This window comes from Leifsonia sp. A12D58, from assembly GCF_047530025.1.
GTDB lineage: Bacteria > Actinomycetota > Actinomycetes > Actinomycetales > Microbacteriaceae > Cryobacterium.
In genome coordinates, this window is record NZ_JBLJAT010000001.1 from 802,592 (window position 1) to 860,262 (window position 57,671).

At 62.3% G+C, this 57,671-nt stretch carries 54 protein-coding genes (1 of these 54 cut by a window edge); 42 read left to right on the top strand and 12 right to left on the bottom strand.

Translation table 11 applies throughout. The annotated features are described in order from the left end of the window. On the top strand, positions 1–1,562 hold the 3' end of the coding sequence (gene smc, locus ACMT3I_RS03895; protein ID WP_414803121.1) for a chromosome segregation protein SMC. The gene continues 1,978 nt to the left of window position 1, outside the view; 1,562 of the gene's 3,540 nt are visible here — the last part of the coding sequence; its start codon lies beyond the left edge, outside the window; it ends in the stop codon at positions 1,560–1,562. Here smc and ACMT3I_RS03900 read toward each other — a convergent pair. After that, complete coding sequence (locus tag ACMT3I_RS03900) at positions 1,559–2,956, bottom strand: FAD-binding oxidoreductase (RefSeq protein WP_414803122.1); 1,398 nt, start codon at positions 2,954–2,956, stop codon at positions 1,559–1,561. The two genes, smc and ACMT3I_RS03900, sit on opposite strands and share 4 nt — an antisense overlap. A gap of 139 nt (positions 2,957–3,095) precedes the next feature. On the opposite strand from ACMT3I_RS03900, the gene ftsY reads away from it, so the two are divergent. Genes ftsY through ACMT3I_RS03925 form a run of 5 tightly spaced genes read left to right on the top strand, consistent with a single transcriptional unit; the run spans position 3,096 to position 7,370 of the window. Then, positions 3,096–3,971 (top strand): signal recognition particle-docking protein FtsY, encoded by an 876-nt coding sequence (gene ftsY, locus ACMT3I_RS03905; RefSeq protein ID WP_414803123.1) that lies wholly within the window; start codon positions 3,096–3,098, stop codon positions 3,969–3,971. Positions 3,972–4,011: 40 nt separating this feature from the next. After that, on the top strand, positions 4,012–4,515 hold the full coding sequence (locus ACMT3I_RS03910) for a DUF2004 domain-containing protein (RefSeq protein WP_414803124.1): 504 nt from the start codon (positions 4,012–4,014) through the stop codon (positions 4,513–4,515). A gap of 29 nt (positions 4,516–4,544) precedes the next feature. After that, entirely contained in the window at positions 4,545–6,113 is a 1,569-nt protein-coding gene (ffh, locus tag ACMT3I_RS03915) for a signal recognition particle protein (protein WP_414803125.1), read from the top strand. Positions 6,114–6,151: 38 nt separating this feature from the next. After that, positions 6,152–6,583: an META domain-containing protein gene (locus ACMT3I_RS03920; protein ID WP_414803126.1), complete on the top strand. Its 432-nt coding sequence runs from the start codon at positions 6,152–6,154 to the stop codon at positions 6,581–6,583. Between the two features lie 7 nt (positions 6,584–6,590). Beyond that, positions 6,591–7,370: an LLM class F420-dependent oxidoreductase gene (locus ACMT3I_RS03925; RefSeq protein WP_414803127.1), complete on the top strand. Its 780-nt coding sequence runs from the start codon at positions 6,591–6,593 to the stop codon at positions 7,368–7,370. Between the two features lie 4 nt (positions 7,371–7,374). On the opposite strand, the gene ACMT3I_RS03930 is transcribed toward ACMT3I_RS03925, so the two are convergent. Beyond that, a complete protein-coding gene (locus ACMT3I_RS03930) occupies positions 7,375–8,532 on the bottom strand; it encodes a glutamate--cysteine ligase (RefSeq protein ID WP_414803128.1) in 1,158 nt (385 codons plus the stop codon). Between the two features lie 197 nt (positions 8,533–8,729). Between ACMT3I_RS03930 and rpsP the strand changes: the two genes are divergently transcribed. From rpsP to ACMT3I_RS03975, 9 genes are all read left to right on the top strand, one after another. Then, positions 8,730–9,164, top strand: coding sequence for a 30S ribosomal protein S16 (rpsP, locus tag ACMT3I_RS03935; RefSeq protein ID WP_414803129.1), 435 nt, complete (start codon positions 8,730–8,732; stop codon positions 9,162–9,164). A 2-nt stretch (positions 9,165–9,166) separates the two neighbouring features. Then, positions 9,167–9,403: an RNA-binding protein gene (locus ACMT3I_RS03940; protein WP_414803130.1), complete on the top strand. Its 237-nt coding sequence runs from the start codon at positions 9,167–9,169 to the stop codon at positions 9,401–9,403. A 7-nt stretch (positions 9,404–9,410) separates the two neighbouring features. Beyond that, positions 9,411–10,022 carry a ribosome maturation factor RimM gene (rimM, locus tag ACMT3I_RS03945; protein ID WP_414803131.1) on the top strand — a complete coding sequence of 204 codons (612 nt, stop codon included), beginning with the start codon at positions 9,411–9,413 and terminating at the stop codon, positions 10,020–10,022. 79 nt (positions 10,023–10,101) lie between these two features. Continuing rightward, on the top strand, positions 10,102–10,821 hold the full coding sequence (gene trmD, locus ACMT3I_RS03950; RefSeq protein ID WP_414803132.1) for a tRNA (guanosine(37)-N1)-methyltransferase TrmD: 720 nt from the start codon (positions 10,102–10,104) through the stop codon (positions 10,819–10,821). Positions 10,822–10,878: 57 nt separating this feature from the next. After that, a complete protein-coding gene (locus ACMT3I_RS03955) occupies positions 10,879–11,397 on the top strand; it encodes a hypothetical protein (protein WP_414803133.1) in 519 nt (172 codons plus the stop codon). 148 nt (positions 11,398–11,545) lie between these two features. Beyond that, positions 11,546–11,887, top strand: coding sequence for a 50S ribosomal protein L19 (rplS, locus tag ACMT3I_RS03960; RefSeq protein ID WP_414803134.1), 342 nt, complete (start codon positions 11,546–11,548; stop codon positions 11,885–11,887). Between the two features lie 76 nt (positions 11,888–11,963). Next, positions 11,964–12,707, top strand: a complete 744-nt coding sequence (gene lepB / locus ACMT3I_RS03965; RefSeq protein WP_414803135.1) for a signal peptidase I — start codon at positions 11,964–11,966, stop codon at positions 12,705–12,707. Beyond that, positions 12,707–13,351, top strand: coding sequence for a ribonuclease HII (locus ACMT3I_RS03970; RefSeq protein WP_414803136.1), 645 nt, complete (start codon positions 12,707–12,709; stop codon positions 13,349–13,351). The genes lepB and ACMT3I_RS03970 overlap by 1 nt, the downstream gene beginning before the upstream one ends. 12 nt (positions 13,352–13,363) lie before the next feature. Continuing rightward, positions 13,364–13,687, top strand: coding sequence for a DUF2469 family protein (locus tag ACMT3I_RS03975; protein WP_414803137.1), 324 nt, complete (start codon positions 13,364–13,366; stop codon positions 13,685–13,687). A 21-nt stretch (positions 13,688–13,708) separates the two neighbouring features. Here ACMT3I_RS03975 and ACMT3I_RS03980 read toward each other — a convergent pair whose 3' ends face one another. Beyond that, positions 13,709–14,740, bottom strand: a complete 1,032-nt coding sequence (locus tag ACMT3I_RS03980) for a DUF2776 family protein (protein WP_414803138.1) — start codon at positions 14,738–14,740, stop codon at positions 13,709–13,711. Positions 14,741–14,954: 214 nt separating this feature from the next. Here ACMT3I_RS03980 and ACMT3I_RS03985 point away from each other — a divergent pair, with 214 nt between their 5' ends. The 5 genes from ACMT3I_RS03985 to ACMT3I_RS04005 are packed head-to-tail and all read left to right on the top strand — an operon-like array spanning position 14,955 to position 20,026. After that, entirely contained in the window at positions 14,955–15,311 is a 357-nt protein-coding gene (locus ACMT3I_RS03985) for a YraN family protein (RefSeq protein WP_414803139.1), read from the top strand. Further along, positions 15,311–16,846 carry a YifB family Mg chelatase-like AAA ATPase gene (locus ACMT3I_RS03990; protein WP_414803140.1) on the top strand — a complete coding sequence of 512 codons (1,536 nt, stop codon included), beginning with the start codon at positions 15,311–15,313 and terminating at the stop codon, positions 16,844–16,846. Before ACMT3I_RS03985 ends, ACMT3I_RS03990 begins: the two co-directional genes overlap by 1 nt. Next, the gene (gene dprA, locus ACMT3I_RS03995; RefSeq protein WP_414803141.1) at positions 16,843–18,141 is read left to right on the top strand and encodes a DNA-processing protein DprA; all 1,299 of its coding nucleotides are present in this window, start codon (positions 16,843–16,845) and stop codon (positions 18,139–18,141) included. Before ACMT3I_RS03990 ends, dprA begins: the two co-directional genes overlap by 4 nt. Before the next feature lie 37 nt (positions 18,142–18,178). Beyond that, the gene (locus tag ACMT3I_RS04000; protein WP_414803142.1) at positions 18,179–19,111 is read left to right on the top strand and encodes a phosphodiesterase; all 933 of its coding nucleotides are present in this window, start codon (positions 18,179–18,181) and stop codon (positions 19,109–19,111) included. A gap of 9 nt (positions 19,112–19,120) precedes the next feature. Next, positions 19,121–20,026, top strand: coding sequence for a tyrosine recombinase XerC (locus tag ACMT3I_RS04005; protein ID WP_414803143.1), 906 nt, complete (start codon positions 19,121–19,123; stop codon positions 20,024–20,026). Between the two features lie 20 nt (positions 20,027–20,046). Here ACMT3I_RS04005 and ACMT3I_RS04010 read toward each other — a convergent pair whose 3' ends face one another. Beyond that, the gene (locus tag ACMT3I_RS04010) at positions 20,047–20,610 is read right to left on the bottom strand and encodes a murein hydrolase activator EnvC family protein (RefSeq protein WP_414803144.1); all 564 of its coding nucleotides are present in this window, start codon (positions 20,608–20,610) and stop codon (positions 20,047–20,049) included. Positions 20,611–20,918: 308 nt separating this feature from the next. Between ACMT3I_RS04010 and rpsB the strand changes: the two genes are divergently transcribed. The 9 genes from rpsB (at position 20,919) to ACMT3I_RS04055 (ending at position 27,614) form a co-directional block, all read left to right on the top strand. Next, positions 20,919–21,827: a 30S ribosomal protein S2 gene (gene rpsB, locus ACMT3I_RS04015; protein ID WP_414803145.1), complete on the top strand. Its 909-nt coding sequence runs from the start codon at positions 20,919–20,921 to the stop codon at positions 21,825–21,827. Between the two features lie 11 nt (positions 21,828–21,838). Then, positions 21,839–22,666 (top strand): translation elongation factor Ts, encoded by an 828-nt coding sequence (gene tsf, locus ACMT3I_RS04020; RefSeq protein ID WP_414803146.1) that lies wholly within the window; start codon positions 21,839–21,841, stop codon positions 22,664–22,666. Between the two features lie 171 nt (positions 22,667–22,837). After that, entirely contained in the window at positions 22,838–23,554 is a 717-nt protein-coding gene (gene pyrH / locus ACMT3I_RS04025; RefSeq protein WP_414803147.1) for a UMP kinase, read from the top strand. 33 nt (positions 23,555–23,587) lie between these two features. Beyond that, positions 23,588–24,142: a ribosome recycling factor gene (frr, locus tag ACMT3I_RS04030; RefSeq protein WP_414803148.1), complete on the top strand. Its 555-nt coding sequence runs from the start codon at positions 23,588–23,590 to the stop codon at positions 24,140–24,142. Positions 24,143–24,157: 15 nt separating this feature from the next. Next, positions 24,158–25,138 carry a phosphatidate cytidylyltransferase gene (locus ACMT3I_RS04035; protein ID WP_414803149.1) on the top strand — a complete coding sequence of 327 codons (981 nt, stop codon included), beginning with the start codon at positions 24,158–24,160 and terminating at the stop codon, positions 25,136–25,138. Positions 25,139–25,186: 48 nt separating this feature from the next. After that, the gene (locus ACMT3I_RS04040) at positions 25,187–25,726 is read left to right on the top strand and encodes a DivIVA domain-containing protein (RefSeq protein ID WP_414803150.1); all 540 of its coding nucleotides are present in this window, start codon (positions 25,187–25,189) and stop codon (positions 25,724–25,726) included. Positions 25,727–25,894: 168 nt separating this feature from the next. After that, complete coding sequence (locus tag ACMT3I_RS04045) at positions 25,895–26,485, top strand: lytic transglycosylase domain-containing protein (protein ID WP_414803151.1); 591 nt, start codon at positions 25,895–25,897, stop codon at positions 26,483–26,485. Between the two features lie 38 nt (positions 26,486–26,523). Continuing rightward, a complete protein-coding gene (locus ACMT3I_RS04050; protein ID WP_414803152.1) occupies positions 26,524–26,823 on the top strand; it encodes a hypothetical protein in 300 nt (99 codons plus the stop codon). A 50-nt stretch (positions 26,824–26,873) separates the two neighbouring features. Continuing rightward, positions 26,874–27,614 carry an alpha/beta hydrolase gene (locus ACMT3I_RS04055; RefSeq protein WP_414803526.1) on the top strand — a complete coding sequence of 247 codons (741 nt, stop codon included), beginning with the start codon at positions 26,874–26,876 and terminating at the stop codon, positions 27,612–27,614. On the opposite strand, the gene ACMT3I_RS04060 is transcribed toward ACMT3I_RS04055, so the two are convergent. Together ACMT3I_RS04060 and ACMT3I_RS04065 are read right to left on the bottom strand one after the other, a co-directional pair. After that, positions 27,611–28,660 carry an AI-2E family transporter gene (locus tag ACMT3I_RS04060; RefSeq protein WP_414803153.1) on the bottom strand — a complete coding sequence of 350 codons (1,050 nt, stop codon included), beginning with the start codon at positions 28,658–28,660 and terminating at the stop codon, positions 27,611–27,613. The two genes, ACMT3I_RS04055 and ACMT3I_RS04060, sit on opposite strands and share 4 nt — an antisense overlap. Before the next feature lie 23 nt (positions 28,661–28,683). Beyond that, positions 28,684–30,297 (bottom strand): DivIVA domain-containing protein, encoded by a 1,614-nt coding sequence (locus tag ACMT3I_RS04065; RefSeq protein WP_414803154.1) that lies wholly within the window; start codon positions 30,295–30,297, stop codon positions 28,684–28,686. Between the two features lie 238 nt (positions 30,298–30,535). Here ACMT3I_RS04065 and ACMT3I_RS04070 point away from each other — a divergent pair, with 238 nt between their 5' ends. Together ACMT3I_RS04070 and ACMT3I_RS04075 are read left to right on the top strand one after the other, a co-directional pair. Continuing rightward, complete coding sequence (locus ACMT3I_RS04070) at positions 30,536–32,365, top strand: hypothetical protein (protein ID WP_414803155.1); 1,830 nt, start codon at positions 30,536–30,538, stop codon at positions 32,363–32,365. Further along, entirely contained in the window at positions 32,362–33,336 is a 975-nt protein-coding gene (locus ACMT3I_RS04075; protein ID WP_414803156.1) for a tetratricopeptide repeat protein, read from the top strand. The genes ACMT3I_RS04070 and ACMT3I_RS04075 overlap by 4 nt, the downstream gene beginning before the upstream one ends. A 16-nt stretch (positions 33,337–33,352) precedes the next feature. Here the strand turns inward: ACMT3I_RS04075 and glgB are convergent, their stop codons facing one another. Together glgB and ACMT3I_RS04085 are read right to left on the bottom strand one after the other, a co-directional pair. Then, the gene (gene glgB / locus ACMT3I_RS04080) at positions 33,353–35,581 is read right to left on the bottom strand and encodes a 1,4-alpha-glucan branching protein GlgB (protein WP_414803157.1); all 2,229 of its coding nucleotides are present in this window, start codon (positions 35,579–35,581) and stop codon (positions 33,353–33,355) included. Beyond that, positions 35,578–37,584: an alpha-1,4-glucan--maltose-1-phosphate maltosyltransferase gene (locus ACMT3I_RS04085; RefSeq protein WP_414803527.1), complete on the bottom strand. Its 2,007-nt coding sequence runs from the start codon at positions 37,582–37,584 to the stop codon at positions 35,578–35,580. Before ACMT3I_RS04085 ends, glgB begins: the two co-directional genes overlap by 4 nt. Before the next feature lie 154 nt (positions 37,585–37,738). On the opposite strand from ACMT3I_RS04085, the gene glgP reads away from it, so the two are divergent. Beyond that, on the top strand, positions 37,739–40,312 hold the full coding sequence (gene glgP / locus ACMT3I_RS04090; protein ID WP_414803158.1) for an alpha-glucan family phosphorylase: 2,574 nt from the start codon (positions 37,739–37,741) through the stop codon (positions 40,310–40,312). 51 nt (positions 40,313–40,363) lie between these two features. Here the strand turns inward: glgP and ACMT3I_RS04095 are convergent, their stop codons facing one another. The 3 genes from ACMT3I_RS04095 to glgX form a co-directional block, all read right to left on the bottom strand. Further along, complete coding sequence (locus ACMT3I_RS04095; RefSeq protein WP_414803159.1) at positions 40,364–41,854, bottom strand: DUF222 domain-containing protein; 1,491 nt, start codon at positions 41,852–41,854, stop codon at positions 40,364–40,366. Positions 41,855–42,037: 183 nt separating this feature from the next. Continuing rightward, a complete protein-coding gene (gene ybaK, locus ACMT3I_RS04100; protein ID WP_414803160.1) occupies positions 42,038–42,559 on the bottom strand; it encodes a Cys-tRNA(Pro) deacylase in 522 nt (173 codons plus the stop codon). 19 nt (positions 42,560–42,578) lie between these two features. Further along, positions 42,579–44,624 (bottom strand): glycogen debranching protein GlgX, encoded by a 2,046-nt coding sequence (gene glgX, locus ACMT3I_RS04105; RefSeq protein ID WP_414803161.1) that lies wholly within the window; start codon positions 44,622–44,624, stop codon positions 42,579–42,581. Positions 44,625–44,643: 19 nt separating this feature from the next. Between glgX and ACMT3I_RS04110 the strand changes: the two genes are divergently transcribed. The 9 genes from ACMT3I_RS04110 (at position 44,644) to ACMT3I_RS04150 (ending at position 55,680) form a co-directional block, all read left to right on the top strand. Continuing rightward, the gene (locus ACMT3I_RS04110; protein ID WP_414803162.1) at positions 44,644–45,843 is read left to right on the top strand and encodes a cysteine desulfurase family protein; all 1,200 of its coding nucleotides are present in this window, start codon (positions 44,644–44,646) and stop codon (positions 45,841–45,843) included. Between the two features lie 3 nt (positions 45,844–45,846). After that, complete coding sequence (gene mnmA, locus ACMT3I_RS04115; RefSeq protein ID WP_414803163.1) at positions 45,847–46,968, top strand: tRNA 2-thiouridine(34) synthase MnmA; 1,122 nt, start codon at positions 45,847–45,849, stop codon at positions 46,966–46,968. Positions 46,969–47,016: 48 nt separating this feature from the next. Further along, positions 47,017–49,278: an NAD-dependent DNA ligase LigA gene (ligA, locus tag ACMT3I_RS04120; RefSeq protein ID WP_414803164.1), complete on the top strand. Its 2,262-nt coding sequence runs from the start codon at positions 47,017–47,019 to the stop codon at positions 49,276–49,278. Between the two features lie 189 nt (positions 49,279–49,467). Next, a complete protein-coding gene (locus ACMT3I_RS04125; RefSeq protein ID WP_414803165.1) occupies positions 49,468–50,841 on the top strand; it encodes an alpha/beta hydrolase in 1,374 nt (457 codons plus the stop codon). Between the two features lie 36 nt (positions 50,842–50,877). Then, entirely contained in the window at positions 50,878–51,174 is a 297-nt protein-coding gene (gatC, locus tag ACMT3I_RS04130) for an Asp-tRNA(Asn)/Glu-tRNA(Gln) amidotransferase subunit GatC (protein ID WP_414803166.1), read from the top strand. Positions 51,175–51,176: 2 nt separating this feature from the next. After that, the gene (gene gatA, locus ACMT3I_RS04135) at positions 51,177–52,724 is read left to right on the top strand and encodes an Asp-tRNA(Asn)/Glu-tRNA(Gln) amidotransferase subunit GatA (protein WP_414803167.1); all 1,548 of its coding nucleotides are present in this window, start codon (positions 51,177–51,179) and stop codon (positions 52,722–52,724) included. Next, entirely contained in the window at positions 52,724–54,229 is a 1,506-nt protein-coding gene (gene gatB, locus ACMT3I_RS04140) for an Asp-tRNA(Asn)/Glu-tRNA(Gln) amidotransferase subunit GatB (protein ID WP_414803168.1), read from the top strand. Before gatA ends, gatB begins: the two co-directional genes overlap by 1 nt. Before the next feature lie 3 nt (positions 54,230–54,232). Then, positions 54,233–54,574, top strand: coding sequence for a hypothetical protein (locus ACMT3I_RS04145; RefSeq protein ID WP_414803169.1), 342 nt, complete (start codon positions 54,233–54,235; stop codon positions 54,572–54,574). Continuing rightward, entirely contained in the window at positions 54,571–55,680 is a 1,110-nt protein-coding gene (locus tag ACMT3I_RS04150; RefSeq protein WP_414803170.1) for a VIT1/CCC1 transporter family protein, read from the top strand. Before ACMT3I_RS04145 ends, ACMT3I_RS04150 begins: the two co-directional genes overlap by 4 nt. A gap of 36 nt (positions 55,681–55,716) precedes the next feature. Here ACMT3I_RS04150 and ACMT3I_RS04155 read toward each other — a convergent pair whose 3' ends face one another. Beyond that, entirely contained in the window at positions 55,717–56,289 is a 573-nt protein-coding gene (locus tag ACMT3I_RS04155) for a TIGR03086 family metal-binding protein (RefSeq protein ID WP_414803171.1), read from the bottom strand. A 118-nt stretch (positions 56,290–56,407) separates the two neighbouring features. On the opposite strand from ACMT3I_RS04155, the gene ACMT3I_RS04160 reads away from it, so the two are divergent. Then, entirely contained in the window at positions 56,408–57,655 is a 1,248-nt protein-coding gene (locus ACMT3I_RS04160) for a DNA polymerase IV (protein ID WP_414803172.1), read from the top strand. Positions 57,656–57,671: the final 16 nt, after the last annotated feature.

Sequence of the window (57,671 nt, forward strand, 5' to 3'; positions counted from 1 at the left end):
TGGTTGCCGAGCGCGACGCCTCTGCCTATCGGCTCGCCGAAGTCACATCGACAATCGAACGGGCGAGCTTCGTGCTCGCCGAACAGCGCAGCGTCCTTCAACTTTCGAAGCAGCAATCGGCCGGTGCGCTGGCAGAGCTGCGTGCTTACGACACCCGGTTGGCCGCCCACACCGAAAAGCTCGGCAGGGCCAGGGTCGCGCTCGAGGCCTCTGCCGCTGAATACGATCGTCTGGCCGCGAGCCTGGCCGTGGCCACCGAAGCAGTTGCGCCGGCAGAAGCCGCATCTGCGGCGAGCGTTGCCGAGCTCGAGACCAGGCTGTCTGCGCCTCGGCCCATCCTCGACGTCAGCTCGCGCGACGAGCTGTATGCCGAATTGGAGACCGCTCGCGAGCATGAGATCGAGTCAAGGCTCCAGGTCGAGACAGCCCGAGAGCGAGTGCGGAGCGAAGAAAACCGCGCACGGGCCCTGGCCGCCCAGCTGGAGACCGAACGCGCAGCAGCGGAAGCTGCCGCTCGTCGTGCAGTGATCAGGCGCCGTCAAATTGATGCTGCCAGTAGCGTTGCCGAAGCGTTGCCCGCGATTTTGCACTCCGTAGACGCATCGGCGAGTGAGGCGAGAACCAAGCTGGCAGCGGCAGAGGCCGAGCGATCAGCCCAGAACGAAGAGCTCGTCGCATTGCGGCGCGACGAGTCGGCGGCGCGGCTGCGGCTCCAGTCGATCACCGAGAGCGTCCATGGCCTCGAACTGCAGATCTACGAGAAGCGACTGCACCTCTCAAGCCTCCTTGAGCGCGCCGGGAGCGAGCTGGGGCTCATCGAAGAGGTACTCGTTGTGGAGTATGGGCCAGACCAGCTGATTCCTGTCGACGACGAGTCTGATGGGATCCCTTTCAATCGTGAGGAACAGAAGCGACGGCTGGTCGCCGGTGAACGCAAGTACGCCCAGCTCGGTCGTGTGAACCCGCTGGCACTTGAAGAATTTGCGGCGTTGGAGCAGCGCCACAAATTCCTGACTGAACAGCTCACCGACCTGACGAACACCCGCGCCGACCTGCTCACGATCATCGAAGACATCGACGGCAAGATGGAGACGATCTTCGCCAGCGCCTTCAGAGACACCCAGGAAGCCTTCGGGCAGGTCTTCCCTGTGCTGTTCCCCGGAGGAACCGGCAACATCCAGCTCACCAACCCCGACGACATGCTGACAACCGGCATCGAGGTCACGGTGAAGCCGGCAGGTAAGAAGATCGAACGCCTGTCGCTGCTCTCCGGCGGGGAACGTTCATTGGCTGCCGTTGCCCTGCTCATTGCGATCTTCAAGGCCAGGCCGAGCCCGTTTTACATCATGGATGAGGTGGAAGCCGCACTCGACGACGCCAACCTCGGGCGTCTCCTCACAATCTTCGAAGACCTGCGCGAGACGAGCCAGCTGATCGTGATCACACATCAGAAGCGCACCATGGAAATCGCTGACGCGCTCTATGGGGTGTCGATGCGCCAGGACGGCGTTTCGGCAGTCGTCGGGCAGCGCCTTGCCGTTACCGAAGAGAAGGCCTCTTAGGCTCTGGGCAACTGTCGATTGCTGTGCAGCACCCGTTCTGGGTCGACCGCGATCGAAATCAGCGACAGCCGTTCGAGCGTTTCAACGCTGTACGCATCGGAGAGATCCTGGCCACTTGACAGCATCGACGGTACAGACCTGGGGCTGGAGGTAGCCGCTGTCGCAGCGTTGAGTGGTCCGAAGATCTGTGCGAGGTCAAGGTCGACACCGGGGCCAGGAACGATCGCTGCGGCGAATGCGAGATAGCGAGAGTCCAGATGCCCGACAACGCCCATGTCGTCGCGTGCAGGGTCGCTCTGCGCTCCGCCGAGTGGACGCAACTGTATAAGCGTGAGTCCGTGCGCGCTCGCCTCACCAAATGCTGCGGCCAACGCAGCAAAGCTATCGTGATCGAAATCAGTGATCGCGGTTGACCAATCGTGGGTCGCCGACGGCTCAGTCGGCTCTGCAGAGACCTCACCGATCGATCCGATGCTGAATTCCCGAGTCGTATCCATCAGCACCGGTCCGGCTGCAACGACGGGCACAAGTAGGGCCGCTCCGTCTGTTGCATTGCCGACGAAGACTACATCGACTGTTGTGAACGTTCCCCCGCGCAGTGGTTCTGGCACGAACTCGACGTCAGGCATATTGATCAGTCCGAAGAAGATGCTGAGCTGATCAGGCGCGACTCTCATCAGGATGTCTACGGCGGCGAAGACCGCTTCTGCCGAGTCGCCGGGAAATATGATCTTGCCGCCGTAGAGCACCGGCGCCTCGAACAGATCGATCTCAATTGTCGTCACGATGCCGAAGAGCCCGCAGCCGCCGCGGAGTGCCCAGAGCAGGTCAGGATCGGATTGAGCGGTGACCCGCCTGACTTCTCCGGAGGCAACGACGAGTTCGACTGCTCTGATTGAGTGGGCGGCGAGACCCTTCCACCTGCTGAACCAGGAGTGCCCGCCAGAGAGCAGGTAGCCGGCGACCGTGACATCCGGATTGGTGCCTGACAGCGCAACGAGGCCGGTACCGTCAAGAAGGGGGAGCACGCTGCCCCAGTTGACACCTGAGCCGATTCTGGCGATCCGGGCAGCCGTGTCGATGCTGATCTCGTCGAAAGCATTCGTGCGCACCAGGATGCACCCGGCAAGCTGATCGTTCGCACCATGGCCGCGCGGTTGAACCGCGACCTCGAACCCGCCAGACAGCGCAGTTGCCAGGATCAGTGCAATGTCGTCGGTGTTCTGGGGGATCGCAACAGCGACGGGGTGCTGATCGACAGCTCGATTCCAGGCGAGTCGCTCCGATTCCCACGTTGAGTCCCCGGGAAGTATCAGCGTGCCGGCCAAAGTCGAGGCCAGCTTGTCGAGTGCATTCGCTGCCGAGTCGGCGCTTTGTGGGGGAATAGGAGTCACGGGGCTCATCCTTTCGTGGGTCTTTTGAGCACGTCGGGGCCTTTCGGGACTGCGCCGGGCGCCGTTGCTGACACAGAGAGTATCCGCCGCCAGCTCCAGTGGCCAGACCTGACTCCTCGACCGGCCCTAGGCTAGAGGCATGGCTGAACGCACTCCCTGGTCCCTGTCTGGCGCATTGCGCGGCATGTTTACGAAGAAACTGATCGACGATCAGACCTGGGAAGACCTCGAGGACGCCCTCATCCAGGCTGATTTCGGGCCGGATCTCACTGACTCCGTGGTCTCAGACCTGCGGGGCAAGGTCGCGAAGTACAACACGACAGATCCTGCCGACCTGCAGCGGATGCTCCGCGAAGGTATCGAAGAGCGTCTGGCCAAATATGACCCGACTCTCAAGCTCAGCGACCGCCCAGCAGTGGTGCTCGTCGTCGGCGTGAACGGTGTCGGCAAGACAACCACGATCGGCAAGTTCGCGAAGTTCCTGCGCACATACGACCGTTCGGTGCTCATCGGTGCAGCCGATACCTTCCGTGCCGCAGCCGTCGAGCAGTTGGCGACCTGGGCAGAGCGCGCTGGGGCAGACATCGTGCGCCCGCAGGCACAGGGCCAGGATCCGGCATCCGTCGCCTTCCAGACAGTGGAAAAGGCGATGGCGACCGGTACAGAGATTGTGATCATCGACACCGCGGGTCGTCTGCAGACCAAGGGCGGGCTGATGGACGAGCTCACCAAGATTCGCCGCGTCGTCGAAAAGCAGACCCCGATCGCCGAGGTGCTCCTCGTGCTTGACGCGACGACGGGCCAGAACGGTTTGGCCCAGGCAGAGGCATTCATCGAGCACGCCGGTGTGACCGGACTCGTGCTGACGAAGCTCGACGGCTCGGCCAAGGGGGGATTCGTCCTTGCTGTCCAGGAGAAGACCGGCATTCCGATCAAGCTGATCGGCCAGGGCGAGGGCATCAACGACCTGACAGGTTTCACCCCTCACGTATTTGCACAAAAGCTCGTGGGGTAACCTGCGTGCTCACCCGAACACCATCACGACTGAGGACAGCATGACCATCGAACACGACTATTTCGGACTACTCGGAAGCGACGACGAGGGCGAGATCTATTGGTCTGACACCGCAGAGCTCGGCGACCAGAGCGTCGACATCGACGTGACATCGCCGGATGAGGCCTCGGTCGCAGCCGAATCCCTCGATATCGCAGCCGGCATGATCAACGCCATCGAAGAACTCGATTCCCAGGTGCGCGAGTCGCTCGTTGCCGACCTCAGTGCCGACGGCTCTATGACATCGCAGTACATCGAACAGACGCTCGACGACATGGATCCGGGTGCCGTCGATGACGCGATCATCTGGGATTCCGGTGACAGGCAGATCGACTTCCTGCGCTCGATCCAGCTGCAGCGCATCACGTTCATGCCCCACAACAACGGTGTCGATGAGCGCTTCGCGCTGATGGAATATTCGATCAGCCCAGACGACACAGACTACGTACTCATGGTCACAATCGATGTGCACGGTGACACGCTCGCCGTCGCGATGGAGAGCTAACCGGTTTCACCGGTTAAACTGGAGCCACAATGGCAACTTTTGGGAACCTTTCAGATCGCCTGGCCGAGACTTTCAAGAATCTCCGCACCAAGGGCAAGCTCTCCGCAGCGGATGTCGATGGCACCGTCCGCGAAATCCGTCGCGCCCTGCTCGACGCCGACGTCTCGCTTGACGTCGTCAAGGAGTTCACGGGCAAGATCCGTGAACGCGCACTCGGCGATGAGGTCAACAAGGCGCTCAACCCTGCCCAGCAGGTCGTTCAGATCGTCAACGAGGAGCTCGTGCAGATCCTCGGTGGCACTCAGCGTCGACTCGAGTTCGCCAAGAAGCCGCCGACTGTCATCATGCTTGCCGGTCTTCAGGGTGCTGGTAAGACCACCCTGGCCGGAAAGCTTGCCAAGTGGCTCGCGAAAGAAGGCCACACTCCGCTCCTGGTCGCAGCCGATCTCCAGCGCCCGAATGCTGTCACGCAGCTTCAGGTCGTCGGAGAGCAGGCCGGTGTTCCGGTTTATGCTCCCGAGCCGGGCAATGGTGTCGGAAACCCCGTCAAGGTGGCCAAGGACGCTGTGAAGTTCGCAGAGCAGAAGCTCTACGACACGGTGATCGTTGACACCGCAGGCCGACTCGGTGTCGATGCAGAGCTGATGAAGCAGGCTGCAGACATTCGCAAGGCGATCGACCCTGACGAGGTGCTCTTCGTGATCGACGCCATGATCGGACAGGACGCAGTTGCGACGGCGAAGGCCTTCCAGGACGGCGTCGACTTCACCGGTGTCGTGCTGACCAAGCTCGATGGTGATGCCCGCGGTGGTGCGGCCCTGTCTGTCGCATCGATGACCGGACGCCCGATCATGTTCGCGTCAACCGGTGAAGGACTCGACGACTTCGAGCCGTTCCACCCTGACCGTATGGCCAGCCGTATCCTCGATCTGGGTGACATCCTCACCCTCATCGAGCAGGCGCAGTCATCGTTCAACGAAGAAGAAGCTCGCAAGGTCGCTGAGAAGTTCGCGACTGACACCTTCACGCTCGACGACTTCCTCGGCCAGATGCAGCAGCTGCGCAACATGGGCTCGATCAAGAAGATGATGGGCATGCTTCCCGGCGCCGGTGCCATGAAGCAGCAGCTCGAAAACTTCGATGAGCGCGAGATCGTGCGTACAGAGGCGATCATCCAGTCGATGACCAAGGCTGAGCGCGTGCAGCCCAAGCTGTTGAATGGTTCCAGGCGTCTTCGTATCGCCAAGGGTTCAGGCACAAGCGTGACAGAGGTCAACGCACTGGTGTCTCGCTTCGAGCAGGCGGCCAAGATGATGAAGACCGTCGCCAAGGGCGGCATGCCGAACATCCCCGGAATGGGCCCGATGCCCGGCGCCGGCTTCGGTGGCGGTCGCGGCAAGCAGGTCGCAAAGAAGAAGGGTTCCAAGTCGGGCAACCCGGCCAAGCGTGCAGCCGAGAACGCTGCGCTCGCATCCGGTGTCAAGCCTGGTGCGGAAGCCCCCGCAGGCGGATCCGGCTTTGGCCTTGGTGGTGGCAAGAAGGGTGGCGCGCCAACCGAAGAAGAGATGGCCGCACTGCAGAAGATGCTGGGCCGCTAGGCTCGGAGGCAATCTATCTACGTGGTGAGGAGTCTCGGATGCGTCGTCTTGTGGTCTTGGCTGGGGGCGCCGCGCTGGCGCTGACAATGTTGACCGGCTGTTCGGGCCAGTCAGGTAGCGTGTCGACCGGCAGCGTTCCCACCACCGATGAACTGATCGGTACCTGGGTTGTCGATGACACGTTCGACGTCGACATCCAGCCGTATCTCACCATCGAAGACGGCGGAAAATGGAAATCTTCAGACGGCTGCAACACGGTGGCCGGCACATGGGAACTCGCCTCAGACGGTGAACTGACCACGACGGCTGGCCCGTCGACCCTGATCTACTGTGACGGCAAGCCGCTCCCGACTCTGATGGCAAACGCGAAGTCGATAGCACTCGACGGTGAAACGCTCGAGTTGAAGGACGCGTCGGGCGCTGTGTCCGTCGCGCTCATTCCCGGCACGGCTCCCACGCCGACGAACTGAGGTTGAAGTGACTGGTCAGGTCAGGCTCGGCGTCCAGATCGCGCCGCAGCACGCCCCATATGAAAAAATCAGGGACACGGTCTTCGCCATCGAAGAGATGGGCGTTGACGTCGTCTTCAACTGGGATCATTTCTTTCCGCTGTCAGGCGACCCTGACGGCTTGCACTTCGAGTCGTGGACCATGCTCGCCGCTTGGGCAGAGCAGACCTCGACGATCGAGTTCGGCGCGCTGGTCAACTGCAACAGCTACCGCAATGCCGATTTGCAGGCCGACATGGCCAGGACTATCGATCACATCAGCGGCGGCCGCTTCATCTTTGGTACTGGCGCCGGCTGGTTCGAGCGCGACTACGACGAGTATGGCTACGAGTTCGGTACGCCGGGTAGTCGGCTGAATGCCCTCGCGGATGCACTGCCGCGCATCGAGAATCGCTGGGAGAAACTGAACCCGCCGCCCACCCGCGATATCCCGGTGCTGATCGGTGGGGGAGGCGAGAAGAAGACCCTGCGGATCGTGGCCAGCCATGCCGACATCTGGCACTCGTTCTCGAGTCCGGCAATTCTCGAGCACAAGCTTGGCGTGCTCGGCTCCTGGTGTGAGCGTGTCGAAAGGGACGTGAGCGAGATCGAGATCTCGACAGAGCTGCGATCACGCACGCCTGCAGAGGCCGACGAACTGTACGACCTCGGCACCCGATTGTTCACCATCGGCATCTCGGGTCCAGACCACGATCTCGCGCCGGTTCGTGACTGGCTCGCTTGGCGCGATTCCAGGAACGCCGGCTGACCCGCTACAACTGGCTCGGCTCGACCTGGGTGGCCAAACCTGACTGCAGTTCTTGTCTCAGGGCCCCCACGACGGCGATCAGGTCACCGTTGTTGGCTTCAGCGACGGCGCGCTGGCGTTGGTAGCTGGCGCCTGAGTCAAGGATCACCCCGAGATTCTGCAACTCGGTGAGGCAGCCGAGTCTCGTCGCGGTCGGCGAGAGGATGTCGATGAGCTCGCGCACGTCGTCGGTGACCAGGCGTTCGTTGCCCGCGGCGTCCAGGATGATCTCGGCGTCGAGGCCGTAGCGTGCAGCGCGCCATTTGTTCTCACGAACGAACCACGGCTGCATGGTGGGGATCTCTTCGCCCTCGTCGATCCGTGTCGACATCCACTCGACCAGGCACTGGATGAATGCGGCGATCGCACCCAGCTCCTGTGCCGTGGATACCCCGTCACAGACGCGCACCTCGATGGTTCCCCAGCGTGGTGCAGGGCGGATGTCCCAGCGCACCTCTGTGACATCGTCGATGATGCCGGTTCTCGTCATATCGGCGACATACTCTTCCCATGCTGTCCAGTCAGCGAGATCCCACGGTGCCCCCGCCGTCGGCAGCTGTTGGAACATCAATGCGCGGTTGGAGGCATATCCGGTGTCGACGCCGGCCCAGAACGGGCTGGATGCCGAGAGTGCCTGTAGGTGCGGCAGGTAGCAGAGCATGCCGTTCAGGATCGGAATCACCTTGGTGACGTCTTCGATGCCGACGTGCACATGGATGCCCCAGATCATCATGTTGCGTCCCCACCACTGAGTGCGGTCGATCAGGCGGTGGTAGCGCTCCTTGTTCGTCACCCGCTGGTCGAACCACTGGCCGAACGGATGCGATCCGCTGCAGATCGGGTCTACTCCGAACGAATCGGCGGCTGCACGTACCTCAGCCAGTTGCCCGGAGATGTCGGTCACGGCATCCGAAACTGTGTGGTGAACGCCAGAGACGAGTTCGACAGTGTTCAACAGCAACTCACCGGTGATGTGTGGGTGCGCAGAGCCGTCGTCAGCGCGGAGCGCATCCAGTACTTCTGTCGCGATTGACATCAGGTCACCTGTCTCGCGATCGACGAGGGCAAGCTCCCACTCGAGCCCAATGGTCGAGCGTTCTGAACGGGTAAAATCGATTCCCACGTGCTTCTCCGGACTTTATCTGGGGCATTGCGACATTCGATTATCACAATCTTCACTAAGTCTGACAGAATGGTTAGTCGAGTTCTGTTTCGCCCGACCCTCTAATCCGGCTTACAGAACCCCATTGAGCTTGTGCCGAGTGTGCCCCCACGCTCACGGCCCTCAGTTCGCCAAAATTAAGAACACACAGGAGAATTGTGGCTGTCAAAATCCGTCTGAAGCGCATGGGCAAGATCCGTGCACCGTACTACCGCATCGTTGTCGCTGACTCGCGCACCAAGCGCGATGGTCGTGTCATCGAAGAGATCGGTCAGTACCACCCGACCGAAGAGCCTTCGGTCATCAAGATCGAGTCAGAGCGTGCCCTCTACTGGCTCGGCGTTGGCGCTCAGCCGACCGAGCAGGTTGCGGCACTCCTCAAGCTGACCGGCGACTGGGGCAAGTTCAAGGGTGACAAGAACGCTGTCAGCACCGTTCGCGTGAAGGAAGCCAAGGTTGCTTTCGTCACCGACGAGAAGAAGAAGCCCGTTCTGAAGCCGAAGGCCGAGAAGGTCGTCGTCAAGGAAGAAGCAGCAGTCGAGGCTCCGGCCGCCGACGCTTCGACCGAGGCAGCAGCAGAGGACCAGGCGTAATTTTGCTCGCTCCCGCGCTCGAACACCTCGTCAAGGGGATCGTTGATCACCCCGACGATGTGCAGGTTTCAGCAAAGAACTCACCCCGTGGCGATGTTCTCGAGGTTCGGGTGAACCCCGAAGACCTCGGCAGGGTCATCGGTCGCGCAGGTCGCACCGCCAAGGCATTGCGTACCCTCGTGGCCGCACTTGCCGATGGCAAGCGCGTGCGTGTCGATGTCGTCGACACTGATTTCTGAGTTGGCAATGAGCTCGGTGAACGACGCAACACCTCCGCACTCGCAACTTCGGGTGGGGCGCCTGACGAAGGCCCATGGTCTCAAAGGCGCTGTCAAGCTTGAGCTGTTCACGGATGACCCCGGACGTCGTTTCGTCCCGGGCGCCGTGTTCACGCTTCAGGTTCCAACTGGCTCGCCCTGGCACGGTAAGACGCTTGAACTCGTCGAACTGCGCTGGTACAACGAGCATGCAGTCGGATTCTTCAAGGGTGTCTCTGATCGAACAGCTGCAGAAGGGCTTGCAAAAGCAATTCTGTGGATCGAACAGGACGCCGCTGAAGAGTCTGACGAAGAAGACGCGTGGTTCGACCACCAGCTGGTCGGGCTCGACGTTGTCCGTGATGGAGTCAAGGTGGGCACTATCGCCCGTCTCGACCACTTCCCGGCGCAGGATCTCCTGATCGTCAAGACGCCGAACGGTGACGTCATGGTCCCGTTCGTCAAGGCCATCGTGCCCACTGTCGACGTGAAGGCCGGCATCGTCACTGTCACTCCGCCGCTTGGACTCTTTGAAGAGCTCCCAGCAGAGGAAGCAGCTGAGGAAACTGCCGAGGTCGAGTCTTCGGATTCAGCCGAATAAGTTCAGTCGCTGTGGCCCAGTGCATCCGCTTTGGATGCCTGGGCCACAGCTGTTTATCGAGCCAAATAGGATTGCAGATATGCGCATCGACATCGTCACGATTTTTCCCGAGTTCTTCGATGTGCTTGACATCTCGCTGCTCGGCAAGGCCCGCCAGTCGGGAATCATCGAACTCGGGGTACACAACCTTCGTGATTACACGCACGACAGGCACCGCACGGTCGACGACACTCCCTATGGCGGCGGCGCAGGCATGGTGATGAAGCCTGAGCCATGGGGCGAAGCGTTTGACGCGATCCTCGAGGGTGAAGTGGATGCGAAAACGGCAGACGGCCCCGTCCTGATCTTCCCGTCACCGGCCGGTGAGCAGTTCACCCAGGCGATCGCACGCGAACTCGCTGAGGAAGAGCACCTCGTCTTCGGCTGCGGCCGTTATGAGGGAATCGACCAGCGGGTCTTCGACCACTACGCCACCAAGGGTCGCGTGCGGCTGCTTAGCCTGGGGGACTACGTGCTGAACGGGGGAGAGGTCGCCGTGATGGCCATGATCGAGGCTGTCGGACGACTGATTCCCGGCGTAGTCGGAAACCCCCAGAGCCTGGTCGAAGAGTCTCACGAAGACGGCCTGCTCGAATACCCGAGCTACACCAAGCCGGCATCCTGGCGGGAGCTTGAGGTGCCGCCGGTGCTCCTCAGCGGCAATCATGGTGCAATCGCCACCTGGCGTCATGAGCAGCAGGTCGAGCGCACCAGGCGGGTGCGCCCCGATCTTCTCGCGCAGCACCCAGACGAAGCCTGACTTCTGCCCCCAGCGAACTCCCGGCAGTTTCAATGACTACCCGGATATTCTGATTTCGTGGCCATTCGGAAACTCTTCTACTACTGGCAGTTCGCCGCTGTAATCGTGCTGCCTCTCTGGCTGCTTATCGGCTGGCCCATCTTCGGTGAGGGCGGCTGGGGAATCTTCGGCGTGCTCTTCGCCGCAATCGCAGTGGGAATCGCCCTTCTCGTCGTCGCACTGTTGATCTACGCCAGGAAAGACGTCCGACTTGCTAGAGCGGTGTCCTGGCCGGATGTCGGGGTGCTCGCGGTTTGGCACGCGCTCATCATCGCGTCCGGGTTTTACGCCGCGTCATCCCCGTGGCTGTCTGTGCTTGTCATCATCGTCGGCCTGTTTGCTTTCTGGTTCTCCATCTGGGAGTTTGTCGACACTGCGAGGCGTCGGATGCGCGCGACGATGGATCAGTTTGAGGCAGCTGCGCGTCCTCCGTCGCCGCGCGTCAGCGATATGCAGGACCCCACGCACGGCCCCGGATTCACCCGAACGCCAGACCCGAACGTCATCGTCGTGCAGGAGAAGCCGAACGAAGAATAGGTCCGGTTTGGCTGCACAGGCACTCACATGGCAGAATAGGCGTTTGTGCCGCTGCATGCCTCTGCCACAGGGGAGCAGCAACGAGCGGCCTTTTCACTCACACTTACATCCGTAGTCGACCTGTGGCGGTTACAGAGAGCGAATTATCATGCATATTCTCGATCACGTGGACGCCGCGTCCCTGAAGTCGGACATCCCCGACTTCCGCGCAGGCGACACCGTCAAGGTTCACGTCAACATCGTTGAGGGCACCCGCTCTCGTGTCCAGGTCTTCCAGGGCGTCGTTATCGGCCGCTCCGGCGAAGGCGTTCGCGAAACGTTCTGCGTTCGCAAGGTCAGCTTCCAGGTCGGCGTCGAGCGTACCTTCCCGGTGCACTCCCCGGTCATCGAGCAGATCGAGATCGTCACCCGCGGTGACGTTCGTCGCGCGAAGCTTTACTACCTGCGCAACCTGCGTGGCAAGAAGGCCAAGATCAAGGAAAAGCGCTAATCAGGGCCTTCGGCCTCTGATCGCATTTTGACTGAGCTCCTCACCCCTAAACTGGGTGAGGAGCTCAGGCGGTTTAATGACAGACAACACAGTGCCAACGCGAACAGATCGCCGGCAAGATTCACAGCGCAGAAAGCGCGGCGTCGTACTTTTCATACGCGACCTCCTGATCATTTTTGTGGTCGCGCTTCTGGTCTCGTTCCTCATCAAGACGTTCTTGATCAGATCGTTCTACATCCCCTCTGGGTCGATGGAGAACACGTTGCTCAAGAACGACAGGATCATCGTCAATCAGCTCGAGCCGTCGATGATGCCGATTCAGCGCGGCGACGTCGTCGTCTTCGAAGATCCGGGCGGATGGCTGCAAGCTACGGTCCCGATCGAGCAGAACCCGATCGTCGCCGGTGTCGAGTGGATGTTGTCTGTCGTCGGGCTCTCTGCTCCCGATAGCAACGATCACCTCATCAAACGCGTGATCGGTCTGCCGGGCGACCATGTCGAGTGCTGCAACGCCCTGGGGCAGATGAGCGTCAATGGTGTTCCCCTTGACGAGCCATACGTCAAGCTGCCTGTTGGGGCGACGAGCGTCTCGAAGGACGACTTCGACGTCATCGTTCCCGAAGGCTCGCTCTGGGTGATGGGCGATAATCGCTACAACTCGAAAGACTCGCGTTACAACGGCGATACGCCTGGTAAGGGTTTCGTGCCGATTGACGATGTCGTCGGGCGCGCGATTGTCGTCTCCTGGCCCGTGTCGCGCTGGACGTGGCTCGATAACTATCCAGACGTGTTCCGCGGCGTCGAGGATGGGACCAAATAATGGCTGTCTCCGACCCGACACTCGACGTCGAACTCGCGATGCTTGCCGCAGGCGCAGCCTGCGTCATCGGCTGCGACGAGGTAGGACGTGGCGCGCTTGCCGGTCCTGTCGCCGTCGGTGTCGCCGTCTTCAACGCAACGACAGCACCTCTGCCCGCCGGCATCAGAGACTCGAAGATGCTGAGCGAGGCCAGACGCGAAGCCTTGGCTCCGGTTGCTGCCGAGTGGGCCCCGTATTCGGCCGTTGGCGTGGCCTCGGCGGCTGAGGTTGATGCGCTCGGCATCATGGCGTCGCTCGGCCTGGCTGGCAAGCGTGCGCTGGGCCTGCTCTTCACCGCTGGTGTCGACATCCAATCAAGCGTTGTGCTGCTCGATGGCAGCGACGACTGGCTCAACCGGGCACTCGAGACCCCGCTGAACGTTGTCACACGGGTCAAGGCCGACAGGGACTGCGGTTCGGTTGCTGCGGCATCCGTCATCGCCAAAGTGCACCGCGATCGCCTGATGATTGAAGCTGATGCGAGCGAACCCGGCTATGGCTGGGCGTCCAACAAGGGCTACGGCAGCGCAGGCCACATGAGTGCGATTGTCGAACTGGGTCCGAGCGAGCACCACCGCAAGACCTGGCTCAAGATCTCAGCGTAAGATTGGCTCACCATGGACGAAGACGAATTCGAGGACTACGACCGCGAGGTCGAGCTTGCCCTGTACCGCGAATACCGCGATGTCGTCGGGCAGTTCCAGTACGTCATTGAGACCGAACGGCGCTTCTACCTCGCGAACGAGGTAGAGCTTGTGCGTCGAGACACCGAGCATGACTTCTACTTCGAGTTGACGATGAAAGACGTCTGGGTCTGGGACGTCTACAGGTCAGATCGATTCGTGAAGTCGGTCAGGGTTTTGACCTTCAAAGACGTCAACGTCGAAGAATTGGCGACGAAGGATTTTGAGCTCCCGAAGGAACTCGCACTCGACGAGTAGCGATGTGCCGTTCGCGAGAGATCAGTCTGACGTTCCGGCTTCAAGGATCGACACGATCGAGAACAGCGTGAAGCACACCGCACCGAGGCCGGTAAGCACGTGCGCGCCGACGAAGTATGAGGGATCTGTTCCGGCCGCCTCGTAGAGGAACGCTGCGAAGAACAGGCACGTGAGCGCTGTTCCGATGGGCAGCAGCGGGATGCGATTGGCCAGCGCGAAAGTCTGACGCCAGACGAGCGCGAGCAGCAGCACCTTCGACAGGATGCTGAAGCAGATGAGGCCCAGCCCGATCAGGACGACGCCAGGCGCCAGTCGGTACGGCTCGCTTGAACTGAAGAGCACGAAAAGGCCGAGCAGCACATTGATTGTTCCCATAGCAACTACCAGCCAGGTCCAGGCGAATCTCTCGCCCTCGGCGAATTCATTGCGCACCTGGCGCACGATGCTGGCCACAAGGCCGATGAGCGCGGCGCAGATGCTCGCCAACCCGATCATGACGTGCCCCGCGACGAATCCGGGAGTGTCTCCACGCAGCAATAGCCCGATCGCCAGACCATAGCCGACGAGTGCCACAACGATCGGAACTGCGATCAGAATGCTGCCGACTGTGCGCGAGTATGCGCCGTGCGGCGGGCCATCGGTGGGCTGTAGCGCACCTGACGCTTTGATGAGCGTGAACTTGGTTGATGCTGTTGCGACGGTGCTGACGCACGTGGCGATGAAGCCGATACCGATCACAACGAAGCCTGCAGTGAGATTTTCTGGCGTACTTGCCTGGTTGGCCAATACGATGCCCCAGACGATCGCAGCAACGGCGACGACGTAGCCAGAGAGGGGAAGGACGATTTCCCAGACCCGGCCATAGCGTTTGATGAGCTGCCTGATGATGGTGGCGGCCGTGGTGAACAAGGCGTAACAGATCGCCGTCAGGCCGATATTCACGTGCCCGGCGACGAAGTGATTGGCATCGTTCGGGCCAGCCAGAATGTACAGGCCGAAGGCCAGACAGATGGCTCCCATCAGGAGTGGTATTGCCCGAAAAATTACACTCACTGCATGATTCATCGTGTTCTCCCCATGATTGCGCGTGAACTGCACCCCTAATCTTCCCCAGTCTGACCCTGCGACTGCATCCAATCAATGACCGCGAGCAGTCAGGCTCGGGGAAGCTCCCTAACAGCGACGGGTTATGGCCGAACTATGCAGACTGCATGCCACGGGACGACCGCCGTGTCGTCTGGCATCACAGTGGCAGTGGGAGGTGCTCATGGCACGCAAGGACGAACTCGGCAGGCAAGGGGAGGAATGGGCGGCGGGCTTCCTTGTGCGAGGCGGCTACGAAGTGATCGAGCGCAATTGGCGCTGTGCAGAGGGAGAGATCGATCTCATTGTGCGTTGTGGTGGCGAGGTGGTGTTCGTCGAGGTGAAGACCAGGTCGAGCCTGAACTACGGGCATCCGTTCGAAGCGATCACCGTGGCGAAACTCGGCAGGCTGAGGCGGTTGGCCGGGGCGTGGTGTGAGCAGAGCAATGAATGGCCAACCCGGATCCGCATCGACGTGATTGCCATCGTCTCCGTGAGCGGGACCGAACCCGTCATCGAACACCTGATCGGGGTGTTCTGATGGGACTGGCCCGCACATATTCCATTGCGCTACTGGGCGTCACTGGTTCGCTCGTCGAAGTCGAGGCTGACATTTCAGGTCAGCTTCCTGCAATGGTGCTGATTGGGCTCCCGGATGCTGCGCTGTCGGAGGCGACCCAGCGCGTCCGGATGGCTGCAAAGAACTCCGGCTGCCCACTCACTCGCAACAGGCTGACGATCAACCTGTCACCTGCCTCCCTTCCCAAGCACGGTGCAGGGTTCGATCTGGCTATTGCGCTGGCCTGTCTGGCGGCCGATCAGCTGATTTCCGCGACGTCGGTTGAGGGGGTCGTTCACATCGGCGAACTCGCACTAGATGGCAGGCTGCGCCCGATCCCCGGAATCTTGCCTGCGGTCATCGCCGCAGGCAGGCTAGGTCACCACACTGTGATGGTTCCGACCGGAAGTGCGGCGGAGGCCGCTCTCGTGCCTGGCGTCACAGTGATCGGCGTCAGTTCGCTCAGAGAGGCAGCAATCTGGCACGGCGGTGAACTCGATCCTGTCGATGTGTCGCCCATCGAGCTCTCACCGAGTGCAACCGAGTCCCCAGACGATCTCGACCTGGCCGATGTGATCGGAAATGAAGAAGCCATTCAGGCTCTCCAGATTGCAGCGGCGGGTAGCCACCACTTGTTCATGCTCGGCCCGCCCGGTGCCGGCAAGACGATGCTCGCTGGCCGCCTGCCCGGATTGCTCCCCGATTTGGGGCCTGAGCAATCGTTGGAAGTGAGTTCAGTGCGGTCGCTTGCCGGATTCGGCATCGGCTCAAAACTCATCACCAGGCCACCGCTCGAGGCGCCACACCACACGGCGACGGCAGCCGCCATGGTGGGTGGCGGCAGCGGAATCATCAGACCGGGTGCAGCGGCCAGGGCGGCACACGGTGTGCTGTTTCTCGACGAAGCCCCCGAGTTCGCTGCGGCGGTGCTCGACGCACTGCGGCAACCTCTCGAATCAGGACTCATCAGCATCCACCGAGCCAATGGTGTCGCGCACTTTCCCGGCCGATTCCAACTGGTGATGGCGGCTAATCCGTGCCCGTGTGGTCAGTTCGGCGCGCAAGACCAGGAATGCACCTGCGCGCCGAATTCGAGGCGTCGTTATCTGGCTCGGTTGTCAGGGCCGTTGCTTGACCGCATCGACATCCAACTCACGGTCAGACGGATCACCGCTGCTCAACTGCGGCTCTCACAGGATGGCCCCAGGCGCACCAGTGCGAGTGTCAGGGCGAATGTGATCACGGCGCGGGCTGCTGCGGGGGAGCGGTTGGCTGCAACGCCGTGGACGCTCAACTCCCAGGTGCCAGGAAGCTGGCTTCGCAGCCGACGTACCAGGCTGGCTCACGCGTCGACCGTGGGTCTTGACCGGGCGCTGGAACGCGGCGGCATCACTATGCGTGGCTACGACCGAATATTGCGTGTTGCCTGGTCAATCGCCGATTTGGCGGGGCAAAGCGTTCCGTCGGCCGATGACATCGGTCAGGCGTTGTACCTGCGGAGAGGAATAGCGTCATGACGATCTTCAACCTGCCGGAGTCAGATGTCCTCGGCCTGCTTGCAGGCGTTCGAGGGATGTCGGATGACACCGGTATCGACCCGGCAGAGGCATTCGCTCGCGCAGCGTGGACCTGCATCGCGGAACCCGGTGATGGTGTTGCCGGTCTCGTGGTCAACACGCTCGGAGCCGCGGCTGCTCTCAGGCTCGTATTGACTACCGCCCAACCTGAGCGTTGGGAAGCGGCACTCATGGAGCAGGGTGAGGCCGCCGACCCCGAAGGCGAAGCCTTGCGCGTCGAGAGCATCGCCGGCGGGATCGAGCGGTGGCGACCCAGGCTGAACTCGGTTGATGTCGTGAGGGCCTTTGGGCAGGCGAGGCGCGTCTCGGCGCAACTTGTGGTTCCCGGCGACGCGCTGTGGCCTGTGCAGGTGGCTGACCTCGGGCAACACGCCCCGATCGCACTGTGGTGGCGAGGGATACCCGACGCGCTCCGTGCGCTCGACAACTCAATCGCGCTCGTCGGTGCGCGAGCGTCATCTGGCTATGGAGAGCACGTAGCGATGGAGGCGGCATCCGGCCTTGTCGACCGCGGTTACGCAATCGTTTCTGGGGCGGCCTACGGAATTGACGGGATGGCCCATCGATCTGCGCTGGCCAGCAGAGGACTGACAGTTGCGTTCCTGGCCGGTGGCCTCGACAGGTTTTATCCTCGCGGTCATGACGATTTACTTACGAAGATCGCGCAGTCCGGCTGCATCGTTTCGGAGCTTCCCTGTGGCCAAGAGCCCACCAAATGGCGCTTCCTGCAACGGAACAGGCTCATCGCAGCATCGAGCAACGCCACAGTCGTGATTGAGGCCGGCTGGCGTTCCGGGTCGCTGAACACTGCATCGCACGCTGCCGAAATGGGACGACCTCTGGGTGCTGTGCCCGGGCCCGTTACCTCGCCGTCATCGGCTGGATGTCACCGGCTGCTGCGTGAATACGACGCGGTCTGCGTGACGAACGCAGCAGAGATGGCTGCTCTGGTCGACGACGACGGCGGTTCTGGTGATGGGCAGGCCGGGGCCGGCACCAATGTCGCCGACCGATCCGGCGAGTACACCAGCGACGAGACGCGACTGATCGATGCGCTCAGTACTCGTTCGCCTCGCTACAGCATCGACGTCGCGCGGCGGTCAGGGCTGTCTGTCACGACTGTGACAAGCACACTCGCGTTCCTCGAGCTGGCCGGTGCGGTGGCTGAACGCGAGAACGGCTGGGTGCTCGCGCCGAAGGCGAGAAAGGGGGACGCCCGCGCACGCCAGAAATGATGCACGCCAGAAATGACGGTGGCAGGTCATAGGGTGGATGCCTATCGACGAAAGGCGCTTCATGGCCGCGGTTCACCTGGGTTCGCACTCCCCGGCAGTGCGACTTATTGCGCATATCAGCGACACCCACTTTCTAGCTGGCGGTGCCGCACTGAACGGCCGCATCGATACAGACAGCACCGTGCGACAGGCGATGGAGCAGCTTGAACGGTCCGGCCTGCGCCCCGATGCCTTTGTCATCACAGGCGACGTCGCCGACAGGGGAGAGCCAGAGGCCTATCGGCGCGTGCGCGGAATCATCGAAGCGACGACAGAGCGTTTGGGCGCAGAACTCATCTGGGTGATGGGTAACCACGACGCCCGACACGCGTTCCGTGCCGAACTGCTCGACGAGCCAGAGTCCGAATTCTCCGGGCGTCCTGTCGACCGTGTGATCGACTGCGGCGGTTTGCGGATCATCGCCCTCGATACGAGTGTTCCCGGATTCCACCACGGCGATGTGACCACGGAGCAACTCGTGTGGCTCGCCGATGTTCTGGCCACCCCCGCACCTCTCGGTACGGTGCTTGCGTTGCACCATCCACCGGTCCCGACCCCGATCCCGCTCATGAGCATCCTTGAACTGCAGCAGCAGGATTCCCTGGCCGCTGTACTCACCGGATCCGATGTGCGGGCTATCCTCGGCGGCCACCTTCACTATGCGACAACCGGAATGTTCGCCGGGATCCCCGTGTCCGTCGCTGCAGCGACGTGTTACACGATGGATCTCAGTGGGCCCACGCGTGAGCTCACCGGCGTCGACGGCGGACAATCTCTCAACCTGGTGCACGTCTACGACGACCAGATCGTGCACTCAGTCGTTCCTATCGGTCGCTTTCCGACGGCTGCTCATTTCGACGAGCCCTATCTTGAACGACTCGAGGCACTCAGCCCAGAGGACCGCCTCGACGCGTTCTCCCGGCACCTGTGAGGCACCGAGATGCAGATCACTGCTGCCGCTGACGAATTCGTCACTGCGCTCGCGCTTGAGCGCGGCTTCTCGGCGCACACTATTCGGGCATACCGCACCGATCTGGCGCAGCTGTGCTCTTTTCTGGCCGACAACGATATCGAAAGTACAGACGCGCTTACGCTCGAACTGTTCAGGGAGTGGCTCTGGGTAGGAACCCAGGCAGGACTGGCGAAGGCAACGCTCGCGCGGCGCGCGGCATCGGCGCGCGGATTCACCGCCTGGCTTGAACGCACCGGCGTGACGCCGACGGATGCCGGAGTCAGGTTGCGATCACCGAAACCGGGGCGTTCGTTGCCCCGCGTGATCAACCGAACGCAGATGGACGAGCTGCTCGGCTCGTTGAATGACCGTGCAGCCGGAGCAGACCCTTCTGCGCTTCGAGACCTGGCTGTCATCGAATTGCTCTACGCGTCTGCGCTGCGGGTCTCGGAACTCGTCGGGCTTGATGTCACGGACGTCGATCTTGATCGATTGACGGTGAGGGTGCTCGGAAAAGGCGCGAAAGAGCGCGTTGTTCCATTTGGAGTTCCCGCTCAATCCGCGATAGTGGACTACCTCCGGAATGCCAGGCCGCTGCTGCGGCCGGCCACGGGACTGGACGCCCTGTTCATCAGCTCACAACACACGCGGCTCGGTACCAGATCGGTCTATCGCCTCGTCGCCGGCATCCTGACTGAGGTCCCCGGCAACGGACCGGCCGGCCCCCATGCACTTCGTCACACGGCTGCCACCCATCTACTCGACGGGGGAGCAGACCTTCGCGCTGTACAGGAAATGCTCGGCCATGCGAGCCTCGGCACCACGCAGATCTACACCCACGTCTCGGCCGAACGCCTTAAAGAGAGCTACAAGCTCTCGCATCCGCGCGCCTGAGCACCGCCGTCACGACCGCTTCACCAGTCCAGGGGCAGCAGTACGGCCCTGGGGACTTTTCCGAGGACCACCAGCGGCGATACATATCTGCCGTGCAGGCGAACCCCGAAATGGAGGCAGCCCGCCTCGCAATGCCCACCAGCGGCGACCTCGGCGATGACCTGGCCACTGACGACGCTCTCACCCACAGCTACCAGCGGTATGACAGGCTCCACACTTGCGAGGTAATCGCCATCGATGGCGAGCGACAGGACGCCACGGTCGACGACTGTGCCCGCGAACGAGACAACGCCGTTGTGCGGAGCGAACACAGGGTCGGCGGCCGCAGTTGCAATATCGATGCCACGATGGCCGGCAGAGTATGCGGTCAAGGGAGCCACATAGCCGCCGACGAGTTGATGCGGGGGCGCCAGAGGCCAGAGCCATTGAGGTTCAGCAGTTGAAGCCAATCTGGTGGCTGGGCCCAGGCTGGTGACGGGTGCCAGGCTCGAAGCTGACGTGCGGTCGCCGAATTGTGCGCTGGACGACGAGATACCGAGGGCCGCTATCAGCATGAAGAGCGGCGCGATCTTGATGAGTTTCACCACATCAGGTTCACCGGCGGAATGACCGCGAGACCCGTCGTCGTGCAAACGGTGGAGAGTGAAGCGATCCTCACGCCTGGTGAGGGAGTGGTCTGGCCGCGAAAGTCGCTCAAGGGGTGCTAAGATTTTCCCTGCAGCGCTCATGCGCTGACTACGCGCGCCCGTTCGTGCACACTTCCATCGGTCCAAGCCCTGCAAGGGTGAGGCGGAGGTGTGCTGGGCGCCAGGTGTGATGGTCATCCGATCATCGCAGAAACCGATTGGTGTTTTGCCTGCCACGCAGGAACACCGGATAAGGAGTACGGCTCATGGCCGTCGTAACAATCCGCCAGCTGCTCGACAGCGGCGTCCACTTCGGACACCAGACTCGTCGTTGGAACCCGAAGATGAAGCGCTTCATCCTGACCGAGCGCTCTGGCAGCCACATCATCGACCTGCAGCAGTCCCTCGTGCACATCGACCGCACGTACGACTACGTCAAGGAGACCGTCGCACACGGCGGAACCATCCTCTTCGTTGGTACCAAGAAGCAGGCTCAGGGCGCTATCGCCGAGCAGGCAACCCGCGTGGGCCAGCCCTACGTCAACCAGCGTTGGCTCGGTGGCCTCCTCACCAACTTCCAGACCGTTTCAAAGCGTCTGGCTCGCATGAAGGAACTCGAAGAGGTCGACTTCGACGACACGACTCGCGGTTACACCAAGAAGGAACTTCTCATTCAGAAGCGTGAGCTTGTGAAGCTGCAGAAGAGCCTCGGTGGTATCCGTAACCTGACGAAGACCCCGTCGGCAATCTGGATCGTTGACACCAAGAAGGAGCACCTCGCGATTGACGAGGCGCACAAGCTTGGTATCCCCGTTATCGCAATCCTCGACACCAACTGCGACCCGGACGACGTCCAGTACCCGATCCCGGGCAACGACGACGCCATCCGCTCGGTCGGCCTGCTGACCCGCATCATTGCGGACGCAGCAGCTGAGGGCCTCATCCAGCGTCACCAGAAGCCCGAAGAAGGCGTCGAAGTAGAGCCGCTGGCAGCATGGGAAGCAGAGCTTCTCCAGGCTTCAGAGACCGCTGACGCTGACGCAACTCCTTCACAGGCCTCAGCTGAGACCGAGAAGGTTGCAGACGCAGGCGTCGCAGCTGCAGAAGCTGATTTCATTGAGGGCGAAGTTGCTGCAGTAGTTGCAGAGACCGTCGCCGCAGAAGAGACCAAGTAAGGAATCCCGGTATGGCAAACTTCAGCCTCGAAGACGTCAAGGCTCTCCGTGAGCGCCTTGGCACTGGAATGGTCGACACCAAGAACGCTCTCGTCGAAGCCGAGGGTGACATGGAGAAGGCCGTCGAGATCCTTCGCCTCAAGGGTGCAAAGGGCAACGCCAAGCGCGCTGACCGTTCAACCTCTGAAGGACTCGTCGCAGCCAAGCAGAACGGCAACACCGCCACGCTGATCGAGCTCGCTTGCGAGACCGACTTCGTTGCAAAGGGTGACAAGTTCGTTGCGCTGAGCGAGAAGGTCCTGGATGCGGTTTCCGCAGCCGGCGCCACCACGCTCGAAGAAGCACTCGCTGCACCGGCCGGATCGCAGACCGTTGCTGACCTCATCAACGATGAAGCAGCAATCCTCGGCGAGAAGATCGAACTGCGTCGCGTCGCATTCGTCACCGGAGAGAACTTCGCTATCTACCTGCACAAGACCAGCAAGGACCTGCCACCGCAGGTCGGCGTTGTTCTGGGCTACTCAGGTGACGACGCAGAGACCGCTCGCAGCATTGCGCAGCACATCTCGTTCGCCAACCCGGAGTACCTGGCTCGCGAAGACGTTCCCGCAGAGGCTGTTGAGTCCGAGCGCAAGATCGTCACCGAGATCTCGAAGAACGAAGGCAAGCCTGAGGCTGCCCTTCCGAAGATCGTTGAAGGCCGCGTCAACGCGTTCTTCAAGCAGGTCGCTCTCCTCGAGCAGGACTACGCGAAGGACAACAAGTTGTCCGTCAACAAGGTTCTTGCAGACGCAGGCCTGACCGTATCGGGCTTCGCCCGCTTCAAGGTCGGCGCCTAAGTTTCACAATGAAGGAGATCGGATTGCCTCGGCAATCCGGTCTCCTTTTCTGTGCGCGCCCCCAGTTCGAAGTCGGGCGGCACCGGTAGTTTAAGCAGCACATGTTTGAGCAGCACACGTAGTACACGGACGACAGCCGTACGGGCAAGTCGCAATGGAAGGTTTCACCGCATGATCGAGTCACCAAAAAAGCGCAGGGTACTTCTGAAGCTCTCCGGAGAAGCGTTCGGGGGTGGATCGCTCGGTGTTAATCCTGACGTCGTCGGTGCGCTTGCCCGCGAAATCGCAGAGGCCGCGAAGGTCGTCGAAGTTGCGATCGTGGTCGGTGGTGGCAACTTCTTCCGCGGGGCAGAACTGTCGCAGCGCGGTATGGACCGCGGTCGTGCCGACTACATGGGCATGCTCGGCACCGTGATGAATGCGCTCGCCCTGCAGGACTTCCTTGAGCAGGCTGGTGCTGAGACCCGCGTGCAGTCAGCCATCGCTATGACCCAGGTCGCAGAGCCGTACATCCCGCGCCGCGCTGAGCGCCACCTCGAGAAGGGTCGCGTCGTCATCTTTGGTGCCGGTGCCGGTCTCCCGTACTTCTCGACCGACACCGTCGCCGCCCAGCGTGCCCTTGAGATCGACGCCAACGTTGTACTCGTCGCCAAGAATGGCGTTGACGGCGTGTACTCGGACGACCCCCGCACCAACCCCGATGCACACAAGATCGACGCCATCACTTACCAGGAAGCGCTGCAGAGCGGACTGAAGGTCGTCGACTCAACGGCTTTCAGCTTGTGCATGGACAACGGGATGCCGATGCAGGTCTTCGGAATGGCACCTGACGGCAACGTCACGGCTGCAATTCTCGGGTCCGATATCGGCACGCTCGTCTCCAACTAGAATTAGTCAAGTCCCAAACCCTAAGGAGTCACCGTGATCGCGGATGTCCTGTCAGACACCAGCACTCGTATGAGCAAAGCGCTCGACGCAGCTAAAGAAGACTTCGGGAATGTACGTACCGGTCGTGCAAACCCCATGATGTTCCAGAAGATCCTGGTGAGCTACTACGGCACACCGACTCCTCTGGGCCAGCTCGCTTCCCTGCACAACCAGGAAGCCCGCACCATGCTCATTACCCCGTACGACAAGGGCGCACTGCGCGACGTCGAGCAGGCAATCCGCGACACCCCGAACCTGGGCGCTAACGTCGGCAACGACGGCACCGTCATTCGCGCAACGTTGCCAGAGCTCACGGCCGACCGCCGCAAGGAGTTCGTCAAGCTCGTGCGCACCAAGGCAGAGGATGCCAAGATCTCGGTGCGCAACATCCGTCGCAAGGCCAAGGATGAACTCGACGCGCTCAAGAGCGAGGTCGGCGATGACGAGGTGGCCCGCGCCGAAAAGGAACTCGAGCAGGTGACCAAGAGCCACATCGATGCAATCGATGAAGCCCTCAAGCGCAAGGAAGCGGAACTCCTCGAGATCTAGGGGAGAGTGAACACCATGACGCCCACGCCAGAGGGGGAATCGCGCCAACCGCGCGGCCATGGTGTCAGTCGCGCCGAAATTCGGGCGCAGGTCAAGTCTGCGAAGGCTGACATCGAGCGGCAGATGCAGGCGACGCGCGCCCAGATCGATGCAACGAACGAGCGAATTGCGGCCAAAACCGGTCGTAATCTGATCCTGGCCACTCTGATCGGTCTCGTGCTCGGCCTGGCAATGCTGTTCAGTTTGATCTTCATCAAAGAGCTGTTCATGATCGTGGCCGTGCTGATCGCCGGATTCACCGCATTTGAACTGGCTGAGGCGTTACGCAGGGCCGGGCGCAACGTGCCCAGGATCCCCGTGGTGATCTCAGCCGTCTCTGTCGTGCCTCTGGCGTTCTATCTGGGTGCAGGCGGCCAGCTGTTCGCAACCTTCGCGGGAATCGCCCTCATTGGGCTCTGGCGGCTGGTCTTGCTGTTCTGGCCTGCCCATAGGGCTCAAGCCAGTTCGGTATGGGGCGATATCGGTGCGGGTGTGCTGATTGAGGTCTATGTCGTCTTCCTGGCCAGCTTCGCTGTACTGCTGGCTGCGCAGGACAACGGCCAGTGGTGGACGCTCGCGTTCCTGATCCTGGTTATTGCGTCTGACACCGGCGCGTATGCTGCCGGGCTGTCATTCGGCAAGCACCCCATGGCCCCCAGCATCAGCCCCAAAAAGACCTGGGAAGGCTTCGCGGGCGCTGCAACAGCGTGTCTGATCGCAGGAATTTTGCTCGCGTTGTTCATGCTGGATCAACCCTGGTGGTTTGGGATCATCTTCGGTCTGGTGATGTTGCTGACTGCAACCTTTGGCGATCTGGCCGAATCCCTGATCAAGCGTGATATCGGTATCAAGGACATGAGCTCATGGCTGCCAGGACACGGCGGATTCCTCGATCGTCTCGACTCAATTCTTCCGTCAGCTGCAGCCGCATATGCGCTCTTCCTGATTTTCGCGTAGTCCCCGTTGCTTTCGACAAGTCGCGCCAGAGTGGGAGAGAATAACCCAGTGAGCACAACGTTTCCCCGATCGGGCAAAAAAGTACTCGGATACGACACCGGGCAGGTAGAGGACTTCCTCGTCAACGCGCGACGCGCTTACGACGGTGAAGGCGAGCTCACTGCCGAGAGCATCAGGCACACTGCATTCTCGATGAAGAAGGACGGCTACTCGCCCGAACTCGTCGATGCAGCGCTTGAGCGCCTTGAGGACGCATTCGCGGCCAAGGAGCGAGAGCGCGCATCCGCTACAGTCGGCGAGGCCGCCAGGCTCGATGAGGCGCGTGCGACCGCACAGGTTGTCATCAATCGACTCAGCCGTGAACCTGGCCACCGTTTCGCGCGCACGAGCTTCCTCACCGTTGGCTACAACCGTGCGGATGTCGACCGTTTTGCAAACCGGCTCGTCAAGTATTTTCAGGATGGCTTCCCCATCACAGTCGATGACGTGCGCACTGCCGTATTCCGGCCACAGCGCGGCGGTTACCGCGAGAACCAGGTCGACGCGGTCATGGACGCCGTTGTCGAAGTGATGTTGGCGGTTCGTTGATCATCGGCCTGTTATCTGGCTGTTACCTGAGATCTCGGCTAGGGTCGTTTTATCGTGGGTAGACATGCGAACGAATTCCAGCCGATCAGGGCATCTGTGCCCGTCCGACCCGAGATAGCCCTCTCTCGGCCTGCATCTCCACAGATGCCACGGCCGGCCAAGCCTCAGATGCACAGGCCGCCGTCGCGGAGCAAAGCAGCACTTTCGCTGTTCGCCTTCACCGCAGCGTTCGCCTTCGTCATGGTCAACGTCGTCGATCCGTACTCCGGAGCAACGGCATCCCCGTACTTCCAGGTGGCCGGTGATCGCTTCGGCGGCGAGGCCGTGCAGCGCGTCACTGTCGCGGGTGAGTACACGAACACGATCGTCCGAGACGGTTTCACGGTGACCGAGAAGCCGAAGCCTGCGCCCGTCGTGGCGGCGAAGACTTTCTCGGTCTCCGCAGCCGCTATCCCCGACCCCGGGTCAGCGCAGGCGTATGCATACACCGCGGTTGCTGCCCGTGGCTGGGGCGAAGAGCAGTACAGCTGTCTCGTCTCGCTCTGGAACCGCGAATCGGGCTGGCGCGTTAACGCCGCGAACCCGTCTGGTGCCTACGGTATCCCGCAGGCTCTTCCCGGCTCGAAGATGTCATCGGCTGGAGCTGACTGGGAGACCAGCGCTGCCACCCAGATCGAATGGGGCCTCGGCTACATCGGCGGCCGCTATGGGACGCCCTGTGGTGCTTGGGCCCACTCCGAAGACGCCGGCTGGTACTAGGCACTCTGTCTCGCAACGTGCACATCTAGAATTGTCGAATGCCTCGCAGTAATCGTCCCCATGGTCGCCGATCCAATGGCGCAGGCGACGAAGAAGACGGCCTCGCACGTATGATCGCCGGCTGGAAGAAGACTGAGTCGCGCCGAGACGGCTCATGGAACGTCCAGACCATTTCGGCGCAGCAGGCGGTCAAAGGCTACGTGTGTCCCGGCTGCAACCTGCAGATCGCGCCTGGCGTCGCTCACGTTGTTGCGTGGCGAGCTGATGGGGTCATGGGAGACTCCGCCGATCTCGCTGCACGGCGCCACTGGCATTCGCACTGCTGGAAACTCAAATGACAACCCCTGAACAAACGTCAGCGCCTGAACCAGGAGTCACAGTGACAGAGATGATCGAAATCCGCAGTGGGATCGAACTGGCAGCCAGGCGTGAAGACATAGAGCTACGCACCAGCGACGGTCTCACCCTGGTCGGCGAACTCGCCCTGCCTGCCGATCGTGACCCTGTCGCAACCCTCGTCACGTTGCATCCACTGCCCACCCACGGTGGGTTCATGGACTCGCACATACTGCGGAAGGCAGCGAATCGTCTTCCGGCACTCGCGGACCTTGCAGTGCTGCGTTTCAATACCCGAGGCACATCATCGCCGCGAGGAACCAGCGACGGCGTATTCGGTGAGGGCATCGAGGAAGCAGCGGATGTTGCGGCAGCCATGGAATTCGTCCAGGATCACGGGCTTGCCCGCCCCTGGCTCGTCGGCTGGTCATTCGGAACCGAGCTGGCGCTGAAGTACGGGCGCAACTACGCAATCGAAGGCGCCATCCTTCTCTCGCCTCCCTTGCACCGCACCAGCGATGCCGAGCTGGCGGCGTGGAAGGATGATCCCCGCACATTAGTGGCTCTCGTGCCCGAGCTTGACGACTATTTGCAGCCAGACGAAGCCGTCAAACGCTTCGCCGCTGTTCCCTCGGCGCACGTTATTCCTGTCGCAGAGGGACGCCACCTATGGGTGGGGGAGAAGCAGAGCCGACGCGTGTTGAACGAGATCGTCTCGGCGGTGAACCCGGCAGCAGCACCGCTGCCGACCGAACTCCCCGCAAACGACCCACGAGTGGCCCCAGCGCGCTAGAGCTCGTTCTGCCTCGGTATGACGACCTGCTTGATGATCATCAGGATCGATGCAGCAACCGGGATGGCGACGAGCGCACCCAGCAGGCCAAGCAGTGAACCACCGGCGAGAGCCGCGATAACGACGACGGAACCCGGCACCTGCACCGCACGGTTCATGATGTTCGGGCTCAGCACGTATGCCTCAACCTGCATGTAGATGAGGTAGTAGATTGCTGCGACGAAGGCGGTCAGTGTCGAACTGCCGATGCCGGGGATCAGGCAGGTGAGCACGATGATGACTGAACCGGTGATTGTGCCCACCAGCGGAATGAGCGAAAGAATGAACGCCAGGAAGGCCAGCACTGCAGGGAACGGTGCCCCGATGATGGTGAGGAAAATGAAGCTCAACACGCCGTTGCAGGAAGCGAGTGCGGCCTGACCGACGACGTAGCGACCGACCGACGTGGTGATCTGTTCGCTGATGTCAGCAAATCGTGCGCGCTTCGAGGCAGGGACCAGCTGGTACAGGCCACGCTTGATGGCACCGAGAGATGCCGTGAAGTACAGGGTGAGGATCAGGATAATCAAGCCACCGAACAGTCCGCTGACGAGCGAAATACCCGACTGGATAACCGTGCCGGTGATATTGGTCACATTCTCACCGAGGAAATCGGTGACAGAGCTGGTGATCTTCTGGACATCGACACCGGGGAACTGCTTTTGAATGTCGTCAAGCAGAGTCGATGCGTTGACGGAATCAACCAGCTTGGGGATGCTCTCGGTGAGCTTCGCGACCTGGTCGACGATAATCGGCACGATCGCGAAGAACACGCCGGTCAATACGCCGATCACGGCAACCAGAACACTCAGTATTGCTGCCCACCGCGGGAACTTCTTCTTCTCGAGCCATGACACTGCGGGGTCGAGTCCCAGTGAGAGGAACAGAGCCGCTCCGACATAGGTGATGATCGTCTGCAGCGTGATCACCGACGTGATGATCAGCAGACCGAGGCCAGCGCCAAGTGTGGCAATCAGACCGAAGCGAAAGGCATTCTGAATCTTCACTGAAACTCCCCGCGGCTTCGTAATTACTCGTCGGTCGACGTCACTCGTTCTGCCTGAGTGAGAACACCGCGCAGGCTTTCGAAGTAGCCGGCGACAGCGTCGCGCTCAATCCTAATCTGTGAGAGTCGATCCTCAGCATCTGCCACGAGCGCGCGGGTGCGAGCCTCTGCTTCGTCGACGAGTGCCTTCGCTGCTGCGCGGGCATCGAGCACGATCTGCTCGGCCTCGTCCTGGGACAGCTGCTTCAGCGCCTTCGCCTCTTCCCGAGCGCCAAAGTCCAGCTGGTCGTTGAGCTCACGAAGCTCAGCAGTGCGCTTGGTCGTTTCAGTCAGCTGGGCCGTAGCCTCGTCAAGGTACCTCTGGGTCTGTGACACAGCCTCCTGGTGACGGGTCAGCTGATCCTGCTCTGATTCGTCTCGCCTGGCCTTGAGCTCAACTTCGAGGTCTGCCCTCGTCTGGTCGATTTCGCGCTTCTGCTTGGCGGCTTCATGCGCGCCACGCTTGCGTGCCGCGGTGAGGTCATTCTCGAGATCGATGCGGAGCTGCTCGCTCTCGGCGGCGAAGTCAGCCTTGACCTGCTCGTTCTCGCGGTCGAGGTCGGCGCGAGCCTGCTCGCGCTCTGCTTCGAGGGCCGCTGCGGCGCGCTCGGCTTCGCGGGCAAGCGCAGCGCGCTTCTTGGAGATCTCGCGCGTGAGGTCGGTCCTGGCCTGCTCGCGCTCGACGTTCAGTTCGGCCCTGGCCTGGTCGAGTTCGCGGGCTAGATCGGTGCGGCTCTGTTCGATTTCGGTCGTCAGCGCTGCACGAGCCTCTTCGGTCTCTGCAGCGAGGTCGATCCTGGCGTTCTCGGTCTCGGTCGCGAGATCGATCCTGGCCTGCTCGGTCTCTGCAGCGAGATCGATCCTGGCCTGCTCGGTCTCCGTGGCGAGATCTGCACGCTGCTGGTCGAGTTCGTGGGCGACTTCCGCACGAGTCAGTTCTGTCTCACTGGTGAGGCCGGCTGCGATTTCTCGTGCCTCTGTCGCCTCGCGCTGGGCAACGACGCGCACCTCTGCGGCTTCACGCTCTGCTTCTGAGCGGATGGCCGAGGCTTCGCGCTTCACTGTTGAGCGCAGCTCTGCGGCCTCGGTTGCAACAGCACCACGAATGGCGGCTGCCTCCTGCACGGCTTCCTGGGTGAGGATGGCGTGCTGTTCCTGTGCGCGCGAGATGTAGTCATCGGCTTCGGAGCGAGCATCTTCGAGGATGCGCGCTGCCTTGACGGTGGCGTCGGACAGCGTGCGCTGGGCGTGCTCTGCTGCGTCCTTCTTAACGCGCTGCGCTTCGTCCGATGCTGACGTGCGCAGTTTTTCGGCGTCGATGTCTGCCTGGGCGATCACCCTGGTCGACTGCTCCTCCGCTACACGGAGCGTGTTCTCAAGCTTCGTGCCGAGCCCCGAGAACGTCGGGCTGCCAACTTCTTCAATCTCAGCGCTGAGGTCGTCGATGCGGGCGCTCAGACGCTTGATCTCCTTGGACGCTTCAACCCCTTGGTTGTTCGCCTGGATCAGGTCGCGGCGCAGACCCTGGATGACCTTGTCTACTTCGTCCTTGTCGTAGCCACGGAATACCTGGGTGAATTCAGCCTCGTCGTTCGGCACAGTCTCTCCTCGTCAGTGGGCGCTGTCGTCGTCGGTCATGACGAAAAGCAAAACAGGGCCGTCTCAATTTTAGACTGTCCAGGCGGCTACCGTCCCCACCTCCCTTTCAGGGGGTTACTAGTGTCTATTCAGACGTATCGGGTATCGTGGCACGTCCGTGTCTGTTGTCCAGAAGGCCATTTTTGCGGCAGGACATCTGAAAACTGCAGTTGCTATGGGTGACGCAGGAGGGTTATACGTGCGTTTTGTTAGTGCCATCGTGGCATTTGTACTCGCTGCAGTCATGCTTGTTTTCGGCATCGCTCAGCGAACAATTTTTCTGGAGCCGGTCAGTGAACCGCTCTCAACAACCGTAGAAGGCGTTCAGTACGCTGTGTTGACCCCGGGAGCTCTGGGCGCCCATGAGGGTGGTCAGACTGTGGAGATAAGCGGGTCCGACACTGTCTTCATGGCGTATGGGCGCACCGCAGACGTTGAGGCGTGGATTGGTGACTCCAGCTACTCGAAGATCTCGTACTCGTCAGACAAGGGCGATTTCACATCGAAGACAGTGACGGGAGATTCCGCTTCGGGTGAAGCCGCCCAGCCAGCCGACACCCCCACGATCGTTGACCCCGCCGGTTCTGACCTGTGGCTTGAGGAATTCTCTGCTGAAAAGTCCCTGTCGAAGACGATCAATGTGCCGGACGACATTTCGGTGATCATCGCTTCAGATGGCACGGCGCCAGCACCGGCAAACGTCTCAGTGTCCTGGCCAGTTGACACTTCGACCCCCTGGGCAGGACCCCTCATCGTGGGCGGTGCCGTCCTGCTGCTGATCGGACTTGCCTTGTATGCCTGGGCCCTGCTGCACATGCGCAGGTCTCGCGGCCCCCGTCGCAATCTGCCGCGCGGACCACGTATGCCCAAGCTGCCGCGCGCACCTCGTCCGAAGGTCATTAAGGCAAGCGAGATTACCGGAGGACGCAAGGCGATCTCCAAGAGGATGGCCACGCTCGTTCCTGTCGTCGTCATCTCAGGGCTCGTGCTCAGCGGTTGCTCTGCGGACTTCTGGCCACAGGCTGACGACTCCTCGCCCGCGTCAACAAGTACTGCCACGAGTGACACTTCAAACGAGAAGGACTCAACGCTCGGCACTCCGACGCCTGATCCGGCAGCGATTCAGGTCGAGCCAGTCGTGACCGTTCCACAGTTGGAGCGCATCGTCGGCAAGATCTCCGAGCTGACGGCCGAGGCAGACGCGACGCTCAACTCCGACGCCATCAAGACTCGTTTTACCGGGCCTGCGCTTGAGCAGCGCCTGGCCAACTACAAGATCCGGGCGAGTTATGCCGAGCAACCAGCTCTGCAGGCGCTTCCTTCCGGACCACTCAACCTGGTTTTGCCGCAGCAGTCGGCAGCGTGGCCCCGCGTTGTCATGGCAATGATCCTCAATGAGGAAGACGCCACAGTCCCGCCCACCGCGCTTGTACTGAAGCAGGAGTCACCGCGCGCGAACTACGTGATCGAGTACGCCGTGCAGCTCGAAGCCTCAGCCAAGGTCACCGATGTCGCGCCTGCAGTCATCGGCGCGCCGATCGTCGCTCCCGACTCGAAGCTGCCGCTGCTCGCGCCAGACCAGGTGGCAGCTGCATACGCAGACATCCTGATGAATGGTGAAGCCAGCCAGTCCTACGGCTTGTTTGAGAGCGATGGCGACACGTTGCGTACCGAGATCGGTGTCGACAAGATGAACGAGTGGCGCGCTGCCCTTCCATCGACAGCGTCAATCGAGTTCGCCAGGGCCGCAGGCACTGGGCGGCCGATCGCCCTCGGCACCAATGATGCCGGAGCGCTTGTCGCCGTGAGCATGACCGAAACTGAGACGGTCAAGCCGGTCGATTCGGGTGCCACAGTCAGCCCGGAAAAGGCGAGCAAGGCCCTGTCTGGGGTTGAAGCAACCGCCAAGGGCATTCAGAGTGTGTATGAAGACCAGTTGCTGTTCCTCGTGCCGGCAGCCGGTTCAACTGACCAAATCGTGCTTCTGGGTATGTCCAGAGGCCTCATCTCTTCTGCGGAGCTGCAATGACCAATATGACCCCTCCCGGTGCCAACCTTCGCGGTGCGGTCGACCTGTCATCCCTCGTCAATCGCCAGCCAGTGCCTGGCGCACCGGCAGGGGCACCTGGGGCAGCGCCAGGCGCAACCGGCCCGGTACCGGTGCCTAGCCTGATCCTCGATGGCACAGACGCGAACTTCGGTGAGCTGCTTGACCTGTCGATGACAGTTCCGGTGATCGTCGACCTGTGGGCAGAGTGGTGCGAGCCGTGCAAACAGCTCACGCCGGTTCTGGAAAAGCTTGTCACCGAGTACGGCGGACGCTTCGTGTTGGCGAAGGTCGATGTCGATGTGAATCCGCAGCTGACACAGGCCTTCCAGGCACAGTCGATTCCGACCGTCGCTGCGGTCATCGGCGGACAGCCCGTACAGCTCTTCGCCGGAGCACTTCCCGAGGATCAGGTCCGTGAGGTCTTCGAACGTGTGCTTGAACTCGCTGCGCAGCACGGCGTCACGGGTACAGCTACGGCTCCAGACGCTGACGATGCAGTTGACGCTGTGGCGGACGAAGCTCCAGCAGAGGTCGAGCTTCCGCCGCACCACCGTGAGGCATATGACGCTATTGAGCGTGGTGACTACCCGGCTGCGATTGCCGAGTACAAGATGGCCCTGGCCAAGGATCCCCGCGACACCATGGCCGTGGCCGGTCTTGCCCAGGTGAACCTGCTGCACCGCCTGCAGGGAAAGACACTCGACGAGATCCGCTCAGGCGCAGCCGCTGCGCCGGATGACCTCGATGCGCAGCTCCTCGTTGCAGACCTGGATCTCTCCGGTGGCCACGTTGAGGACGCATTCGATCGCCTGCTCACGCTGTTCCCGAAGCAGGACGCTGCCGGTAAGAACCGCATCCGCGAACGCATGCTTGAGCTGTTCGAGGTTGTCGGTCTCGACGACCCGCGCGTCCCGCCGGCGCGCGCTCGCCTGACCGCGCTGCTGTATTAGGCCTCTGTACTAGGCACTACCGCCTGAGCTTCAGCCAGAGGCCGCCGAGTGGGGGCAGCGACAGGGTGGCGGATGCTGGCCTCCCTGCCCACGACTCGTCAGTCGCGTGCACGACGCCCAGATTGCCGACGCCTGACCCGCCGAATTCGACAGCGTCAGTATTCAGGATCTCATCCCACTCGCCGGCGAACGGCAGGCCGATGCGGTAGCCCAGATGCGGGTGTCCCGCGAAGTTGAACACGCACGCCAGCGGTTGGCCGTCCTCGGCCAGACGCAGGAACGCCACGACGTTCTGGTCGGCCGCTCCGCCGTCGATCCACTCGAATCCGCGGGAATCGTTGTCGAGCTCCCACAGTGCAGGGGTGCCAACGTAGGTGCGATTGAGGTGGCCGACGAGCGTGAATAGTCCGCGATGGTCAGGCTGGTCGAGCATCCACCAGTCGAGTCCGCGCTGCTCGCTCCACTCTGAGCGCTGGCCGAACTCCTGTCCCATGAACAGGAGTTGCTTGCCGGGGTGCGCCCACATGAACGACAGGTACACGCGCACATTGGCCAGTTGCTGCCAGGAGTCGCCCGGCATCTTGGAGACCAGAGAACCCTTGCCGTGCACAACTTCATCGTGGCTGATGGGCAGCAGGAAGCTCTCGCTGAACGCGTAGACGAACGAGAACGTGATGTCGTTGTGGTGGTACGAGCGATACATCGGGTCTTGCTGCATGTATTGCAGGGAGTCGTGCATCCAGCCCATGTTCCATTTGAGGCCGAAGCCGAGACCGCCGCTGTAGGTCGGTGCGGTCACGCCCGGCCAGCTCGTTGACTCCTCTGCGATCATCACGGTGCCCGGATTGCGCTTGTATGCGGTTGCCGTGACCTCCTGCATGAGCGCGATGGCCTCAAGGTTTTCGCGACCGCCGTGGATGTTGGGTTCCCAGCCGCCTTCTTCCCTCGAGTAGTCGAGGTAGAGCATCGAGGCGACAGCGTCGACCCGCAAACCGTCAATGTGGAACTCTTCAAGCCAGTACAGCGCGTTGGCGACCAGGAAGTTACGTACCTGCGGCTGGCCGAAGTCGAATACGTATGTTCCCCAGTCGAGCTGCTCACCACGCTTGGGATCTGGGTGCTCGTAGAGCGCCTGGCCGTCGAAGCGGGCCAGGGCCCATTCGTCTTTCGGGAAGTGACCAGGTACCCAGTCCATGATCACGCCGATGCCGGCTCGGTGCAGTCTGTCGATCAGGTAGCGCAGGTCGTCTGGGTGGCCGAAGCGGCTTGTCGGTGCGTAGTAGCCGGTGACCTGATATCCCCATGACCCGCCGAATGGATGTTCGGCAAGAGGCATGAATTCGACGTGTGTGTATGCCAGCTCTGCCATGTAGTCGATGAGCTCGTCAGCGAGCTCGCGGTAGCCCAGTCCTGGGCGCCAGGACCCGACGTGCATCTCGTAGATGCTCATGGGCCGGTTGTGCGGGTCACTCGAGCTTCTGGTTTCGAGCCACGACGCATCCCCCCAGCTGTATGAGGTGGTACCGACGATCGAGGCGGTGGCGGGGGAGACTTCCGTGTAGCGGGCCATTGGATCGGCGCGGCGAACCCACTCGCCGGCCTGGGTGAGCAGTTCGAATTTGTAGTTATTACCGGGGGCCAGCTCTGGCACGAAGAGTTCCCACACGCCGGTGGCGCCCATGTTACGCATGGCGTGAGTGACGCCGTTCCAGCCGTTGAAGTCACCGATCACACGGACCGCCCTGGCGTGCGGGGCCCAAACGGCGAATGAGGTGCCGCGGGTCGATCCGGTCACGCCTGCGTGCTCTCTGAAATGTGCACCGAGTGCGTCCCAGAGGCGCTCATGCCTGCCCTCGCCGATGAGGTGCAGGTCAAGCTCGCCGATCGATGGTGAGTAGCGATATGGGTCGTCTGCGATCCAGGAGGGTCCGTTCGCGTACGTGGCCTCAAGCGTGTAGTCCTGCAGCCCCAGGGTGCTGTACCCCTGCCAGATGCCGTTCGCGATATGTGCGAGCTCGACCCTGGCGCCGGTCGGCAGGAGCGCGAAGACTTCGGCGGCAAGTGGCCTGAGTGCCCGGATGACGGTGACGGGGTCGTTCACGCCAGGCAGGTTGAGCAGGTGCTGACCGAGGATCTCGTGTGGGTTGTAGTAGCTGCCGGCTGCAACAGCATCCAATACCTCTGCCGGGGGGACGGGTAACGCTACGGCGTCCTGCGGGGCGTCATTCGGGGCAGCGTGCTTCATCGGCCGAGTTCCTTTCGCGCGGTGACGTGCAGGATGTGCATGGGTTCGGTGAATGCGTCCAGTCGTACGTAGTTGTCGGCGGACCAGGTCCACACAAAGCCCGTGACCAGATCGCGCACCTCGAAGGATTCGCCGAGGGCCAGACCGAATTTGGTGACGTCTAGGTGCACGACGGTTTCGCGCACCGAGTGCGGGTCGACGTTGGCGACGACGAGGATGGCATCCGGTTTGCCGCTCGCCGTGAACTCGCCGGCCAGGTACTTGCTGTAGACGATGATCGAGTCGTCTTCGCTCTCGTGGATCTCGAGGTTGCGCAGCTGCCTGAGCGCCGGGTGCTCCGACCTGATGCGGTTCAGCAAAGTGATGAACGGTGCCAGGGACCTACCGTGCTCTTCGGCTTTCTGAAAATCGCGCGGCCGGTACTCGTACTTCTCGCTGTCGATATTCTCTTCGGCGCCAGGCCTGGCCACGCTCTCGTACAACTCGAAGCCGGCGTAGACGCCCCAGGTGGGACTCGCGGTAGCCGCAAGCCCTGCCCTGATTTTGAAGGAAGCAGGCCCGCCGAATTGCAGGTACTCGGTGAGAATGTCAGGCGTGTTCACGAATAGGTTCGGCCGCAGGAAGTCGGCGGTGTCGTGGGCAAGCGAGTCGAAGAACTCCTCGAGCTCTTCCTTCGTGTTGCGCCAGGTGAAGTAGGTGTACGACTGCTGAAATCCCACCTTGCCCAGCGCCTGCAGCAGGGCGGGGCGGGTGAAGGCTTCGGCCAGGAAGACGACATCGGGGAACTCGGCGTTGACGGTGGCGATCAGCCACTCCCAGAAGTCGAGCGGTTTGGTGTGCGGGTTGTCGACGCGGAAGATCCGGATCCCGTTGCTGATCCAGTGCCGCACGATGCGCAGCACTTCGAACCTGATGCCGTCTGGATCGTTGTCGAAGTTGATCGGATAGATGTCCTGGTACTTCTTCGGCGGGTTCTCTGCGTAGGCGATCGTGCCGTCCGGCAGTGTGGTGAACCATTCGGGGTGCTCGGTGACCCAGGGGTGGTCTGGGGATGCCTGGAGTGCCAGGTCGATCGCCACCTCGATGCCGAGGGCTGCGGCCTTGCTCACGAAGTAGCTGAAGTCCTTCAGAGTGCCGAGGTCGGGGTGGATGGCGTCATGGCCACCCGCTGCTGACCCGATCGCCCACGGCGACCCCGGGTCGTTCGGTCCGGCATCCAGTGTGTTGTTCGGGCCTTTGCGGAACGCTGTGCCGATCGGGTGGATCGGCGGCAAGTAGAGCACGTCGAACCCCATGGCGGCGACCGCGGGAAGTCGACGGGCTGCAGTGCGGAATGTACCGCTCTGCCAGCTGCCGTCTTTTGCACGTTTTGCGCCTTCAGAGCGGGGGAAGAACTCGTACCAGGCGCCGACTCCGGCCCTGGTGCGTTCGACGATGACGTCGCGCGGCTCTGATTCGCTCGACAGGCTGGCCAGCGGATGCCGGGCTATCCAGACCAGCAGCTTCGGGTTGTCGGCCGCAGCCAGGCGCTCAGTGGTCGGCAGGGACCTGTCGGCCAGTGTGGCAGCCGCCGCAGTGAATGCGCGCCTTTCGGCTGGCGTGCGATGAGTGTCGCGCGCTGCAGCCCCGAGGAGCTGCTCACCGATGGTGAACATCAGCTCGACGTCGACACCCGCCTCGATCTTGACCGTGGCGTTGTGCTTCCACGTGGCGAAGTCGTCGGCGTATGCCCTGACCCGGTAGGTCCAGCTGCCCTGTTCGTGCAGTTGCACGTCGGTGCCGAACCGGTCGGTGCCCGCCGCGAGCAGCGTCATCGGGTGTGTGGTCGTCACGCCGTTGGGGGCGGTGAGGAGGAGAGCGACGCCGATGCGATCGTGTCCCTCTCGAAATGCAGTCGCGGCGAATGGCACTACCTCGCCGGCGAAAGCCCGAGCGGGCCAGCGGTTGTCGGAGATCTGTGGCGACAGGTCGAGAATCGGGATCCGTCCTGCGCGGGTGTGCACCGGGGTGTGCGCAGCTGAGTGCGCTGGGGTGGAGTTGTCGGGGATGCCCGTGAGATTCACTGTCGTAGCCACACCACGACCGTAGCGTGAAACGCCAGAATTTCAGGAGCAGACGTTCACACATTCGTCACACGTCGCCCATAGGGTTAGCAGCGTGAAGGCGATCCGCAAATTTACAGTCCGTGCCGTCTTGCCTGAGGCGCTTCAAGCGCTCGAAGAGCTGTGCGGCAATCTTCGATGGTCGTGGCACGAACCGACAAGGCAGCTGTTCGAACACATCTCGCCTGAACTCTGGCGTGAGCTGGGCCATGACCCCGTGGCTCTGCTCGGTGCTGTCGATCCTGAACGCCTTGACGAGCTGGCAACGGATCCGGACTTTATTGCAGGGGCAAACCTCGAGCGGGACGAGCTCAGGGCCTACCTGGGAGAGCCGCGCTGGTACCAGTCTCTCAAGGGGGACAAGCCTGATCGCATCGCCTACTTCTCGCCGGAATACGGCATTGCTGCCGCCTTGCCGCAGTACTCGGGAGGCCTCGGCATCCTGGCGGGTGACCATTTGAAGAGCGCGTCCGACCTCGGGGTTCCGCTTGTCGGCGTCGGACTTTTCTATCGTGCTGGCTATTTCAGCCAGGCGATCTCAGCCGATGGCTGGCAGATGGAGAGTTATCCGCTGCTTGACCCCGATGGTCTGCCGCTCTCGGTACTTCGGCGTCCTGATGGGTCTGATGTGCAGGTTGCACTTGCCCTTCCCGATGACCGCACGCTGCATGCGCGTGTCTGGCAAGCCCTCGTCGGGCGTGTCAGCCTGCTGCTGCTCGACACAGATATCCCTGAGAACGACGATGAGCTGCGGCTCGTCACCGATCGGCTGTATGGCGGTGGTGGGGAGCATCGACTGCTTCAGGAGATTCTTCTCGGTGTCGGAGGTGCCCGTGCCGTCAAGCTGTGGAGCAAGCTCAACGACCTGCCCGAACCTGAGGTATTCCACACCAACGAGGGCCACGCCGGATTCCTCGGTCTGGAGCGGATCGCGAGCCTGATCGGCGAGGGACTGAGTTTCACTGAAGCGTTGCAGGTGGCGAGAGCCGGAACCGTGTTTACGACGCACACGCCGGTCGCTGCCGGAATCGACAGGTTCGAGCGTGACCTCATCCGGCGCTATTTCGATACCGACCTGTTGCCAGGGGTCGAGGTCGATGACGTGCTCGCCCTCGGGGCTGAGACCGGAGAGGGCGGGTCTGACGTATTCAATATGGCGCTGATGGGTCTGCGGCTCGGTCAGCATGCCAACGGGGTCTCGAAACTACACGGTGAAGTCAGTCGCGAGATGTTCAAGGGGCTGTGGCCGGGGTTTGACTCTGCCGATATTCCGATCACGTCAATCACCAATGGGGTGCATGCTCCGACCTGGACGGATCCAGCCCTGCTGCGACTCGCGGAGAGTCGTCTCGGCACCACTGACACCACCAGCGCGAACTGGCGCTCGCCGAGTATCAGCGATGCCGACCTATGGGCTGTCCGTGGTCACATGCGCTTGCAGTTCGTTGAGGATGCCCGTCGCAGAATCCGTGCGGCCTGGGTTGCACAGAACCAGGGTGGGGTTCCGCCGGCCTGGATGAGCCAGGTCTTCAATCCAGATGTGCTCACCATCGGATTCGCCAGGCGAGTGCCCACCTACAAGCGGCTGACCCTGATGCTGCATGACCGGGACCGACTGCGTGCGTTGCTGACGCACCCTGAGCACCCGATCCAGATCGTGATCGCCGGAAAATCGCACCCTGCCGATGAAGAGGGCAAGAGGCTCATTCAGCAGATCGTGCAGTTCGCGGAGGACCCGGAGCTGCGCACTCGCATAGCTTTTCTACCCGACTACAATATCGCAATGGCGCAGCTCATGTACCCGGGGACCGACGTCTGGCTGAACAACCCATTGCGACCGCTCGAAGCGTGTGGCACGTCGGGAATGAAGGCCGCGCTGAACGGTGTGCTCAACCTGTCGATCCTCGATGGTTGGTGGCCGGAGTTCTACGACGGCAAGAACGGCTGGGCGATTCCCTCTGCCGACTCGGCGGGTGACTCTGCAGAGCGAGACAAGCTTGAAGCAGATGCGCTCTACGACCTGATCGAGCACCAGGTCGCGCCGTCGTTCTACGAGCGCAACTCCGATGGGATCCCTGAGCGATGGGTGGGGGCCGTGCGTCACACCCTTGCGGGGTTATCGCCCGAGCTGAGTGCTGACCGTATGGTCAGGCAGTACGTGCAGGAGCTCTACATTCCCGCGCACCACAATGAGGCGTTGCTCAGCGCTGAAGACTTCATGGTGGCCAGGGAACTCGCTGCGTGGAAAGAGGCGATCAGAGCAGCTTGGCCCGGTGTGGCTGTCAGCCATGTCGAGTCGGGGGGAGTGAGCTCGGTGCCGCAGGTCGGTGACGAACTGCATCTGCGTGCTCACGTGCAGTTGAACGGGCTGTCACCGGATGACGTCATCGTCGAGGTTGTTTACGGTCGCAGTTCGAGCGGGGATGACCTCACCAATGTCGCGAGCCAGGCGCTGACGCTCGTGGGTGGTGACGCTGCTGCTGCTGCCGGTGGCTCTGGTGGGTTGCTTTACACGGGAACCGTCAAGCTCGATCGTGCCGGAGGATTTGGATACACCGTTCGGATCGTGCCCAAGAACGAGTTGTTGCTCAGCCACGCCGAGATGGGGCTGGTGGCGCTCGCCGGATAGCGGCGGTTGTGGTGTGGTGTCGTGTCGTGTCGTGCCGCCGAGGACTCGTGTTTAGAACGGCGGGTTCTCGGGTAATGGTGGCGTGGGGGTGTTGCGTACGACGTAGCCGGTGGGTGTCGTCAGGGTAACGCTGCCGTCTGGGTCACGTTGATAGCGGATCTTGGTGAGCGTTTTCAGTCGATGGTCGCGCGCGCAGAGCGGGATGAGGTTGTCTTCGTTGGTGAGGCCGTGGTCTCTGGCCCATTCGGCAACGTGGTCGATGTCGCAGTTGATGGCGAGGCGATCGCAGTCTGGGTTGGCGCAGGTGCCGAATTTCACGGCCAGGAGTTCGCGTTGGGCTTTCGTCGGTCGGTAGCGGCGGCGGTCGAAGTTGAGGATCTCGCCGGTGAACGGGTCGGTGCCGACGCGACGGAAAGCCGGGGCATCGCTGAAGAGTTGTGCGGCGGTGACCGGGTCGATGGGACCGTAGCCCTGAAGCACGGCCGGCTGCGTAACTGTGCCTGTGCCTGTGGGGCCTACGTCGCCGCCACCGATTCCCAGTAGGCCGAGCATGCGCACGAACAGCATCGGCCGCACCTTCGCGGCCGTCGGGGTGCCGTCACCGGCAAGCCAGGCGACGAGGAGGTCGGCGCGAGCCTGCGGTTGGGTGCGGCACGAATCGACGGGTGTGCCCGCCTTTACCGCCGCCGTCTTCTCGGTGGTCACGTCGCGCTTGGCGGTTGCATCGAGCCTGGCTTTGATGCGGATGGCATCGGGTGCACTGATGAAGGCGTGCAGCCACGCCATGCCGTCATCGGCCGGTTCGACGGTCACCCGGCGATCAATCATTGCGCGAGCGTGCCGAAGCTCGGGACGTTCGGCCAGGAGCCGGTAACGAAGCTCGCGGGCCTTCTGCCGGAAAGCCTTCGCTGTCTGTGCTGCAGCTGTCTTCGCCAGTTCGGTGTCGTAGCGAGCGACAGCCGCATCGGTGAGGCTGATCTGTAGCTCGACGGCGGCACTGGCCTGCACGTAGCTGATCAGACCCGAGTGGAAGAGGTCCCAGAGCCGGGGCAGCCGGTCGGCGAGCACCTGGCCTTCGCGTGCCTGGTTGAGCACCTGGTCGGGCGTCACGCGTAGACGCAAGGCCGCCTCAAACGCTGCTGAGCGTTCGGCGAAACCCGCAGGGTCGTCTTCGTGCATCCCCACTTCGGTCAGGTACACACGCGGGTTACGACGAGCCAGCTCCAGAACCTCAGCCAAAGCGGACAATCGCGCGGCCATCGTGCGGTTCGTCTCGAACTGCGCGTGCGCGGCATCATCGATCGCGTAATCGATCGCAGCCAGCGGCGACAACATCCGCGGCGACAACATCCGCGGCGGAAAGCTCTGAGGGGGAAAATCCTGAGGCGGGAAGTCCTGAGGGGGAAGAAGCTGCGTGGCATCAGACGTGAACCACTCAGGCTCAAGCAGACGCTCCGCGTCGACAACGGTGCCACCAGTGTGCGGCCTGCCGACGAACACATCGGGGAAGGGATCCACCGGGAGTTCGTCTGTCTGTGACATACCCCAATTATAGAACATATGTTCGAATATGGCTAGAGTCTTTCTCAAGATAGTCGAAGCGTCGAAGCGTCGAAGCGAGGAAGCGAGGAAGCGAGGAAGCGAGGAAGCGAGGGACTGGCGAAGCAGCGAATCGAGAAACAGTGAGGCGGGGAAGCGAAACGTCAAGCAGCGAAACGTGCGAAGTTACCCGCGCGCAATGTCAGCAAACACAGCACCCGTCACAGCCGCCAAATCAGCAGGGGAGAGTTCGATGTCGAACCCACGCCTGCCACCGGAGACGAACACCGTGTCATACAGCAGCGCGGTCTCGTCAACCACAGTGGTCAGCGGGGTCTTCTGGCCGATCGGGCTAATGCCCCCGACGATATAGCCGGTCTTGCGTTCAGCAAGTTTCGGATCGGCCATCACCGCCTTCTTGGCTCCGACATTTGCCGCCAACGCCTTGAGATCAAGCTGCCCGGTCACCGGAACGACACCGACGACAAGGGCACCATCGGCATCCACCAGCAACGTCTTGAAGACCTGGGCCGGGTCAAGCCCCAGTTTGTCAGCGGCCTCCTGGCCGAAATTCATCACCCCGGCGTCATGCGCATACAGGTGCGGCGTGAAGTGGATGCCAGCAGCCACGAGTACCACGGTGGCTGGAGTCCCAGCACCGGCACCGGCACCAGCATCCGCTTTCTTGCCTGCTGCCTTACCGGCCACGGTGACTCGACACGGTGGCTCAGTTCGCCCTGAAAAGCTGCATCGATGTGCCGCCGACTGCGACGGTGTCGCCAGGCTGAAGCAGCTCCGTGCCCTCGTGCACGTCGTCGAGGCTTGAATCCCAGAGCAGTGAATACGACGTGACCCCCTCATGCGAGGGCAGGGTCACGACGGTGTCACTCTCAATTGCGTGCACGATCAGCAGTACCCGGTTGAATGCTTCGTGCTCCGGCGTGCTCGCAACCAGATACTGCAGGGTGCGCTGCGTGGGGGAGTTCCAGTCGTCGCCGGACATCGAGCTGCCGTCGGTGTCGTACCAGTCCATCTGGCTCGCACTTGGTGTGCTCTCGCCGAAGATGCCGTAGCGAACCGGCCGGAGGGCTGGATTCTCCCGTCGAAGCTTCAGCAAGTTTCTGCTCACCCTGTGCAGGTCTTTCTGCCAGTCGTCGAGCGACCAGTCGAGCCAGGTCAGCTCACTGTCCTGGCAGTACGCGTTGTTGTTGCCGCGCTGGCTGCGACCGAATTCGTCACCGGCAGTGATCATCGGGATACCGGCAGAGAGCAGCAGCGTGCCAAGCAGGTTTCGCATCGCCTTGCGGCGCGCAGTCAGGATGCCGACATCGCGCGTCGGGCCCTCGACACCATGGTTGTACGAGTTGTTGTTGCTTGTGCCGTCGCGGTTCGATTCTCCATTGCCGAGGTTGTGCTTCACGTTGTAGGCGGTGAGGTCAGCCAGGGTGAAGCCATCGTGGGCGGTGATGAAGTTGAGAGAGGCGAGCGGGCCACGTTCCTGCGCGAAGGTGTTTGCCGAACCGGCGAGCCGCGTCGCAAACCGACCGATGCCACTGCCGACCGACCCGGTCTCCCTGGCCGACTGGATGTCGGTGAGCCAGAAGTCCCGCATCCGGTCGCGGTACCTGTCGTTCCATTCAGACCAGCCGTCACGGAAATTACCTGTCTGCCAGCCGCCCAAACCGACATCCCATGGCTCTGCAATCAGCTTGACACCCTGCAGTTCCGGATCGTTCTGGATGGCGACGAGCAGCGGGTGATCACGCTGGTACGTCACGCTCTCATCGCGACCGAGCGCAACAGCCAGGTCGAACCGGAATCCGTCGATCTGCACCTCGTTGGCCCAGTAACGCAGCGAGTCGAGCAGCAGCCGGCTAGGCTCTTCGCGACTGAAGTCGAGAGTGTTGCCGCAGCCCGTGACATCGATGTACGCGCCGGTCTCGTCCTGTCGGTAGTACGCAGCGTTGTCGATGCCTCGAAAGCTGTACACCGGACCGTTCGGACCCTCTTCTGCTGTGTGGTTGTACACCACGTCAAGGATGACCTCAAGACCGGCCTCGTGCAGCATCTTGACCATGCCCTTGAACTCACGGAGCACAGCCTCAGGGCCGGCCTGCTGCGCTGACTTTGTTGCGTAGTCGGCGTGCGGGGCGAAGAAATTGAGGGTGTTGTATCCCCAGTAGTTAGTGCGCCCCTGCTTGATCAAGCGCTGCTCAGAGACGAATGCGTGCACGGGAAGCAGCTCGATGCTCGTCACGCCGAGGTCCTTCAAATACCCGGTGACTGCAGGGTGGGCGAGCCCTGCGTACGTGCCACGCAACTCGGTGGGCACGTCCTGATTCTGCATACTCAGCCCACGCACATGAGCTTCGTAGACAACTGTGTGGTCGAGCGGAATCGCCGGTTTGGCCGACTCTGCCCAGTCGAATTCACCGTCGACGACGACCGACTGCCACTGGTTGGTTCCGACTCGAACCAGCCCACGCGCGTACGGCTCGAGCAACGTCTTCTCGGGATGGAATGCGTTCTTCGGCCCTGCTGCGCCATAGACGCGGATGCCATAACGTCGGCCTGGTGAGAGCGTGCGGCTCTTACCGCTCCACACGTTGGCTGCATCCCGCGTCATGGCGACGGTCTTGACTACCCAGTTCGGATCGGTCTCGTCGAAGATGCACAATTCCATCGCATCGGCGCTCTCAGACCAGACGCGGAGTTCTCCTCCGGTCGAGGTCAGCCGCACGCCAAGGTTGCGCAGGGAATCAGCCGCTGTCATGCGTTCTAGAGTAGTGAATGTGACGGTTTACCTTGACCACGCGGCAACAACTCCGATGCTCCCCGCTGCTATCACTGCTTATGCAGATGCGATGAGTGTCGTCGGCAACCCCGCTTCAATCCATAGCCAGGGCCAGAATGCGAAGCGGATGCTCGAAGAAGCTCGCGAGGTGGTCGCGGCCAGCGTCGGCAGCGACCCGATCGAGATCGTCTTCACCGGTGGCGGTACCGAATCGGTGAACCTGGCCATCAAGGGCCTGTGGTGGGCGCGGAGCCCGCGCACACGTATTCTCGCCCCTGGAGGCGAACACCACGCAACGATGGACACCATCGAATGGCTCGAACGGCACGAGGGAGCCGAGGTCGAGTGGATTCCGCTCGATGAACTCGGGCGTATTGACCTCGACGCCCTGCGCCGCGCCATCGAGTCCGATCCGGACAGCGTCGCCCTGGTCACGCTGCTTGCCGCCAACAACGAGGTAGGCACCATTCAGCCGATCGAGGCGGTGGCGGCGCTTGCCTCAGCCCACGGCATCCCTGTGCACGTCGATGCTGTCTCGGCATACGGGCACATCCCCATCGACTTCGCAGGGCTCAGCGCCCAGGGCATCTCAGCACTGAGTATTTCTGCCCACAAGATCGGTGGCCCCGTCGGCATCGGTGCTCTGGTGCTCTCGCGCACTGCAACAGTCGTGCCGCTCATCCACGGCGGCGGACAGCAGCGTCAGGTGCGCAGCGGCACCCAGGATGTCGCAGCAGCCGTTTCATTCGCCGTCGCGGCATCCGCTTCAATCGAAGCGATGCCTGCCGAAACAGTGCGCCTGGCCGCATTGCGCGACCGCCTGGTCGATGGTGTGCTCACGTCGGTACCCGCCGCCGTGCTGAATGGCGATCCCAACCCTGCCGGTCGGATCGCGAGCAACGCGCACTTCACTTTTGAGGGTTGCGAGGGTGACTCGTTGCTCTTTCTGCTCGATGTCGCCGGAGTCTCGGTGTCGACGGGATCGGCCTGCCAGGCCGGCATCCCCGAGCCGTCCCATGTGCTGCGCGCCATGGGGCGCAGTGAGATCGAGGCACGCGGAGCACTGCGCATCACTCTCGGCCGCACGAACACGGAGCCCGACGTCGACGCATTCCTTGCTGCTCTACCTGCGGCATACGCTCAGGCTGCCACGGCCGGACTTGCTGATCGACTCCCAGGGACTGGCGCTTACACTTAAGCAATGAAGGTTTTGGCAGCAATGAGCGGTGGGGTGGATTCCGCCGTCGCAGCAGCACGCGCGGTAGAGGCAGGACACGAGGTCGTCGGGGTGCACCTGGCACTCAGTCGGATGCCGGGAACGCTCCGTACAGGCAGCCGCGGCTGCTGCACCATCGAAGATTCAATGGATGCCCAACGTGCAGCCAACATCATCGGTATCCCGTATTACGTCTGGGACTTCTCCGAGCGCTTCAAGCTCGACGTCGTCGACGACTTCATCGCTGAATACTCAGCCGGACGCACGCCGAACCCCTGCATGCGCTGCAACGAACGCATCAAATTCGCGGCGCTTCTCGAGAAGGCAATCGCCCTCGGCTTCGATGCAGTCGTGACAGGTCACTACGCGAGCATCGAAACGGATGCCGACGGCAACAAAGAACTTCACCGCGCAGCTGCCTGGGCGAAAGACCAGTCATACGTGCTCGGTGTGCTCACCGCAGAGCAGATCAACCACTCGATGTTCCCGCTCGGTGCGACGCCATCCAAGGCGGAGGTTCGCGCAGAGGCAGCAGCCCGCGGCTTCTCCGTTGCCAACAAGCCCGATTCCCACGACATCTGCTTCATCCCTGACGGCGACACCCGCGGCTGGCTCGCCGACCGCGTCGGCGCAGAACAGGGCGCAGTGCTCGACCGCTCAGGCGAGATCATCGGCAAGCACGAGGGTGCTCACGCCTTCACCGTCGGACAGCGCAAGGGCATCAACATCGGCTACCCGACAGACGACGGCAAGCCCCGCTTCGTGCTCGAGGTACGCCCGAAGACCAACGAGGTCGTCGTCGGACCCCGCGAGGCACTCGACATCGCTGAGATCGCCGGCCAGAAGTTCACCTGGGCCGGGGTCGCACCATCACACCCGGATGTCGCCTTCGAGTGCGAGGTGCAGATCCGCGCGCATGCAGACCCCGTTCCCGCTGTGGCGCAGGTCGTGCCGGGCGTCGACGGTGTGCTCGAGCTGAAGATCATCCCGACCGACCCGCTGAACGGCGTCGCTCCCGGCCAGACCGCCGTCGTGTATGTCGGCACGCGTGTGCTCGGCCAGTGCACCATCGACCGCACGGTTTCTGCGGTTCCTGTGCCTGCATAAGGCCCCAGGGCGCCTTCCCCTGTCGGTACTTCTCCCTAAACTGGGGGAGTGGTAGCGACAGACATTCCAGACGACCTCGATTCAGCCAGCGATGAAGCCCAGGAGCTCACCGCTCGCATTCTTGAACTGCGTGAGGCCTACTACGAGAAAGATGCGGCAATCGCATCCGACGCCGAGTACGACCGCCTCATCCAGCGACTCGAAGAGCTCGAGCGACTATTTCCGGTGCTGCAGAGCCAGGACAGCCCCACCCAGACTGTCGGCGGGCGCGCACAGAGCCTGTTCGACCCTGTCACCCACGCCGAGCGGATGCTCAGCCTCGACAACGTCTTCAGCATCGACGAGTTTCTGGCCTGGGCGCAGAAGGTTGAAAAAGAGTCGAACAGGCCCGTCCACTACCTCTGTGAACTGAAGATCGATGGCCTCGCCATCAACCTGCGCTACGAATTCGGCGTGCTCGTGTCTGCAGCCACCCGCGGCGACGGTGTCGTCGGCGAAGACGTCACCGAAAACATCGATCTCGTGCCCGGCATCCCGCGCACATTGGCGGGCAGCGGGCATCCGCCACTTGTCGAGGTACGGGGTGAGGTCTTCTTCCCTGTCGTCGCCTTCCGAGAACTCAATGCAGAGCAAGAGGCCGCAGGCGAGCGTATCTTCGCCAACCCGCGCAACGCGGCCAGCGGGTCACTCCGGCAGAAGGCCGAAGGCAAGAACGCCGACCAGCTGCGCCTCATGCGCGCCAGGCTGGGTCGGCTGCGGATGCTCGTGCACGGCATCGGCGCCTGGGCGAATCCACCCGTTGCAGCCCAGTCAGAGGTCTACGAACTCCTGGCCACGTGGGGACTACCGACGAGCAAGTACTACAAAGTCACAGGCACGGCGACAGAAGCCGCAGAGTTCATCGCGTATTACGGGGAACACCGCAGCAGCGTTGATCACGAGATCGACGGCATCGTTATCAAGATCGACGAACTCGCCCTGCACGACGAGCTCGGCGCCACGAGTCGAGCACCGCGCTGGGCGATCGCGTACAAGTACCCGCCAGAAGAAGTGAACACCAAGCTGCTCGACATCCTCGTTGGCGTCGGCCGCACAGGTCGGGCGACGCCGTATGCAGTGATGGAGCCCGCCAGGGTTGCCGGCAGCGTCGTGCGGCAGGCGACGCTGCACAACCAGGATGTCGTCAAGGCCAAGGGCGTTCTGATCGGCGATACAGTTGTGCTCCGCAAGGCCGGCGACGTCATCCCAGAGATCCTCGGCCCGGTTGTCGAACTGCGCGACGGCACCGAACGCGAGTTCGTCATGCCAGAGCGCTGCCCGGAATGCGGCACGCCATTGCGACCGATGAAAGAGGGCGACAAAGACCTGCGTTGCCCGAACGCGAAGGACTGCCCTGCCCAGGTACGCGGACGAGTCGAGCACGCTGGCTCCCGCGGAGCACTTGACGTTGAGGCTCTCGGCGAGGTCGCTGCAGCCGCACTCACGCAGCCCCTCGAGCCTGCCGAACCGCCGCTGCATACCGAGGCCGGGCTCTTCGACCTGCGCGTCGAAGACATTTTCCCAATCAAGGTTCTCGTCCGTGACTCAGAGACCGGCATGGTCAAGATGAATGACGACGGAACCGAGCGCACTGATACTCCGTTCAAGCGCGTCAGAAAACCGAAGGAAGACGGCGTATTCGATCCGACAGCCGCGCAGTTCACCGGTGATGAGTTCAACGTCCCATCGACCAATGCCACCAAATTGATTGCCAACCTCGCGAAGGCAAAGACAAGCCCGTTGTGGCGAATCCTCGTCGCACTCAGCATCCGTCACGTCGGGCCCGTCGCCGCGCGCGCCCTGGCCGGCCATTTCGGTTCACTGGATGCGATTCGTGCTGCCTCGCGCGACGAACTCGCCGAGGTCGACGGCGTCGGTGGCATCATCGCTGATGCGGTGCTCGCCTGGTTCGACGTCGACTGGCACCAGGACATCGTCGCCCAGTGGACAGCGGCCGGAGTGCAGTTCGCAACGCCGGGGCATCCCGGCCCGGGAGCTGCTGCGGCGGCCGGCGGTGTGCTCGCCGGGCTCACGGTAGTTGCAACCGGATCCCTGGAGGGGTTCACCAGAGAGGGAGCGCAAGAAGCGATTATCGCTGCGGGCGGTAAATCTGCATCGAGTGTGTCGAAGAACACCGATTTTGTGGCTGCCGGGCCCGGTGCAGGTTCCAAACTGGCCAAGGCAGAGTCGCTCGGGATCCGGGTGCTCGATGCCAACGGATTCCGCGTGCTGCTTTCTGAGGGTCCTGCCGGACTTCCCGACATCGAATAGAAATTCGATATTTGTTTCGGGTGCATTTCGACGCCGTCGCCGGAACATCACAACGGAGTAATTCCGGGTGAAAACCCCCTGTAACGGGGGTGGACGGGGCGCCTTTTTGGTCCCGCTCCGTCGGTAAGCTGAACTCACCAGACAGGTGTTTGGCGAGAGGTCGTTATGGCCTTTCGTACGTGAGGGGACGTGCCCGGCTTGCTGTTGGACGTTGCAACAGTTCTCACCGCCTCGCTCGCTCTCATGGGAGTGCGTGAGGACATTGGCGCGCGCGCGCAGGCGGTCGGCATCGTTGCAACCGATATCTCCACCCGGGTCTCAGACAGGCCAGGAGACGGGGTTCAGACTGCACTGTGGCTGAACGTGTCAGCTGATTTGGGTGCGTCTGTCGCCGTGGATCTCAACTCCCTCCGCAGTGTCTCCGGCCTCACTCTTGTTGCGGGGCTATCCAAACTCCCGACGGCCGAGATCTCAGCATTCGTCGCCAAATACCCCGAGCAGGTCGACACGCTACTGGCGAATCCGCCTGCAGCCGCCAGGGTGTCTGCACTGTGGAACTCGTTCACAGCGACCTCCCGAGCATCACTTGTGAGTGCAAGTCCACGCCTCGTCGGAAATCTCGATGGCGTCCCGCTCAAAGCGCGCGGCGAGGCGAATATGCGCTATCTGACGTCGAGCCTTGCCGACGTCAAGAGCAGGCTGGCCACGTCACTGCCGTCAGATGAGCGGGCCAGGGCGACCACTGAGCTCGCTGTCCTGACCCAGGTGCAGCAGGCGGTACGTACCCGTGAAAACGGCTCAGCGCGCACCCTCGTGCTCCTCGATCTCACTGACGGAGGCAGGGCAGCGATTGCGATCGGCAACCCTGACACGGCAACGTTCGTGAGCTACTTGATTCCCGGCATGAACTACAACGTCGTTGAACAGATCGTCAACTGGTCGAACACCGCGGAAGATCTCTTCGATGAGCAGCGGGCCGTGCTGGCCGAGACCGATGGCTCCGCAGACGCTGATGCAGACGCACAGACTGTGGCGACGGTCGCCTGGATCGGATACGAAACACCGACACTCTTCACCGTCGGTGGGCTGGACAACGCCACACGTGGAGCTGAGTTGTTGGAGAACGACTGGCTCGGTCTGCAGTCCTCGCGCGGCCTGGATCGGCCTCGGCTGTCGGTGTTCGCGCACTCATACGGTTCAACCGTTGCCCTCGCGACTCTGGCCCGTGGCACAGTGCGCGCTGACGCGCTTGTTCTTGTCGGCTCGCCAGGCAGCCCCGTGCAGTCGGTGGACAGCCTCGATGTGCCCAAGCAAAACGTGTACGTCGGTGAAGCCGACTGGGATCCAGCGGTTGACAGCGCCTTCTTCGGCGCAGATCCGGGTGATTCGTCCTTCGGCGCGAAGGCGCTGGGCGTGTCAGGCGCTACCGACCGCTTGACGGGTGATCAACTCGCCGGTTCGTTCGGCCACAACGACTATTTCACCCCAGGGAGCGAGTCACTGCGCAACATGGCTCTGATCGGAACCGACAACGCGGAACTGGTGACGACCGGCTCCGAATAGAATTGGAGGTATCCACCTCTAACCGTATGGAGCTTCATGTCTGAAATCACGGCTGAGCAGGTAGCCCACCTGGCCAACCTCGCCCGAATCGACCTCAGTCCAGAGGAAATTCTGGGCCTCACCGCAGAACTCGGCCAGATCGTCGACTCCGTCGCCAAGGTCAGCGCTGTCGCAACGCCGGACATCCCGGCAACCAGCCACCCTGTGCCACTCACCAACGTATTCAGGGATGACGTCGTCGTCCCCTCGCTCACGGTTGAGCAGGCCCTTTCTGGCGCTCCTGAGCGCGATGGCGACAAATTCCGTGTTCCCGCAATTCTGGACGAGGACTAACAATGACCGAACTGATCAAGCACTCCGCCGCGCACCTGGCCGGGCTCCTCTCCTCAGGTGAGGTCAGCTCCGTCGAGGCGACTCAGGTGCACCTCGACCACATCAAGGCTGTCGACACCGACATCCACGCCTTCCTGCACGTCTCGGGCGAGGCAGCACTCGCCACAGCGGCCCGCGTCGACGCTCGTCGTGCGGCCGGCGAGAAGCTCGGCCCGCTTGCCGGTGTGCCGATCGCCATCAAGGACGTTCTCGCCACGCACGACATGCCGACCACCTCTGGATCGAAGATCCTCGAGGGCTGGATTCCGCCGTACGACGCCACCGTCGTCGCCCGTCTGCGTGCTGCCGACCTCATCCCACTCGGTAAGACCAACATGGACGAGTTCGCCATGGGTTCGTCGACCGAGCACTCCGCATACGGCCCGACCAGAAACCCGTGGAGCCTCGACCGTATCCCCGGCGGTTCAGGTGGTGGTTCTGCCGCAGCTGTTGCCGCGTTCGAAGCCCCGCTCGCTCTGGGTAGCGACACCGGCGGATCGATCAGGCAGCCTGCAGCGGTCACCGGTTCCGTCGGCGTCAAGCCCACATACGGTGGAGTGTCGCGTTATGGCGCGATCGCCCTGGCGTCATCTCTCGATCAGGTCGGCCCAGTCTCTCGTACCGTTCTCGACTCCGCGATGCTGCACGATGTCATCGGTGGCCACGACCCGCTCGACTCCACCTCGCTGACCGACGCCTGGCCCTCGATGACGGATGCCGCCCTCGCCGGCCTGAAGGACGGCGCGCTGAAGGGCGTGCGCGTCGGTGTCATCAAGGAACTCTCCGGTGCTGGCTTCCAGGCCGGCGTCATGCAGCGCTTCACCGAAACCCTTGCTCTGCTGGCTTCGGCCGGTGCAGAGATCGTCGAGGTCAGTGCCCCCAACGTCGAGTACGCGGTTGCTGCCTACTACCTGATCCTCCCGGCAGAGGCATCCAGCAACCTGGCCCGCTTCGACTCTGTGCGCTTCGGTATGAGGGTCAACCCCGAAGAAGGTTCGCTCACGAGCGAGCACGTCATGGCCGCCACTCGCGAGGCCGGCTTCGGCCCAGAGGTCAAGCGCCGTATCATCCTCGGTACATACGCCCTGTCGGCGGGTTACTACGACGCGTACTACGGCAGTGCCCAGAAGGTTCGCACGCTTATCCAGCGCGACTTCGATGCTGCATTCGACAAGGTCGATGTGCTGGTTTCCCCGAGCGCGCCGACCACGGCATTCAAGTTCGGCGAAAAGCTCGAAGACCCGATGGCGATGTACCTGAACGACATCACGACGATTCCGGCCAACCTGGCCGGTCTGCCCGGTATGAGCCTTCCGATGGGCCTTGCCCCTGAAGACGGCCTGCCCACCGGCCTGCAGGTCATGGCGCCTGTGCGTAAGGATGCCCGCCTCTACACCTTCGGCGCTGCAGTCGAAGCCCTGCTCGAGGCCAGCTGGGGACACACCATGCTCAGCCAGGCACCGTCATTGACGTCCACCGAAATGTTTGCCAGCGAAGAAGGAGCCCTCTAATGGCGAAGGCTGAATTGATGGACTTCGACAAGGCCATCGAGCTCTACGAGCCGGTACTCGGTTTTGAAGTACACGTCGAGCTCAACACCAAGACCAAGATGTTCTGCGGCTGTGCCAACGAATTCGGTCAGGGTGCGAACACGAACACCTGCCCGACCTGCCTTGGCCTGCCTGGCGGTCTGCCCCAGGTGAACAAGAAGGCCATCGAGTCGAGCATTCGCTTGGGCCTTGCCCTCGGCTGCGAGATCGCGGAAAGCTCACGCTTCGCGCGTAAGAACTACTTCTACCCTGACACCGCGAAGAACTTCCAGACCTCGCAGTACGACGAGCCGATCGCGTTCGACGGAGAGCTCACCATCGAGCTCGCCGATGGCCGCCTGATCACCGTCGACATTGAGCGCGCTCACATGGAAGAGGATGCCGGCAAGCTCACCCACAAGGGTGGCGCGACAGGTCGCATCCAGGGAGCCGACTACTCGCTCGTCGACTACAACCGCGGTGGCGTTCCACTCGTCGAGATCGTCACCCGCATGATCGAGGGCGGCGAAGCCGATTCTCCCGAGATCGCCAAGACCTACGTCGCAGCAGTGCGCGAGATCGTCAAGGCGCTCGGTATCTCGAACGCCCGCATGGAAGAGGGAAACGTGCGTTGCGACGCCAACGTCTCTCTGCGCCCGCGCGGCTCGAACGTGCTTGGCACGCGTACAGAGACCAAGAACGTTAACTCCCTGCGTTCGGTCGAGCGTGCGGTGCGCTACGAGATCCAGCGCCAGGCTGCAGTGCTCTCCGCCGGTGGAACCATCACCCAGGAGACCCGTCACTGGCACGAAGACACTGGACGCACCTCGCCAGGTCGCCCGAAGTCGGATGCTGACGACTACCGCTACTTCCCTGAGCCAGACCTGCTTCCCGTCGCGCCGTCGCGCGAATGGGTCGAGGAACTGCGCTTGACCCTGCCTGAGCCCCCTGCCGAGCGTCGCAAGCGTCTTCAGGCCGACTGGGGCTTCGCCGCCCTGGAGTTCCAGGATGTCGTGAACTCCGATCTCCTCGACGCCGTCGAGGCAACGGTTGCCGCCGGCGCGCCGGCTCAGTCTGCACGCAAGTGGTGGACGGGCGAGATCGCTCGTCTGGCCAACGCTGCGGGCGTCGCGCCTGACTCGCTCGTGCAGCCGGCGCAGGTCGCCGCGCTGATCGAACTCGTCGAAGACGGCACGCTGACCGATCGCCTGGCCAGGCAGGTCCTCGAGGGTGTCATCGCCGGCGAAGGAACACCGACCGAGGTCGTGGCATCCCGCGGACTCGCCGTCGTCTCAGACGACGGCGCGTTGATCGCTGCGATCGACGAGGCTCTTGCGGGCCAGCCCGACGTTCTCGCCAAGATCAAGGATGGCAAGGTACAGGCCGCCGGCGCAGTCATCGGTGCTGTCATGAAAGCTATGAAGGGCCAGGCGGATGCGGCTCGCGTGCGCGAGCTGGTACTCGAGCGCGCTGCGGTGGCTGAGTAAGACATGATCTGGAAACGGGGAAAGTCGCAGGCAGAACCGACCACCGAAACGGTGGAGCGAGCTGTCGGCGACCCTCGATCGGTGTTCGGGGTGGGCGCCCAGGTGATCGTACGACTTGATCGCCACGCCTACCCCGACTCGATGATCGAGGACCCCATTGCAGTGATCGTTTCCTCCGGAGAAGGCCACGGAGCCGGTCTGTTTGCCCCGGCGACAACCCGTGACCCGATCTGGGAGGTCAGGTTCGAGACGCCGTTCTTTGCGCTTGACGGATCAGGACCGTTCGATACGGCCAGAGTGCGTGAGAGCTCACTCGCCCATGCTCCGGAGGCACTGGCCCTGTGAACACCGTGCCCACGGCGTCGACCCCGACCAAATCAGAGATCCGTCGCTGGCGTCGGTACCTGGCCGATGAGCAGGCAGAAGCTGCGGTCTATCGGGATCTCGCGGGTCGTCGCACCGGTGAAGAGCGCGAGATCCTGCTGGCCCTGGCCGAGGCTGAGGGTAGGCACGAGGCACACTGGCGCGAACTACTCGGCATCCACGTTGGCCAGAAGCGCCACGGCGCCTTCCGCACCAGGCTGCTCGGTTTTCTGGCCAGGCGATTCGGCTCCGTGTTCGTTCTTGCGCTTGCGCAGTCGGCCGAATCCCGCTCGCCGTACACAGCGGATGTCGACGCGACAGATGCCATGGCCGCAGACGAACGCATCCACGAGGAGGTCGTGCGCGGCCTCGCCGCCCGCGGCCGCAAGCGGCTGTCAGGCACATTCAGGGCTGCTGTCTTCGGTATCAATGACGGGCTGGTGAGCAATCTCGCCCTGGTGCTCGGCATCGGGGCGACGGGAGTGCCGCCCGCGACTATCCTGTTCACCGGTATTGCAGGCTTGCTCGCCGGGGCGCTGTCTATGGGCGCGGGGGAGTACGTATCCGTGCGATCTCAGCGGGAGCTGCTCGAGGCATCGAGCCCCAATCCCGCCACCCGCGACATCCTGCCCCACCTCGACCTCGAAGCGAACGAACTCACGTTGGTATATCGCGCCAGAGGTATGAGCCCCGTCGAGGCTGAGGCTCATGCACGCGAGGTCTTGAGCACACTGGAGCTGCAAACCGGCCCGCTTCGGACCGCTGACCTGGCCGCTGCCAGTGAACCGATCGAAGACGAACACGAGGCAATCGGCACGGGCTGGAGCGCTGCCTTGTCGAGTTTCTGCTTCTTCGCGTCTGGCGCACTCTTGCCCGTGCTGCCCTACCTCTTCGGCATGGAGGGCATCGCCGCCATCGTTCTCGCCGCTGTTCTCGTCGGTATTGCCTTGCTCGGCACCGGCGCAATCGTCGGAGTACTCTCCGGTGCTCCGCCGTTGAAGCGCGCCATCCGTCAGCTGCTCATCGGCTATGGCGCGGCTGGAGTCACCTACGTGCTCGGACTGCTGTTCGGCACGTCGCTCGGTTAGGCCGTGAGGCCTGGCCGGTGCAGAGAAGGCGACGAGCTAGCGGTCGTCCCTGCCCGTGAGAGCGAGCAGGCGTGACTGCAGTGGCGCGTCGTCTTCCATCGGTACAGGGGAGGCGAACAGCCCGCTGGCTTCAAGCGTCTCTTTCTGGGGAGCGAAAACGCTCCAGACGGCTTCGACGAGACTGCCGTCGAGCGTCTCGTTGGTCGCTGTCGCGCGAGCCAGATCCCAGGAGTGGATGGCGACATCGGACACCTGCTCGCTCAGGTAGTCGGCCACGCTGACCGTGCCATACGAGAGATGAACCTCGGAGTCGAGCGGCGTGCTCTGCCAGGCGTCGGTCGCCAGTGCCGAGTATGTGCGCCATTCGGCGGCAAGGTCGGGGCCGAGCGGTCGCAGCTCGCGCCTGGCATCCTGAAGCGACAAACCGGCCAAGAGCGGCGGAATCCACTGCTGCTCTGAGACGACGTGACGCACCAGATCGCGCACACTCCACTCGGTGTCCGGAGTCGGCGCATCCCAGTCGGTGATCGCGGCGACACGCGCGCTGAATTCGTTGTGTGCCTGCTTCTGTAGTTCAAGCCAGTCGAAGTCTGTGGTGGTAGCTGACATGGAAGATCTCCGATCGTCGGTGCACATGCGGGTATGAGAAATGCAAGCGATCCATCAGCCGCTCTATTCCGAGATGACCGTGCACTGTGCAGTCAGATTCGCGCATTAGTGTCGGACTATGAGCAAACAGGACGGCAGAGACAGGCAGGTCTCTGATTCAGCCGTTGATGACAGCTCTGCAACTGTCCTGCACATCGACATGGATGCATTCTTCGCGTCGGTCGAGTTACTCGCGTATCCGCAGTACCGCGATAAGCCCGTGATCGTCGGTCACAAAGGTGGACGCTCGGTTGTCACTGCAGCAAACTACGTCGCCAGACGCTACGGCGTCAATTCGGCCATGCCGATGTCGCTCGCACTGCGTCGCTGCCCTGATGCGATCGTGCTCGAGCCTCACATGCAGCAGTACAAGGACTACTCCGCACGAGTAATGAAGATCTTCGGAGACATCACGCCGCTCGTTGAACCGCTCAGTATCGACGAGGCATTCCTCAGCGTTGCAGGGGCCAGGAAGCTGCACGGCTCGCCGGCCGAGATCGGTGCCCTCATCCGGCAGAGGGTAGAAGCCGAAACCGGGCTGACCTGCTCGGTGGGCGCCGCATCGACGAAATTTGTCGCAAAACTTGCATCGAGCATGGCCAAACCGAATGGCCTGCTCGTGGTTCCTCACGATGACACCATCGCCTTCCTGCATCCGTTGCCTGTCGCAGCGCTCTGGGGAGTCGGCGCGGCCACCGAACAGTCACTTACCCGGCTCGGGCTCCGCACGGTCGGAGACGTCGCCACCACCCCGCTTGCCGTGTTGAAGTCGTCTGTCGGTGAGGCCTCAGGCCAGAAGCTCCATGACCTGGCGTGGGGGAGGGACTCGCGTTCGGTGACAGTTGAACGCGAAGAGAAGAGCGTCGGCCACGAAATCACGTTCGAACACGACGTCACCGATACGGCCAGATTGCAGAGCGAGATCCTGCGGCAGTCAGACGAGGTGGCTGCTCGCCTGCGCCGTGCCGGCCTTATCGGCCGCACTGTTGTTCTGAAGTTGCGCTACACCGACTTCAGCACCGTCACCCGGTCACGGACGCTCGCCGAACCGACCAATGTCGGCAGACGCATCTACGAAGAAGCGCTCGTCAGTTTCGAAGCGCTGGCGAAGTCTGGCATCAGGGTGCGGCTGATCGGTGTGCGCGTTGAGCAGCTCGACGTCGAAGGCAGCCAGGGGCTCAGCCTGTGGGATCCAGACGACGATTGGCGCGAGGCAGAACTGGCCGTCGATTCGGTGGCAGAGCGTTTCGGTCGCGGAATGATTCGGCCTGCGTCATTACTGAAAACCGGCAATCCCCGAAAAACACCCACTCCACCGTCGACGTAGTCGGAGTAGCCTTGCG

Coding starts and splice junctions, on each gene's coding strand:
- ACMT3I_RS04075 (WP_414803156.1), top strand. CDS start 32,362: ATGACCAATATGACCCCTCCCGGTGCCAACCTTCGCGGTGCGGTCGAC.
- ACMT3I_RS04000 (WP_414803142.1), top strand. CDS start 18,179: ATGCCTATCGACGAAAGGCGCTTCATGGCCGCGGTTCACCTGGGTTCG.
- gatA (WP_414803167.1), top strand. CDS start 51,177: ATGACCGAACTGATCAAGCACTCCGCCGCGCACCTGGCCGGGCTCCTC.
- ftsY (WP_414803123.1), top strand. CDS start 3,096: ATGGCTGAACGCACTCCCTGGTCCCTGTCTGGCGCATTGCGCGGCATG.
- ACMT3I_RS03910 (WP_414803124.1), top strand. CDS start 4,012: ATGACCATCGAACACGACTATTTCGGACTACTCGGAAGCGACGACGAG.
- pyrH (WP_414803147.1), top strand. CDS start 22,838: ATGATCGAGTCACCAAAAAAGCGCAGGGTACTTCTGAAGCTCTCCGGA.
- trmD (WP_414803132.1), top strand. CDS start 10,102: ATGCGCATCGACATCGTCACGATTTTTCCCGAGTTCTTCGATGTGCTT.
- rpsB (WP_414803145.1), top strand. CDS start 20,919: ATGGCCGTCGTAACAATCCGCCAGCTGCTCGACAGCGGCGTCCACTTC.
- tsf (WP_414803146.1), top strand. CDS start 21,839: ATGGCAAACTTCAGCCTCGAAGACGTCAAGGCTCTCCGTGAGCGCCTT.
- ACMT3I_RS04055 (WP_414803526.1), top strand. CDS start 26,874: ATGATCGAAATCCGCAGTGGGATCGAACTGGCAGCCAGGCGTGAAGAC.
- rimM (WP_414803131.1), top strand. CDS start 9,411: ATGAGCTCGGTGAACGACGCAACACCTCCGCACTCGCAACTTCGGGTG.
- ACMT3I_RS03990 (WP_414803140.1), top strand. CDS start 15,311: ATGGGACTGGCCCGCACATATTCCATTGCGCTACTGGGCGTCACTGGT.
- glgX (WP_414803161.1), bottom strand. CDS start 44,624: ATGACAGCGGCTGATTCCCTGCGCAACCTTGGCGTGCGGCTGACCTCG.
- ACMT3I_RS03985 (WP_414803139.1), top strand. CDS start 14,955: ATGGCACGCAAGGACGAACTCGGCAGGCAAGGGGAGGAATGGGCGGCG.
- gatB (WP_414803168.1), top strand. CDS start 52,724: ATGGCGAAGGCTGAATTGATGGACTTCGACAAGGCCATCGAGCTCTAC.
- gatC (WP_414803166.1), top strand. CDS start 50,878: ATGTCTGAAATCACGGCTGAGCAGGTAGCCCACCTGGCCAACCTCGCC.
- ACMT3I_RS04045 (WP_414803151.1), top strand. CDS start 25,895: ATGCACAGGCCGCCGTCGCGGAGCAAAGCAGCACTTTCGCTGTTCGCC.
- ACMT3I_RS03975 (WP_414803137.1), top strand. CDS start 13,364: ATGGACGAAGACGAATTCGAGGACTACGACCGCGAGGTCGAGCTTGCC.
- ACMT3I_RS04160 (WP_414803172.1), top strand. CDS start 56,408: ATGAGCAAACAGGACGGCAGAGACAGGCAGGTCTCTGATTCAGCCGTT.
- ffh (WP_414803125.1), top strand. CDS start 4,545: ATGGCAACTTTTGGGAACCTTTCAGATCGCCTGGCCGAGACTTTCAAG.
- ACMT3I_RS04035 (WP_414803149.1), top strand. CDS start 24,158: ATGACGCCCACGCCAGAGGGGGAATCGCGCCAACCGCGCGGCCATGGT.
- ACMT3I_RS04005 (WP_414803143.1), top strand. CDS start 19,121: ATGCAGATCACTGCTGCCGCTGACGAATTCGTCACTGCGCTCGCGCTT.
- dprA (WP_414803141.1), top strand. CDS start 16,843: ATGACGATCTTCAACCTGCCGGAGTCAGATGTCCTCGGCCTGCTTGCA.
- ACMT3I_RS04145 (WP_414803169.1), top strand. CDS start 54,233: ATGATCTGGAAACGGGGAAAGTCGCAGGCAGAACCGACCACCGAAACG.
- mnmA (WP_414803163.1), top strand. CDS start 45,847: ATGAAGGTTTTGGCAGCAATGAGCGGTGGGGTGGATTCCGCCGTCGCA.
- rplS (WP_414803134.1), top strand. CDS start 11,546: ATGCATATTCTCGATCACGTGGACGCCGCGTCCCTGAAGTCGGACATC.
- ACMT3I_RS03920 (WP_414803126.1), top strand. CDS start 6,152: ATGCGTCGTCTTGTGGTCTTGGCTGGGGGCGCCGCGCTGGCGCTGACA.
- lepB (WP_414803135.1), top strand. CDS start 11,964: ATGACAGACAACACAGTGCCAACGCGAACAGATCGCCGGCAAGATTCA.
- ACMT3I_RS03970 (WP_414803136.1), top strand. CDS start 12,707: ATGGCTGTCTCCGACCCGACACTCGACGTCGAACTCGCGATGCTTGCC.
- glgB (WP_414803157.1), bottom strand. CDS start 35,581: ATGAAGCACGCTGCCCCGAATGACGCCCCGCAGGACGCCGTAGCGTTA.
- ACMT3I_RS04050 (WP_414803152.1), top strand. CDS start 26,524: ATGCCTCGCAGTAATCGTCCCCATGGTCGCCGATCCAATGGCGCAGGC.
- ACMT3I_RS04095 (WP_414803159.1), bottom strand. CDS start 41,854: ATGTCACAGACAGACGAACTCCCGGTGGATCCCTTCCCCGATGTGTTC.
- ACMT3I_RS04155 (WP_414803171.1), bottom strand. CDS start 56,289: ATGTCAGCTACCACCACAGACTTCGACTGGCTTGAACTACAGAAGCAG.